At 74.5% G+C, this 55,058-nt stretch carries 52 protein-coding genes and 1 riboswitch (2 of these 53 only partly in view); of the genes, 19 read left to right on the plus strand and 33 right to left on the minus strand.

Annotation, left to right across the window (positions count from 1 at the left end; translation table 11 throughout):
• Window positions 1-256, plus strand: the final stretch of a protein-coding gene (locus ACIQGZ_RS19710; RefSeq protein ID WP_402603327.1) for an aromatic acid exporter family protein. It extends 950 nt beyond the left edge of the window; 256 of the gene's 1,206 nt are visible here — the last part of the coding sequence; its start codon lies beyond the left edge, outside the window; its stop codon occupies window positions 254-256.
• A gap of 21 nt (window positions 257-277) precedes the next feature.
• Here the strand turns inward: ACIQGZ_RS19710 and ACIQGZ_RS19715 are convergent, their stop codons facing one another.
• From ACIQGZ_RS19715 to ACIQGZ_RS19725, 3 genes are all read right to left on the minus strand, one after another.
• On the minus strand, window positions 278-1,156 hold the full coding sequence (locus tag ACIQGZ_RS19715) for a universal stress protein (protein WP_402603328.1): 879 nt from the start codon (window positions 1,154-1,156) through the stop codon (window positions 278-280).
• Window positions 1,157-1,272: 116 nt separating this feature from the next.
• The gene (locus ACIQGZ_RS19720) at window positions 1,273-1,767 is read right to left on the minus strand and encodes a GNAT family N-acetyltransferase (RefSeq protein WP_402603329.1); all 495 of its coding nucleotides are present in this window, start codon (window positions 1,765-1,767) and stop codon (window positions 1,273-1,275) included.
• Between the two features lie 34 nt (window positions 1,768-1,801).
• Entirely contained in the window at window positions 1,802-2,272 is a 471-nt protein-coding gene (locus ACIQGZ_RS19725; RefSeq protein ID WP_402603331.1) for an ankyrin repeat domain-containing protein, read from the minus strand.
• A 192-nt stretch (window positions 2,273-2,464) separates the two neighbouring features.
• Between ACIQGZ_RS19725 and ACIQGZ_RS19730 the strand changes: the two genes are divergently transcribed.
• Together ACIQGZ_RS19730 and ACIQGZ_RS19735 are read left to right on the plus strand one after the other, a co-directional pair.
• Window positions 2,465-2,659, plus strand: a complete 195-nt coding sequence (locus ACIQGZ_RS19730; protein ID WP_402603332.1) for a hypothetical protein — start codon at window positions 2,465-2,467, stop codon at window positions 2,657-2,659.
• Window positions 2,660-2,777: 118 nt separating this feature from the next.
• Window positions 2,778-4,283, plus strand: coding sequence for a hypothetical protein (locus tag ACIQGZ_RS19735; protein ID WP_402603334.1), 1,506 nt, complete (start codon window positions 2,778-2,780; stop codon window positions 4,281-4,283).
• A 745-nt stretch (window positions 4,284-5,028) separates the two neighbouring features.
• Here ACIQGZ_RS19735 and ACIQGZ_RS19740 read toward each other — a convergent pair.
• The gene (locus tag ACIQGZ_RS19740; protein ID WP_402603335.1) at window positions 5,029-6,516 is read right to left on the minus strand and encodes a PLP-dependent aminotransferase family protein; all 1,488 of its coding nucleotides are present in this window, start codon (window positions 6,514-6,516) and stop codon (window positions 5,029-5,031) included.
• A 105-nt stretch (window positions 6,517-6,621) separates the two neighbouring features.
• Between ACIQGZ_RS19740 and ACIQGZ_RS19745 the strand changes: the two genes are divergently transcribed.
• From ACIQGZ_RS19745 to ACIQGZ_RS19760, 4 genes are all read left to right on the plus strand, one after another.
• A complete protein-coding gene (locus tag ACIQGZ_RS19745) occupies window positions 6,622-7,269 on the plus strand; it encodes a YitT family protein (RefSeq protein WP_402603337.1) in 648 nt (215 codons plus the stop codon).
• Window positions 7,270-7,321: 52 nt separating this feature from the next.
• Window positions 7,322-8,221 (plus strand): glycerophosphodiester phosphodiesterase, encoded by a 900-nt coding sequence (locus tag ACIQGZ_RS19750; RefSeq protein WP_402603338.1) that lies wholly within the window; start codon window positions 7,322-7,324, stop codon window positions 8,219-8,221.
• Between the two features lie 51 nt (window positions 8,222-8,272).
• On the plus strand, window positions 8,273-9,655 hold the full coding sequence (locus ACIQGZ_RS19755; protein ID WP_402603340.1) for an MFS transporter: 1,383 nt from the start codon (window positions 8,273-8,275) through the stop codon (window positions 9,653-9,655).
• A gap of 276 nt (window positions 9,656-9,931) precedes the next feature.
• A complete protein-coding gene (locus tag ACIQGZ_RS19760; RefSeq protein ID WP_402603341.1) occupies window positions 9,932-10,306 on the plus strand; it encodes an RNA polymerase-binding protein RbpA in 375 nt (124 codons plus the stop codon).
• Between the two features lie 95 nt (window positions 10,307-10,401).
• Here ACIQGZ_RS19760 and fxsA read toward each other — a convergent pair whose 3' ends face one another.
• The 5 genes from fxsA to ACIQGZ_RS19785 form a co-directional block, all read right to left on the minus strand.
• Window positions 10,402-11,061: an FxsA family membrane protein gene (gene fxsA, locus ACIQGZ_RS19765; protein WP_402603342.1), complete on the minus strand. Its 660-nt coding sequence runs from the start codon at window positions 11,059-11,061 to the stop codon at window positions 10,402-10,404.
• A gap of 126 nt (window positions 11,062-11,187) precedes the next feature.
• Complete coding sequence (locus ACIQGZ_RS19770) at window positions 11,188-12,159, minus strand: glycosyltransferase (protein WP_402603344.1); 972 nt, start codon at window positions 12,157-12,159, stop codon at window positions 11,188-11,190.
• A gap of 163 nt (window positions 12,160-12,322) precedes the next feature.
• The gene (gene lnt / locus ACIQGZ_RS19775; protein WP_402603419.1) at window positions 12,323-14,128 is read right to left on the minus strand and encodes an apolipoprotein N-acyltransferase; all 1,806 of its coding nucleotides are present in this window, start codon (window positions 14,126-14,128) and stop codon (window positions 12,323-12,325) included.
• A gap of 628 nt (window positions 14,129-14,756) precedes the next feature.
• Window positions 14,757-16,403, minus strand: a complete 1,647-nt coding sequence (locus ACIQGZ_RS19780) for an amidohydrolase (RefSeq protein ID WP_402603345.1) — start codon at window positions 16,401-16,403, stop codon at window positions 14,757-14,759.
• Window positions 16,404-16,479: 76 nt separating this feature from the next.
• Window positions 16,480-16,920, minus strand: coding sequence for an Lrp/AsnC family transcriptional regulator (locus ACIQGZ_RS19785; protein ID WP_402603347.1), 441 nt, complete (start codon window positions 16,918-16,920; stop codon window positions 16,480-16,482).
• Between the two features lie 307 nt (window positions 16,921-17,227).
• Between ACIQGZ_RS19785 and ACIQGZ_RS19790 the strand changes: the two genes are divergently transcribed.
• A complete protein-coding gene (locus ACIQGZ_RS19790; RefSeq protein ID WP_402603349.1) occupies window positions 17,228-17,683 on the plus strand; it encodes a hypothetical protein in 456 nt (151 codons plus the stop codon).
• 121 nt (window positions 17,684-17,804) lie between these two features.
• On the opposite strand, the gene ACIQGZ_RS19795 is transcribed toward ACIQGZ_RS19790, so the two are convergent.
• Together ACIQGZ_RS19795 and ACIQGZ_RS19800 are read right to left on the minus strand one after the other, a co-directional pair.
• Window positions 17,805-19,031 (minus strand): acyl-CoA dehydrogenase family protein, encoded by a 1,227-nt coding sequence (locus tag ACIQGZ_RS19795; protein ID WP_402603351.1) that lies wholly within the window; start codon window positions 19,029-19,031, stop codon window positions 17,805-17,807.
• Window positions 19,032-19,379: 348 nt separating this feature from the next.
• Window positions 19,380-19,556 (minus strand): hypothetical protein, encoded by a 177-nt coding sequence (locus ACIQGZ_RS19800; protein WP_402603352.1) that lies wholly within the window; start codon window positions 19,554-19,556, stop codon window positions 19,380-19,382.
• Window positions 19,557-19,877: 321 nt separating this feature from the next.
• Between ACIQGZ_RS19800 and ACIQGZ_RS19805 the strand changes: the two genes are divergently transcribed.
• The 4 genes from ACIQGZ_RS19805 (at window position 19,878) to ACIQGZ_RS19820 (ending at window position 25,901) form a co-directional block, all read left to right on the plus strand.
• The gene (locus ACIQGZ_RS19805) at window positions 19,878-22,823 is read left to right on the plus strand and encodes an AfsR/SARP family transcriptional regulator (RefSeq protein WP_402603354.1); all 2,946 of its coding nucleotides are present in this window, start codon (window positions 19,878-19,880) and stop codon (window positions 22,821-22,823) included.
• A gap of 460 nt (window positions 22,824-23,283) precedes the next feature.
• A complete protein-coding gene (locus ACIQGZ_RS19810) occupies window positions 23,284-23,523 on the plus strand; it encodes a hypothetical protein (protein WP_402603356.1) in 240 nt (79 codons plus the stop codon).
• Between the two features lie 25 nt (window positions 23,524-23,548).
• Entirely contained in the window at window positions 23,549-23,707 is a 159-nt protein-coding gene (locus ACIQGZ_RS19815; protein ID WP_402603358.1) for a hypothetical protein, read from the plus strand.
• A gap of 313 nt (window positions 23,708-24,020) precedes the next feature.
• A complete protein-coding gene (locus ACIQGZ_RS19820) occupies window positions 24,021-25,901 on the plus strand; it encodes an AAA family ATPase (protein ID WP_402603421.1) in 1,881 nt (626 codons plus the stop codon).
• Between the two features lie 132 nt (window positions 25,902-26,033).
• Here the strand turns inward: ACIQGZ_RS19820 and ACIQGZ_RS19825 are convergent, their stop codons facing one another.
• The 10 genes from ACIQGZ_RS19825 to ribD form a co-directional block, all read right to left on the minus strand.
• On the minus strand, window positions 26,034-27,083 hold the full coding sequence (locus tag ACIQGZ_RS19825) for a hemolysin family protein (RefSeq protein WP_402603359.1): 1,050 nt from the start codon (window positions 27,081-27,083) through the stop codon (window positions 26,034-26,036).
• On the minus strand, window positions 27,080-28,426 hold the full coding sequence (locus tag ACIQGZ_RS19830; RefSeq protein ID WP_402603361.1) for a hemolysin family protein: 1,347 nt from the start codon (window positions 28,424-28,426) through the stop codon (window positions 27,080-27,082). Before ACIQGZ_RS19830 ends, ACIQGZ_RS19825 begins: the two co-directional genes overlap by 4 nt.
• A 302-nt stretch (window positions 28,427-28,728) precedes the next feature.
• Window positions 28,729-29,205 carry a PH domain-containing protein gene (locus ACIQGZ_RS19835; RefSeq protein ID WP_402603362.1) on the minus strand — a complete coding sequence of 159 codons (477 nt, stop codon included), beginning with the start codon at window positions 29,203-29,205 and terminating at the stop codon, window positions 28,729-28,731.
• Window positions 29,206-29,381: 176 nt separating this feature from the next.
• A complete protein-coding gene (hisG, locus tag ACIQGZ_RS19840) occupies window positions 29,382-30,230 on the minus strand; it encodes an ATP phosphoribosyltransferase (protein WP_402603364.1) in 849 nt (282 codons plus the stop codon).
• A gap of 79 nt (window positions 30,231-30,309) precedes the next feature.
• On the minus strand, window positions 30,310-30,582 hold the full coding sequence (locus ACIQGZ_RS19845; protein ID WP_402603366.1) for a phosphoribosyl-ATP diphosphatase: 273 nt from the start codon (window positions 30,580-30,582) through the stop codon (window positions 30,310-30,312).
• 72 nt (window positions 30,583-30,654) lie between these two features.
• A complete protein-coding gene (ribH, locus tag ACIQGZ_RS19850) occupies window positions 30,655-31,146 on the minus strand; it encodes a 6,7-dimethyl-8-ribityllumazine synthase (protein ID WP_402603367.1) in 492 nt (163 codons plus the stop codon).
• A gap of 111 nt (window positions 31,147-31,257) precedes the next feature.
• Window positions 31,258-32,649: a bifunctional 3,4-dihydroxy-2-butanone-4-phosphate synthase/GTP cyclohydrolase II gene (locus ACIQGZ_RS19855; RefSeq protein ID WP_402603368.1), complete on the minus strand. Its 1,392-nt coding sequence runs from the start codon at window positions 32,647-32,649 to the stop codon at window positions 31,258-31,260.
• The gene (locus ACIQGZ_RS19860) at window positions 32,646-33,293 is read right to left on the minus strand and encodes a nicotinamide riboside transporter PnuC (RefSeq protein ID WP_402603370.1); all 648 of its coding nucleotides are present in this window, start codon (window positions 33,291-33,293) and stop codon (window positions 32,646-32,648) included. The genes ACIQGZ_RS19855 and ACIQGZ_RS19860 overlap by 4 nt, the downstream gene beginning before the upstream one ends.
• Window positions 33,293-34,009, minus strand: coding sequence for a riboflavin synthase (locus ACIQGZ_RS19865; protein WP_402603372.1), 717 nt, complete (start codon window positions 34,007-34,009; stop codon window positions 33,293-33,295). Before ACIQGZ_RS19865 ends, ACIQGZ_RS19860 begins: the two co-directional genes overlap by 1 nt.
• A gap of 3 nt (window positions 34,010-34,012) precedes the next feature.
• Entirely contained in the window at window positions 34,013-35,146 is a 1,134-nt protein-coding gene (ribD, locus tag ACIQGZ_RS19870; protein WP_402603422.1) for a bifunctional diaminohydroxyphosphoribosylaminopyrimidine deaminase/5-amino-6-(5-phosphoribosylamino)uracil reductase RibD, read from the minus strand.
• 173 nt (window positions 35,147-35,319) lie between these two features.
• Window positions 35,320-35,450, minus strand: a riboswitch (FMN riboswitch).
• A gap of 117 nt (window positions 35,451-35,567) precedes the next feature.
• Between ribD and ACIQGZ_RS19875 the strand changes: the two genes are divergently transcribed.
• A complete protein-coding gene (locus ACIQGZ_RS19875; RefSeq protein WP_402603374.1) occupies window positions 35,568-37,298 on the plus strand; it encodes an FUSC family protein in 1,731 nt (576 codons plus the stop codon).
• Between the two features lie 84 nt (window positions 37,299-37,382).
• Window positions 37,383-37,886 carry a MarR family winged helix-turn-helix transcriptional regulator gene (locus tag ACIQGZ_RS19880; RefSeq protein ID WP_402603376.1) on the plus strand — a complete coding sequence of 168 codons (504 nt, stop codon included), beginning with the start codon at window positions 37,383-37,385 and terminating at the stop codon, window positions 37,884-37,886.
• A gap of 67 nt (window positions 37,887-37,953) precedes the next feature.
• On the opposite strand, the gene ACIQGZ_RS19885 is transcribed toward ACIQGZ_RS19880, so the two are convergent.
• The gene (locus tag ACIQGZ_RS19885; RefSeq protein ID WP_402603378.1) at window positions 37,954-38,829 is read right to left on the minus strand and encodes a fructosamine kinase family protein; all 876 of its coding nucleotides are present in this window, start codon (window positions 38,827-38,829) and stop codon (window positions 37,954-37,956) included.
• A gap of 108 nt (window positions 38,830-38,937) precedes the next feature.
• The gene (locus ACIQGZ_RS19890; RefSeq protein ID WP_402603423.1) at window positions 38,938-40,146 is read right to left on the minus strand and encodes a phosphatidylserine/phosphatidylglycerophosphate/cardiolipin synthase family protein; all 1,209 of its coding nucleotides are present in this window, start codon (window positions 40,144-40,146) and stop codon (window positions 38,938-38,940) included.
• Between the two features lie 313 nt (window positions 40,147-40,459).
• Between ACIQGZ_RS19890 and ACIQGZ_RS19895 the strand changes: the two genes are divergently transcribed.
• A complete protein-coding gene (locus tag ACIQGZ_RS19895) occupies window positions 40,460-40,663 on the plus strand; it encodes a hypothetical protein (protein ID WP_402603379.1) in 204 nt (67 codons plus the stop codon).
• 11 nt (window positions 40,664-40,674) lie between these two features.
• Here the strand turns inward: ACIQGZ_RS19895 and ACIQGZ_RS19900 are convergent, their stop codons facing one another.
• The gene (locus ACIQGZ_RS19900; protein ID WP_402603380.1) at window positions 40,675-43,248 is read right to left on the minus strand and encodes an ATP-dependent Clp protease ATP-binding subunit; all 2,574 of its coding nucleotides are present in this window, start codon (window positions 43,246-43,248) and stop codon (window positions 40,675-40,677) included.
• Between the two features lie 340 nt (window positions 43,249-43,588).
• Between ACIQGZ_RS19900 and ACIQGZ_RS19905 the strand changes: the two genes are divergently transcribed.
• Window positions 43,589-44,320: a DUF5995 family protein gene (locus tag ACIQGZ_RS19905; RefSeq protein WP_402603381.1), complete on the plus strand. Its 732-nt coding sequence runs from the start codon at window positions 43,589-43,591 to the stop codon at window positions 44,318-44,320.
• On the opposite strand, the gene ACIQGZ_RS19910 is transcribed toward ACIQGZ_RS19905, so the two are convergent.
• From ACIQGZ_RS19910 to ACIQGZ_RS19945, 8 genes are all read right to left on the minus strand, one after another.
• Window positions 44,281-45,720, minus strand: coding sequence for a GuaB1 family IMP dehydrogenase-related protein (locus tag ACIQGZ_RS19910; RefSeq protein WP_402603383.1), 1,440 nt, complete (start codon window positions 45,718-45,720; stop codon window positions 44,281-44,283). The two genes, ACIQGZ_RS19905 and ACIQGZ_RS19910, sit on opposite strands and share 40 nt — an antisense overlap.
• Before the next feature lie 137 nt (window positions 45,721-45,857).
• The gene (rpe, locus tag ACIQGZ_RS19915; protein WP_402603385.1) at window positions 45,858-46,523 is read right to left on the minus strand and encodes a ribulose-phosphate 3-epimerase; all 666 of its coding nucleotides are present in this window, start codon (window positions 46,521-46,523) and stop codon (window positions 45,858-45,860) included.
• A gap of 102 nt (window positions 46,524-46,625) precedes the next feature.
• Window positions 46,626-47,597 carry an aldo/keto reductase gene (locus tag ACIQGZ_RS19920; protein ID WP_402603386.1) on the minus strand — a complete coding sequence of 324 codons (972 nt, stop codon included), beginning with the start codon at window positions 47,595-47,597 and terminating at the stop codon, window positions 46,626-46,628.
• Window positions 47,598-47,726: 129 nt separating this feature from the next.
• Window positions 47,727-48,692 (minus strand): ABC transporter substrate-binding protein, encoded by a 966-nt coding sequence (locus ACIQGZ_RS19925; RefSeq protein WP_402603424.1) that lies wholly within the window; start codon window positions 48,690-48,692, stop codon window positions 47,727-47,729.
• A gap of 157 nt (window positions 48,693-48,849) precedes the next feature.
• Entirely contained in the window at window positions 48,850-49,524 is a 675-nt protein-coding gene (locus tag ACIQGZ_RS19930; RefSeq protein WP_402603388.1) for an ABC transporter permease, read from the minus strand.
• Entirely contained in the window at window positions 49,521-50,216 is a 696-nt protein-coding gene (locus tag ACIQGZ_RS19935) for an ABC transporter permease (protein ID WP_402603390.1), read from the minus strand. The genes ACIQGZ_RS19930 and ACIQGZ_RS19935 overlap by 4 nt, the downstream gene beginning before the upstream one ends.
• Window positions 50,213-51,334, minus strand: a complete 1,122-nt coding sequence (locus ACIQGZ_RS19940; protein WP_402603392.1) for an ABC transporter ATP-binding protein — start codon at window positions 51,332-51,334, stop codon at window positions 50,213-50,215. The genes ACIQGZ_RS19935 and ACIQGZ_RS19940 overlap by 4 nt, the downstream gene beginning before the upstream one ends.
• Window positions 51,335-51,470: 136 nt before the next feature.
• Entirely contained in the window at window positions 51,471-51,965 is a 495-nt protein-coding gene (locus tag ACIQGZ_RS19945) for an FBP domain-containing protein (RefSeq protein WP_402603393.1), read from the minus strand.
• A gap of 142 nt (window positions 51,966-52,107) precedes the next feature.
• Between ACIQGZ_RS19945 and ACIQGZ_RS19950 the strand changes: the two genes are divergently transcribed.
• Window positions 52,108-52,569, plus strand: coding sequence for an alpha/beta fold hydrolase (locus ACIQGZ_RS19950; protein ID WP_402603394.1), 462 nt, complete (start codon window positions 52,108-52,110; stop codon window positions 52,567-52,569).
• Between the two features lie 18 nt (window positions 52,570-52,587).
• Here the strand turns inward: ACIQGZ_RS19950 and ACIQGZ_RS19955 are convergent, their stop codons facing one another.
• Entirely contained in the window at window positions 52,588-53,295 is a 708-nt protein-coding gene (locus tag ACIQGZ_RS19955) for a TetR/AcrR family transcriptional regulator (protein WP_402603395.1), read from the minus strand.
• Window positions 53,296-53,583: 288 nt separating this feature from the next.
• Here ACIQGZ_RS19955 and ACIQGZ_RS19960 point away from each other — a divergent pair, with 288 nt between their 5' ends.
• Both ACIQGZ_RS19960 and ACIQGZ_RS19965 read left to right on the plus strand, forming a co-directional pair.
• Entirely contained in the window at window positions 53,584-54,426 is an 843-nt protein-coding gene (locus tag ACIQGZ_RS19960) for a polysaccharide deacetylase (RefSeq protein WP_402603397.1), read from the plus strand.
• Window positions 54,427-54,476: 50 nt separating this feature from the next.
• Window positions 54,477-55,058, plus strand: the 5' portion of a protein-coding gene (locus ACIQGZ_RS19965) for a sugar ABC transporter substrate-binding protein (RefSeq protein WP_402603399.1). Its footprint extends 483 nt past the window's final position; 582 of the gene's 1,065 nt are visible here — the first part of the coding sequence; its start codon is at window positions 54,477-54,479; the stop codon falls past the right edge of the window.

The following is a 55,058-nucleotide window of genomic DNA, read 5'->3' on the forward strand; positions in this document are numbered from 1 at the left end:
GGCCCTGCTGGACGGGCGGGCCACCCGGCAGCGGATCGCCGGGCTGCTGGTGGGCGAGATGGAGCGGCATCCGGAGCGCTGGCAGTTGCAGGGTGCGCTGCTGGCCAACATCGACCGGCTGCTGGACGAGCTGGACGTGGAGCGGCGGTCCCAGATGCTGGCCGAGGCGACCGAGCGCTACCAGCAGCGCCGCAGGCCGCAGGACGCCCGCGCGCTGGTCGACCGGGCCCGGGACGCGCTGCGGCGCAGCCGGTAGCCGGCCGGGGCCCGGGGCGGCTCAGGGGGCGGCGGGGACCAGGACGACCGGGCAGTGGGCATGGTGCAACAGGGCATGCGCCACGGTGCCCGGCCGCAGGCCGGGGTGGCTGCGGGTCGGGGCGGAGGTGCCCACCACCAGCAGGGCGGCGTGGGCGGACGCCTCGACCAGGGCGGCGGCGGCCGCGCCGTCGACCAGGTCGGTCACGATCCGGCCGGGCGGGAAGTCGGCGCGGGCCGCCCGTACCGTGCCTTCCAGCAGCCGGGCGTGCTGCCGGTGCTCCTCGTCCAGGCTGTCGACCAGCGGTACGGCCTGGCCGACGCCGGAGATCGCCGACCAGGCGTGCAGGGCGCGGACCGGGGCGTCCCGGCGGGCGGCGGCGTCGAACGCGAACCGGACGGCCGGGGCGTCGTCCTCGTCGCGTACGCCGACCAGCACGCTCAGGCCCTGGGCGGCCGACGGCGGGGCGTGCACCACGACCACCGGGCCGTGGGCGTGGGCGGCGACCCGCAGGCTGACCGAGCCCAGCAGCAGCGAGGCGAAGCCGCCCTTCCCCCGGGAGCCGACCACCACCAGGGCGTGCCGCCCAGCCGCGTCCAGGATCGCCGGCGCGGGCTCCGCCGCGACGACCCTGGCGGTCGTCTCCAGGCCGGGGTGCGCCGCCGCGACCTGCGCCGCCGCCTCGGCCAGCAGGTCGTGGCCGGCCTGGAGGATCAGGTCGGTGACGCCGGCCGCCGCCCGTTTGGAGAGGGTGGCCGTCCCGGTGTCCACGGCGTGCACCAGCCGCAGCGGGCAGCCGCGCCGCTCGGCCTCGGCGGCGGCCCACTCCAGGGCGGGGCCGGACTGCGGCAGGGCGTCGACACCGGCCACGACCTCGGTCACCTGGGGGCTGCTCTCCATCGCGGGCTCCTCGCCGGGGTGCCCGGCCGTCGGGACTCCGGCCCTCAGGATGCCCCGGGAAGGCGCCCGGCGGCGGCCCGGCCCACCCGCAGGGGTGACGGGGTGGCGCGGGCGGGTCAGGCGGAGGCGAGTTCCGCCGGGGCGAGCGGCTTGCCCAGGCAGATGCTCGTCGGCTCGTCCCGGTAGAGCCCGAACTTCTCGACCGCCGTGTATCCCTCGGAGCCGTACAGGCCGATGGCCTCCGGCTGTTCGGCGCCGGTCTCCAGGACGACCCGGGTGCGGCCGGCCCGGCCGGCCGTCAGCTCCAGGTGGCGGAGCATGGCTCGGGCCAGACCGCGGCCGCGCGCGGCGGGGCTCACGTACATCCGCTTGAGTTCGGCGTCGCCGGCCCGCAGCCCGTAGCCGTCGTCCTCCCTGGCCCGCCAGCCGCCGCAGGCGACCGGTTCGCCGGCCAGGTAGCCGACCGCGAACAGGCCCGAGGGGGCGTCGAACTGCCGGGGGTCGATCGGGGTCAGGTCGACGTCCCCGTACCGGACGACGTACTCCTGCTGGACCTCGGCGATCAGCCGGGCGGCGTCGGGGTGGGCGTAGCCCACGGTGCGTATCTCCACGGCCGACCAGCGTACCCGGCCGGAAAACGCCTGCTCAGGGCTGGTCGGACCGGGGGCCGTCCAGCAGCGCCAGCAGGTCGTCCTTGCCGAACATCCGGGCGGCGTCGCGGGCGGAGGGCTGCCCGGCGCCGGGGTCGGCGCCGCCGTCGACCAGGGCGCGCACCACCTCGTCCTCGCCCTTGAAGACGGCCCCGGCCAGCGGGGTCTGGCCCCGGTCGTTGGGCTGGTCGGGGTCGGCGCCGTGGGCCAGCAGGGCGCGGACGGCGGCGGGGTGGCCGTGGTAGGCGGCGAGCATCACCAGGGTGTCGCCCCGGTCGTTGCAGAGGTTCGCCGGGGCGCCGGCGGCCAGGTAGCCGGTGAGCGCGGCGGTGTCGCCGGTCCGGGCGGCGGTGAAGATCCGGCCGGCCAGTTCGACGACCTCCGGGTCGGGGGTCTGCCCGGCGGGGGGCTGTCCCGCGGGGGTGTGCTCGGCGGGGGTGTGCTCGGCCGGGGTCTGGTCAGTCATGGTGGTCCTTCCGGGGTGTGGGCGTCCATCCGGCGGCGGGCCGGTTGGACGCGATACGGGCGGCCATTGCGGTGACCTGGGGGAAATCCACCCATTTGCCGCTTTCGTCAGCTATTACTTTTTGTCACTATGAGGAGACATTCTGTAGCCCCCTTGCGGAATGCTGTCCCCCCTCTCTGAGGAGCACTCCCCATGATCCTCTCCTTCTCCGGCGTCATCTTCCTCGGCGTGATCGTCTTCCTCCTCTCGCGCAAGTGCGGGCTCAAGCTCGCGCACGCCACCGTCTGCGCGCTCTTCGGGTTCTATCTCTCGAGCACCGCCATCGCCCCCAGCATCCACGCCGGCAGCCAGAGCCTGGCCGGGCTGCTCGGCGGACTCAAGTTCTGACCGGAGCCACGGCTTCCCGTAGGCCCGGGGCGCGGACCCACCGCCCCGGGCCTCGTTCCGTCCCGTGACCCGTCCGCCGCACGCCGCCGTACGCCGCCGTACCGCTCGGGGAGAGCCGATGTCCCTCAACCGCACCCTGGTCCGAGGCCGCGACCTGGCCCGCACCGCCGGGGACCACGCCGCCGACCTGCTCGGCCCGCTGCTGGTGGTCGGTCGCGGGCTGCTGCGGCACGCCGCCTGGCTGCGCGCCTGGTGGCAGGGCACCCCCAAGGACCGCAGAGGCCCGGCGGCCCTGCTGGTCGCGGCGGTGCTCGCGGCGATCGCCGTGCTGCCGTACGGGGTCCCGCTGGCCGCCGCCGGGCTGCTCGCCGCCGCCGCCTGGGCCGGCCGCGACCGGACACCCGCCGCCGCGTCGCCCGACCCGGCCCACCTCAGGCTCCAGGCGGTGTACGCCGCGCTCACCCCCTACCTGTCGCACCCGGACGACCCCCGGCCGCTCTACACCCACGACGGCGACTACAAGGCGGTCTTCACCGGCTGGGAGTTCGACGGGGAGGGGCGGCTCGCCGTGCTGGAACTGGGCTACCCCGCGTACTTCCCGGACAGCGAGGCCACCGCCCGCGCCCGGGTCGAGCAGGTGCTCCAGGGCAAGGCCGGGCGCGACCGGGAGTACCGGTTCGAGTGGGCCGAGGAGACCAACCGGCTGCGGGTGGAGGCGCTGGCGCCGCTGCCGGCGGACATCGTCGTCCAGCGGTTCGTGGCCGGTCCGGGCGAGCTGGTGCTCGGCTTCACCGACACCGACGGCAGCAACCGGACGATCCCCCTCGACCTGGGCGGCAGCCCGGCGCAGCGGCCCCCGGTGCTCTGGCGCACCGGCGCGCGGACCGCCGACGCGCACCTGCTGGTCCTCGGCACCCCCAGGGCCGGCGCCTCGACGCTGCTGCGGGCCATCGCCCTCCAGGCGCTGCCGTCCGGTGACGTACTGGTCGTCGACGGCGCCGGCAGCGGGGAGCACGGCTGCCTGGTCGGGCGGCCGGGGGTGCGCACGGTGGAGACCAGCCTGCACGGGGCGCTGGCGGCGCTGGAGTGGGCGGCCAACGAGACCGGGCGGCGGCTGGCGGCGGTCGAGCGGGCCCGGCAGTTCCGCGACCCGGCGCCGCTGTCGCCGCGTCCGCTGTGGCTGCTGCTGGACCACCTGAGCGAGCTGAGCGAACTCGCCCGCGCGGAGGACCGGCCCGACCCGCAGGAGCTGCTGGAACGGCCGCTGCGGCAGGGGCGGTCGGTGCGGGTGTGCGTCGTCCTGGCCGAGCACCTGGACGCCCTGGACCGGGTCCGCCCCGCCGTACGGGCCGCCGCCCGGGGCCGGGTCGTGCTCGGCACGCCGACGCCCGAGCAGGCGGCGGCCGCGCTGGGCGCCCCGCTGGACCTCACCCCGCCGGTCCGCGTCCCGCCGGGGCGCGGCTACGCCCGGCTCGGCGGCACGGCGCCGGTCCGCCTCCAGGTACCGGCCGCGCCCGACCCGCTGGACGAGGACGCCCCGGCCCAACAGCGGGACGCCGTCACCGCCCTACTCCCCCACCCCGCCCTCACCCTCACCAAACGCCCCACCCACCCAGGACGCTGAACACCCAGCCGGCCGCACCCCCACCCCAGGGGCGCGAGGAACCGCGCGAACAACCCACCACCCACCCAGGGCGCTCAACAAACAGTCCGCCACACCAACCCAGGGGCGCGAGGAACTGCCCGAACAACCCACCACCCACCCAGGGCGCTCAACAAACAGTCCGCCGCACCACCCCAGGGGCGCGAGGAACTGCGCGAACAACCCACCACCCACGCAGGGCGCTGAGCAAGCGGTCCGCTGCACCTCGGTGCGGGGCTTGTCGCGCAGTTCCCCGCGCCCCCGGGTGAGTGCATGGCTGAGCAGGCGGTTTGCTGCACCTCCGTGCGGGGCCTGTCGCGCAGTTCCCCGCGCCCCCGGGTGAGTGCATGGCTGAGCAAGCGGTCCGCTGCACCTCCGTGCGGGGCCTGTCGCGCAGTTCCCCGCGCCCCCGGGTGAGTGCATGGCTGAACAAGCGGTTTGCTGCACCTCCGTGCGGGGCCTGTCGCGCAGTTCCCCGCGCCCCCGGGTGAGTGCATGGCTGAACAAGCGGTCCGCTGCACCTCGGTGCGGGGCCTGTCGCGCAGTTCCCCGCGCCCCCGGGTGAGTGCATGGCTGAACAAGCGGTTTGCTGCACCTCGGTGCGGGGCCTGTCGCGCAGTTCCCCGCGCCCCTGAGGGAGTGCATGGCTGAGCAAGCGGTCCGCTGCGCGTAGGTTCCCGCGCGCCTCAGGGCGGTGTCCGGAGCGGCCGGCTGGGGGGATGGGGGTTCACGCGACGAAGACTTCGCCGGTCGGGGCGGTGCCGGTGCCGGAGGAGACGGCGTGGGCGGCGAGGGCCAGGCGGCGGGCCGCTTCGCGGGCGGTGTCGCCGCCGACGGTGAGGGGGAGGCGTACGTAGGGTTCGAACGCGCCGTCCACGCCGAAGCGGCTGCCCGCCGCCAGCCGTACGCCGTGCCGCTCGCCCTCGGCGGCCAGCGCCGCGCCCGACTCGCCCGCCGTGCGCACCCAGAGCGTGAGCCCGCCGGTCGGCAGGTCGAAGCGCCAGTCCGGCAGGGTGTCCCGCAGGGCGGCGGCCAGGTCGTCGCGGTGGCCGCGCAGCCGGCCGCGCCGCTCGGTGACCCCCGCCGCCCAACCGCCGTCGCGCAGCAGCCGGGCGACGGCGAGCTGCTCCAGTACGGGCGAGCCCAGGTCGGTGTACGAGCGGGCCGCGATCAGACGGCGGATCACGGCGGGCGCGGCCCGGACCCAGCCGATCCGCAGTCCGCCCCAGACCGCCTTGCTGGCCGAGCCCACGGTGATCACGGTGCCGCCGGGGTCGAAGGCCGCCAGCGGCCGGGGCAGCACGGCCGACCCGCCGGTGTCGAAGCTCAGTTCGGCCATGGTCTCGTCCGCCACCAGCACGGTGCCGGCCGTCCGGGCGGCGGCGACCAGGGCGCCGCGCTGCTCGTCGGGGACCAGGGTGCCGGTGGGGTTGTGGAAGTCCGGGATGACGTACGCGGCGCGCGGCGCGGCGCCCCGAAGCACCCGCCGCCACTCCCCCAGGTCCCAGCCGGCGAGCCCGCCGGCCAGTGCGACCGGTACCAGCCGGATGCCGTCGCGGCGCAGCATCTGGAGCAGGTTGGCGTAGCTCGGCGCCTCCACCGCCACCCGGTCGCCGGGCGCGGTCAGCAGTCGGCGTACCGCGGCCAGGGCGCCCATCGCGCCGGTGGTGACCATGATCTGCTCGGGCATGGTGGGGGTGCCGCGCGCGGTGAAGCGGTCGGCCAGGGCCTCGCGCAGCACGGGGAGGCCGGCGGGGTAGTCGCCGTGGGTGCGGGTGTGGGCGGGCAGGTCGGTGAGCGCGGCGGTGAAGGCGGCGGTGAGCCAGGGTTCGGCGGCCGGGGGTGCGGCGCAGCCGAGGTCGATGACGGTCGCGGCCAGTTCGGGGGGCAGCGGTTCCAGGCCGCCGGTGGGCACCGGGTGGCCGTCGGGCAGGACGGTCCAGCTGCCGGCGCCGCGACGGCTGGTCAGATAGCCCCAGCTGCGCAGTTGCTGGTAGCCGGCGGCGACGGTGGTCCGGCTGACGCCGAGGGCGGCGGCGAGTTCCCGTTCGGCGGGCAGCCGGACGGAGACGCCGAGCCTGCCCTCCAGGACGAGCAGCCGGACCGACTCCGCGAGCCCCCGGTAGGCGGGGACGCCGCCCTGCGGTGGGAAGCCCGCACCGCCGAGCAGACGGGCGAGGCGGCCGGGGCCGACGACGGTGGTCCAGCTGTCCATGGCGATCAGTCCACTTCTTCGCGATTGGCCGTCGATCGGCAGGCCGATCCGCCCTCAGAGTGGCATGGGCGGGCCTCGGTGGCCAGGCCGATCGCGAGGAGGGGCATGAACACCCGACGTCTGGTGCAGCTGTACGCGGGGCTGCTGCTGTACGGGTCCAGCGCGGGCCTCCAGGTCCGGGCCGGCCTGGGTCTGGACCCGTGGGACGTCTTCCATCAGGGCGTGGCGCGGCACACCGGCTGGTCGATCGGCACCATCGTCTGCGTGGTCGGGGCGCTGGTGCTGCTGCTCTGGATACCGCTGCGGCAGCGGCCGGGGCTGGGCACGGTGAGCAATGTGCTGCTGGTCGGCACCTCGATGGACGCCGCGCTGCGGGTGGTCCCGGCCGTGGGCGCGCTGCCACTGCGGATCGGGCTGCTGGTCGCCGCCGTGGTGCTGAACGCCGCCGCAACCGGCCTGTACATCGGCGCGGGCTACGGTCCCGGTCCGCGCGACGGGCTGATGACCGGCCTGCACCGCCGCACCGGCCGCTCGGTGCGGCTGGTGCGCACCTGCATCGAGGTCAGCGTGCTGGCCGTCGGCTGGCTGCTGGGCGGCACGGTCGGCGTCGGCACGGTGGTGTACGCGCTGGCGATCGGGCCGCTGGCGCAGGTCTTCCTGCGCCGCTTCCCGGGCCCGGGGGCGGCCGGGCCGCGTACGGTCGCCGCCGGGCGTGCCGAGCCGGCTCCGCAGCCGGACCGCGCGCCGTCCTGAGGCGGTGGCCCGGGGCCCCGGGGGCGGGGAGGGCGGCGGCATACTCTGGGACGTGACCAGCCGACCCCTCACCAGCCGACCAGTGACCAGCCGGCCCGTGCCGCGCCACCCGTTCCTGGACCACCCGGGGCTGCTCGCCTTCGCCCATCGCGGCGGGATGCTGGGCGCGCCGGAGAACACCATGGCCGCCTTCGAGCGGGCGGTGCGGCTCGGCTACCGCTATCTGGAGACGGATGCGCGGGTGACCGCCGACGGCAGGCTGCTGGCCTTCCACGACGCGCGGCTGGAGCGCAGCACCGACGCCGCCGGGGCGGTCGCCCGGCTGCCGTGGCGGACGGTGCGGGCGGCGAGGGTGGCGGGGCGGGAGCCGATCCCGCTGCTGGAGGAGGTGCTGGGCGCCTTCCCCGGGACGCGGTTCAACATCGATGTGAAGTCCGCCGCCGCCGTGCGCCCGCTGCTGGCCGCCGTGCGGCGCACCGGGGCGTGGGACCGGGTCTGCGTGGGCGCCTTCTCCGACGCCCGGCTGGCGGCGGTCCGGGCCGCCGCCGGGCCCCGGCTGGCGACGTCGCTGGGTCCGCGTGCGGTGCTGGGCCTGCGGCTGCGGTCGCTGTCCGGCCCGGTGCCCGCCGACCGGCTGCTCGGCGGCCGGGTGCTGGGGGCGGCGGCCCGGCGGCAGGCGGTCTGCGTCCAGGTCCCGGCGCGCTACCCGGTGGCGGCGCAGCCGCAGGACACCGGCGCGGTGGTCGACCGGGCGGGCGGGCGGGGCCTGCGGGTGGTCGACCGGGCGTTCGTCCGCGCCGCGCACCGGCTGGGCCTCCAGGTGCATGTGTGGACGGTGGACGACCCCCGGCTGATGCGGGAGCTGATCGGGCTGGGCGTGGATGGCATCATGTCCGACCGGGTCGATGTGCTGCGTGACGTGCTGGTCGAGCACGGGCGCTGGTCCGGCTGACGGGGACTTCCCGCCCGGGACCGGGCGGCGGCGGGGCAGGGGAGGCCGGGGATGGCAGCGGAACGGGTCGGGGCGGCGGAGCCCGTGGTGGACGGTGCCGCGTCGGCGGCGGCCGGGCTGCGGCGGGTGCAGCGCGGCTGGTACTTCTACGACTGGGCGAACTCGGTCTTCTCGACCACGGTGGTCACCGTCTTCCTCGGCCCGTACCTCACCTCGGTGGCCGAGGCGGCGGCGGACGCGGACGGCTATGTGCACCCGCTGGGCCTGCCGGTGCGGGCCGGGGCATTCTTCCCGTACGCGGTCTCCGCCTCGGTGCTGCTGTCGGTGCTGGTGATGCCGGTGGCCGGGGCGGTGGCGGACCGCACCGGGCGGCACCGGACCCTGATGGGGGTGGCCGCGTACCTGGGGGCGGGGGCCACCGCCGCGATGTTCCTGCTGCGCGGCGACCGCTATCTGCTGGGCGGGGCGCTGCTGGTGCTGGCCAACGTCGCGTTCGCGGTGTCGGCGGTGCTGTACAACTCCTTCCTGCCCGCCATCGCGCCGCCGGAGCAGCGGGACGCGGTCTCCTCACGGGGCTGGGCGTTCGGCTACGCGGGCGGGGCGCTGCTGCTGGTGCTCAACCTGGTGCTGTACGAGGGGCGTGCCTCCTTCGGCGTGGCGGAGGGCGACGCGGTGCGGATCTGCCTGGCCTCGGCGGGGGTGTGGTGGGCCGGGTTCACCCTGATCCCGATGCGGCGGCTGCCGGAGCGGGCGGGGGTCCCCGGTGCGGCGCCGGTGGCCGGGGGCGGGCTGGGGGCGGGGTTCCGGCAGCTGCGCGGCACGCTGGCCGAGATGCGCCGCTACCCGCTGACGCTGTTCTTCCTGGCCGGGTACCTCTGCTACAACGACGGGGTGCAGACGGTGATCTCGCAGGCGTCGCTGTACGGCAGCCGGGAGCTGGGCATGGCGCAGGGGTCGCTGGTGGTCGCGGTGCTGATGGTGCAGGTGCTGGCGATCGGCGGGGCGCTGCTGCTGGGCCGGCTGGCGCGGCGGTACGGCGCCAAGCGGGCGATCCTGGGGTCGCTGGTGGCCTGGGGGGCGACGGTGGCGCTGGGCTTCGCGCTGCCGGCCCACCGGCCGGTGTGGTTCTTCTCACTCGCGGCGCTGATCGGTCTGGTGATGGGCGGCAGCCAGGCGCTGTCCCGGTCGCTCTTCTCGCAGCTGGTGCCGCCGGGCAAGGAGGCGGAGTACTTCAGCGTCTACGAGGTCAGCGACCGGGGGACCAGCTGGTTGGGGCCGCTGGTCTTCGGGATCGCCTACCAGGCGACCGGGAGTTACCGGGTGGCGATCGTCTCGCTGGTGCTGTTCTTCGCGGTGGGTTTCGCGCTGCTGCTGCGCCTTCCGGTGCGGCGGGCGATCGCGGCGGCGGGGAATCCGGTGCCGGAGCGGGTGTGAGGGAGTACGGTTCAGCCGCAGGCTCCGGGGCAGGTGCGGAGTGTACGCCGATTGCAGCTGTCAGGATTGGTCACTGCGTGCAAAAAATCGGAAGCCGAGGGTGATATCGCACGCCAGATGTGACAAAAAGGGCGCCGATGGGTACAACGGGGGCGGCACGACTGACGACGCATGTCCCAGGACGGGAATCTTCGACGGCGGCCGCGCGTTGACCGAATCAGACGAAGACAGAGACCGAACCAGTCCTGTGGGCCACAAGCCCGGGAGGCACGATTCATGAGTGAGCGAGCTCTCCGCGGCACGCGACTCGGGGCCACCAGCTACGAGACCGACCGCGGTATCGATCTGGCCCCCCGCCAGACCGTGGAGTACGCATGTCAGAACGGACACCGCTTCGAGGTGCCGTTCTCCGTGGAAGCCGAGATCCCTTCCGTGTGGGAGTGCCGCTTCTGCGGTACCGAGGCTCTCCTGCTCGACGGCGATGAGCCGGAGGAGAAGAAGGTGAAGCCCGCGCGCACCCATTGGGACATGCTGATGGAGCGCCGGACCCGAGAGGAGCTGGAGGAGGTGCTGGCCGAGCGGCTGGCCGTGCTCCGTTCCGGCGGGATGAACCTGGCGGTGCACCCACGGGACAACCGCAAGAGCGCCTGACCGCACCACCTCCCCGGCGGGGAGGCGAAGGCCCCGGCGCCGGCAGAGACATCTGCCGGCGCCGGGGCCTTCGCCGGGTCCGGACGGAGCGGCGCTCAGCCGCGCCGGTCGGGGCCGGGCAGCCGGGTCTGCTCGGCGCCGGGCTGGCCCGATCCCGACTTACCCGATCCCGACTGGTTCGGGCCGGAGTTGTTCGAGCCTGAGCGGTTTGGGCCTGAGTGGTCTGGGCCGGGCCAGCCCACGACCTCGCCGGGAACGACCTTGCCGTCCGGCCGGTGGATGCGCAGCTGCTCCTGGAGCCGCAGCGCGTCACCGAGCGGATCGCCCGCGCGCCGCATCACCGACCGGGCCAGCCGGGCCGGTACGCGCCGCAGCAGCGCCCTGGTCGGCGGGAAGAGGCAGGCCAGGCCGAGCAGGTCGGACAGGAAGCCGGGGATGATCAGCAGCATGCCGCCGGTGATGGTGAGCGCGGTGTGCGACTCCCCCGGCTCCGGCACCCGGCCCTGCTCGACGGCCCGCGCCGCGTCCCGCAGGGCGCGCAGCCCGGCCCGCTTGACCACCCAGCCGCCGAGCACGGCGGCCAGGATCAGCAGCCCCACCACGGCGAGGCCGCCCAGCACCGAGGCCACCTGGAGCAGCAGCCAGATCTCCAGCACCAGCCAGGCCGCCACCAGCAGCGGAAGCAGCGTACGCAGCCTGCCGCGGCGCCTGGCCGGGCGGGCGGTGCCCCACTGACGGGTGTCGGGATCGGTCACGGGTCTGCTCTCCACTCCCTCGCCCGGCGCGCTCCCCTGCGGAGGGCCGGCCATCGGACCCCGCGCCCGCCCCGGTGGGGGCGGGCCCCGGCGGCCCGCGCGAGGGCGACGGCCGGACCGCTGCTCCTAGCGCGCGGCGCCGTTCGCCCCCGTGTTCGGCTCAACGTCGGAGGTCGCGGAGGTGTTCCGGGCGGGCTGACTGTCAGGCACGGCCTGGCTGTCCGGGATGGCCTGGTCGTCAGGCGCGGTCCGGTCGTCAGGGGCGGCCTGGTCGTCAGGGGCGGTCCGGCTCTCCGGCACGGTCTGGTCGTCCCCGGCAGTCTGGTTGGGGAGCGGCAGCCGCCCCAGCCGGTTCTGGACCCCCCAGGAGGTGACCCGCATCAGCGCCTCGACCACGATGGTGCGGCTCATCTTGCTGGCGCCCAGCTCCCGCTCCACAAAGGTGATCGGGACCTCGACCACCCTGAAGCCGGCCCGCACCGCGCGCCAGGCCAAGTCCACCTGAAAGCAGTACCCCTGTGAGGCGACCTCGTCCATCCCCAGACCGAGCAGGGTCTCCCTGCGGAAGGCACGGTAGCCGCCGGTGACATCGCGCAGCGGCACGCCCAGCATCAGCCGGGAGTAGGTGCTGCCGCCCCGCGAGATGAACTCGCGGTGCTTGGGCCAGTTGACCGCGCTGCCGCCGGGCACCCAGCGGGAGCCGAGCACCAGGTCGGCCCCGCCGCGCAGCCCGGTCAGCAGACGGGGCAGCTGCTCGGGCTGATGCGAACCGTCCGCGTCCATCTCGACCAGGACGTCGTAGCCGTTGTCGATCCCCCAGCGGAAGCCGGCGAGGTAGGCGGCGCCCAGCCCCTCCTTGCCCTTGCGGTGCAGCACATGCAGATTGGCGTCCGCTGCGGCCAGTTCGTCGGCCACCTCGCCGGTCCCGTCCGGGCTGTTGTCATCCGCGACCAGGATGTGCGCCTCCGGCACCGCAGCGCGAACTCTGGCGGTGATGAGGGTCACATTCTCGACCTCGTTGTAGGTCGGGATGATCACCAGGATCTTGCCCAGATCAGCGAACCCCTGGGGCTCGTCGGCGGCGGTGTTGTCGGTCACGGACCGGCCTTTCTCCGTTTGCTGCGGTCAGTTGTGCGGCTGGAGCCGGCCCCGTGCGTCGCACGGATCGGCGTACGGCCGGGGCACCTGGCAGCGCTCCGCCCGACGCCGGGGTGCCCGATACCGCCACCCCCAGCAGCACCCTTGTGCACGGTCCTCGGCGTCAGTCGCGGAGAGTCCCGCCACCGGTCGGCGCCACGGGTGCGGCGCCCCGGCGGAGCCGGTTCCGCAGGACGGCGACCGCGCACGAGAGCAGCCCCACAATAGCGATCACCCACTCCGGCCACGCACCAAGCCGATCGGCGAGTGTCCGGCCGTCCCGCAGCGGGACCTTGGCGGTCAGTGCGGCCGGGGTCAGCTCGGCCGTCCGCTGCTGCACCACCCCGTCCGGGCCGATGATCGCGCTGATACCACTGGTGGCGGCGATGACGACCGCGCGGCCGTGCTCGACCGCGCGCAGCCTGGACATCGCGAGCTGCTGCTCCGGCTGGCCGCTCCGGGCATAGGTGGCGTTGTTGGTCTGGACCACCAGCACCCGGCCGCCCGCGTCCACGGTGTCCCGGACGATCTCGTCGTAGGCGACCTCGAAGCAGATCACATCACCGATCCGGGCCGGACCGAGCTGCAACACCCCGGGGCCGCTGCCCGGGTAGAAGTCGCGGGCCACCCGTTGCAGCCGGGTGATGTACTTCGAGAGCAGCGACCGGAAGGGCACGTACTCACCGAACGGCACCGGGTGCTGCTTGGTGTAGGAGGCGCCGGGGCCGGTGGCCGGGTCCCAGACGATGCCCTCGTTGCGTACGTGCTGGTTGTCCGGCCCGTCCACCAGCGTGCCGACCAGCACCGGGACGCCGACCGCCCGCACGGCCCGCTCGATGGCGTCATACGCCTCGGGGTTGGTGAAGGGGTCGAGGTCAGAGGAGTTCTCCGGCCAGATGACGATGTCGGGCTTGGCACGGCGGCCCGCCGCGACCTCGGCGGCGAGCTGCTCGGTCACCTTGGCGTGGTTGCCCAGCACCGCCATCGGCCGGCCGAGGAAGTCCATCCCGGGGTGCGGCACATTGCCCTGGACGACGGCGACCTCGACGGTGTCGTCGGGCGCGGTCGGCACCGGCACGGCGTACCCGACCACGGTGGCGGCGGCGGCGAGGACCAGCGGCACCGCGACCAGCCGGCCGCGCGCCCGAGCAGCGGACGCACCCGGGGCCGCCGTGGGCGCGGCGGCCGTCACAGCCGCCGGGGACGCGGCCGGGCGGCCCGGGAGCAGGCGGCGCAGCGCGGGCGCGGCGTGCGGCAGCAGCGGTACGGCGGCGGCGGCGAGCAGGCCGCCGGTCAGCGCCACGGCGAAGGTCACCAGGGGCGCCCCGGCGACGGCCGCCAGCGGCAGATACGGGGTCGCCGTGTTGGCGAAGGCCAGGCGCCCCCAGGGGAAGCCGCCCAGCGGCAGCCGGTCCCTGGCCCACTCCTGGGCGACCCAGAGACAGGCCGTCCACAGCGGCCAGCCGCGCAGCCGGGAGGCGACCGCCAGCCCGGCGCCCATGGCGGCCAGGAAGACCGCCTCGACCAGCGAGAGCGCGATCCAGGCGTCGGGGCCGATCACCCGCAGCCAGTTGAGCAGCGCCAGCATGAAGGGCGCCCCGAAGGCGAAGCCCGTCCAGGCGCCCTGCCGGGCGGTGCGGCCCCGGGTGAGCAGCGCCAGACCGGCCACCGCCACCAGCGAGAGCGGCCACAGGTCGTACGGCGGGAAGGCGGCGGCCAGCAGCAGTCCGAGCAGCGCGGCCGCGCCACTGCGTGGCAGCCCCCGCCGGACCCGCTGCCGGCGCGACGGGCGGGGCGCGGTCGGCCCGGTCGCCCCGGCCCCGGCCGTCCCGGGCGCGGGCTCGGCGGTCACCGAGGCGGCCGCCGTCTCGGGCCGGTCGGACGCGGGGCCGACCGGCTCGGGCTCCTGGAGCGCCGGATGGACGGGCAGTGCCACGCGCGCCGCCTCTCTCGTGATGGACTCGCGCGCCTCCGGAACCCACCGGCGCGACGTGCGACGTGCGACGACGGTACAACGCGCGGGGCGGTTCGCAGGAGTGGGGGCCGCGCCGGATCTCCCGGCGGCCCCGGCCCGCGCGGCGGGTCGGGGACCGGACGCCCTTCGGTCCGACCTGGGGCCCGCCGGCTGCGGGTCCACCGAGAGCCGTTGTCTACTGAGCGTCCGGCCCCCGCCCGGGTCGCACCTGCCCGGCCGGACCGGGTTGGCCTACCGGCTCCCACGCTCCCCGCACCGCTGCGGCTGGACCTGGCTGCCTGTCGGCGGCCGCCCCCGGGGGCGGCCGCCTGTTGGCCCAGCTGCGGTCACGGGTTTTGGCGTGGAGGTGTTCCGGTCGGGCGACCTGCGGGGGGCTGCCCCGGAGGTGGACGCCGTCGAACCTACTCGCTGCCGACCGCCGTCTGTCAACTGGGGTCTGACCTGGGCTGACGGCACGAAACCGCAGGTCAGCGGTGCCATACCGGCCGGGAGTGGCGGTTTCGGCCCGCCCTAGGGAGGTATCCGGCACCACCCGATCGGCCGCAGGTGATCACCGGCGGCCCGGTCGGCGGCCGCCCGCCGGTCAGAGCGAGCCGTACACCACCCGGCCGCGCACCACGGTGGCCAGGCAGACCGGCAGCGGATTGCCGGGGCTCAGGTCGGGCAGGCCGGGGGTGCCCGAGCGCGGGTCGGTGGACCAGCCGGCGACCCGGGAGTCGGGGGCCTGGACGACCAGGTCACCGGTCCGCCAGACGGCGTAGCCCGCCGGTGCGCCGGGGACGAGCACGCCCGCGTCGTCGCGGCCCACCGCCCGCCAGCCGCCCCGGGTGTGGGCGGTGAAGGCGGCCCGTACCGAGATCCGGTGCTCGTCGGTCCGGTGGAAGGCGGCGGCCCGTACGGTGCCCCACGGGTCCAGCGGGGTCACCGGCGCGTCCGAGCCGAAGGCGAGCGGGACGCCGGCCCGCAGCAGCTGGGCGAAGGGGTTGAGGCGGGCCGCCCGGTCCGCGCCGAGCCGCCGTACGTACATGCCGTCCGGGCCGCCCCAGGCGGCGTCGAAGGCGGGCTGCACCGAGGCGACCAGGCCCAGTTCGGCGAAGGCGGCGACCGCCCGGTCGTCCAGGTACTCGGCGTGCTCCACCCGGTGGCGCAGCGCCCGCACCCGGTCCGTGCCGACCTTGAGCGCGGCGGCCCGCACCCCCTCGACCACCGCGTCCAGGGCGGCGTCCCCGATGGCGTGGAAGCCCGCCTGCATCCCGGCCTCGGTGCAGGCGGTCACATGGTCGGCCACCTGCGCGGCGGTCAGGTGGGCGGCGCCGGTGTGCGGGGCGTCCGCGTACGGGGCGCGCAGGCAGGCGGTGTGCGAGCCGAGGGCGCCGTCCACGAAGAGGTCGCCGCCGGCGCCGACCGCGCCCAGCCGCCGGGCGGTGTCCACCCCGCCGAGCTCGCCCCAGTAGCCGAAGACCTCCGGGCCGTCGCCCTGCGCCGCCAGGGCCAGCAGGCCGGTCAGGTCGTCGGCGGAGGAGATGTCCGGTCCGGCGCACTCGTGCAGCGCGCCGATGCCGAGGGCGGCGGCCCGGTCCAGGGTGGCCCGCTGGGCGTCGCGGCGCTGGTCGGCGGTGAGGTGGGCCAGGGCGGCGCGGCGCACCGCGTGGTGGGCGCCCTGGCTGAGCGGGCCGTCCGGGTGGTGTCCGGCCAGGTCGGCCAGGCGGGGTGCGGCCGGGTCCCGCTCGGCCAGGGCGCGCAGCGCGGTGGAGGCGGCGGCGGAGTGGACGTCGGTGCGGGAGAGGTAGACGGCGGCGCCGTCGGCGGCGGCGTCCAGTTCCGCGCGGGTGGGCGGGCGGTTCTCCGGCCAGCCGGTGTCGTCCCAGCCGTGGCCGATCAGCACCCCCTGGTCGGGGCCCAGCCGGCCCCGGGAGCGCTCCTGGCGGACGTGACGCTCCAGCCGGGCCAGGGCCTCGGCGAGCGACGGGCAGCCGGTGAGGTCGAGGCCGGTGAGGGCCAGGCCGGTCGAGGTGGCGTGCACATGGGCGTCGACGAAGGCGGGGGTGACCAGGGCGCCGGCCAGGTCCACCACCTGGTCGGCGCCGTCGACGTAGGCGTCCGCCGCGCCCTCCGAGCCGATCCAGGCGACGGTGTCCCCTTGGACCACCATGGCGGTGGCGAACGGGTCGGCGGGGCTGTAGACGGTGCCGCCGCGCAGCAGCACGGTACGGGTGGTGCGATCGGTCATGGGGTCAGTCTGCCGGGCGCCGCCCCGGGTCCGCGCTCCGGGTGGGGCCCGCGCTCCTGGCCGGGACCGCCCCTGGTCACAGCCGGGGCGCGCGGGCCTCGTACGGGGTGCTGAGCACCACGGTGGTGCGGGTGGAGACCCCGGCGGCGGTGCGGATGCGGGCCAGCAGGTGCTCCAGGTCGCCGGGGCCCGCCACCCGGACCTTGAGGATGTAGTTCTCGTCGCCGGCCACGCTGTGGCACGCCTCGATCTCGGTCAGCGGCGCCAGCCGCTCGGGCACGTCGTCGGGCGCGCTGGGATCGAACGGCTTGACCGAGATGAAGGCGGTGAGCGGCAGGTCCACGGCGTCGGGGTCGACGACCGCCGCGTAGCCGCGGATCACGCCGCGCTGCTCCAGGCGGCGCACCCGCTGGTGCACCGCCGAGGTGGAAAGGCCGGTGGCCTTCCCTAGGTCGGTGTAACTCATCCGCCCGTCCTGGACGAGCAGCTGCACGATCTGGCGGTCGAGGTCCTCCACAAGGGGCAAACCTACTGGGCGCGGCGGCCCGTTGCCGACCCGGTGGGCGCGGGGCGGCGGGCTTATGCGCGGGGGCGGGCGCGGGCCGGGGTGCGGCGCCGCCCGGTCGGCGGGGGCGCCGGGCGGGAAGGGGCGCTGCTGGGGCGGGTTGTGGGGCGTATCGGGCGCACGTCGGCAGCTTGTGTGACGAACGCCACACCGGCCGCATGATGGTGCATCACCGCGCAGGATTATGAGGCTCGTGCGCAGGGAATTGCTGGCTATGGTCATGGCCGTCGCGGCCTGGGCCCACCCGAGGGGGATGAACATGCCTGTACTTGACCGGCGCACCCGCAGCGCAGCAGCCGACGACAGCGAGGAGCTGCCGGCCGCCGACCACTCCGACACCGCGTTCCGGGGGACCGACCCCGGCGACGGCGACACCTGGGAGATCTTCCGGGTCCGCTGCCCCGAGTGCGACCGCCCGATCGCGCTGCTCGGGGACGAGGAGCGCTTCCCGCAGCACGCCGTGCTGCACAGCGCGTGGAACCCGTTCGCCTCGGCGGTCTGCCCGGGTTCCGGCCAGCCGGTCGACGAGGCGGCGGACCTGGCGGACGACGCGGACTTCGACGCCGAGCCCGACCTGGAGGCGCTGCTGACGCTGCCGCCGGAGCTGGACTGGCGTACCCAGCCCTTCTCGCACGTCGGCGGTCCCGGCTCCCGGCCGGTACGGGTGCCGCAGATGCGCGCCCCGCAGGAGCAGCCCCGTACCGGTCGGCGCTGACCGACACCGAGACACGTACCGGCCCCGTGCCGGCCGGCCCGTGTCGACCGTTGTGGGCGGCGCGTGACCGGTGGCCCCGCCGCCCGCCCGGCGCGGCCGCCGATCCCGTACCGGCCCGGCCTCAGCGGCCGTCGCCGCCGGTGAGCCGGCGTCCGATGACCATCCGCTGGATCTGGTTGGTGCCCTCCACGATCTGCAGCACCTTGGCCTCGCGCATGTAGCGCTCCAGCGGGTAGTCGCGGGTGTAGCCGTACCCGCCGAGGACCTGGACGGCGTCGGTGGTGACCCGCATCGCCGTGTCGGTGCAGAACAGCTTGGCCATCGCCGCCTCCTTGGTGAAGGCGAGCCCGGCGTCCCGGCGGCGGGCGGCGGCCAGGTAGAGCGCACGCCCGGCCTCGACCTGGGTGGCCATGTCGGCGAGCATGAAGGACAGGCCCTGGAAGTCCGCGATCGGGCGGCCGAACTGACGCCGGGTCCTGGCGTACTCCACCGCGTGGTCCAGGGCGGCCTGGGCGAGGCCGATCGCGCAGGCGGCTATCCCGAGTCGGCCGGAGTCCAGGGCGGACAGCGCGATGGCGAAGCCCTGGCCCTCCTCCCCGAGCAGCCGGTCGGCGGGCACCCGCACCCCGTCGAAGTGGATCTGGGCGGTGGGCGAGCTGCTCATGCCCATCTTGTGCTCGGGCGGCGCGGCGGTCAGCCCGGCGCTGTCCGCCGCGACCAGCAGGGCGCTGATCCCGCCGGGGCCGTCCTTCCCGGTGCGGACCATGGTGCTGTAGAAGTCGGCGGCGCCGCCGTGGGTGATCCACGCCTTGGTGCCGTTGACCAGGTAGTCGCCGCCCTCGCGGACCGCGCGGGTGCGCAGCGCGGCGGCGTCGGAGCCGGACTGCGGCTCGGAGAGGCAGTACGCGCCGAGCTGGCCGCCGCCGAGCATGCCGGGCAGCAGCCGCTGCCGCTGCTCCTCGCTGCCGAAGGTCGCCAGGGCGTGGCAGGAGAGGGTGTGCACGCTGACGCCGAGCCCGATGGCGAGCCAGCCGGCGGCCAGCTCCTCCAGGACCTGGAGGTAGACCTCGTACGGCTGGTCGCCGCCGCCGTAGGTCTCCGGGTAGGGCAGGCCGAGCAGTCCGGCGGTGCCCAGGGTGCGGAAGACCTCCCGGGGGAAGCGGCCCTCGGCCTCGTCGGCGGCGGCGCGGGGCAGCAGTTCCCGCTCCACCAGGTCGCGGGTGAGGGCCAGCAGGTCGCGGGCCTCCTCGGTGGGCAGCTGGCGCTCCACCGGCTTGGTCCGTTCCGCCGGCTTGGTCTGTTCTGCCGGCTTGGTCTGTTCCACCGGCGTGGTCGGGGAGATGCTCATGGCGGCGTCGCCTCCTCGGTCGCACCCCGGGCCGCTGGGTGCGGGGCCCGGCAGGGTCGTCGTCTGCCCGCCGGGCGGTCTCACTGGTTCGCAGTGAACGACCATTAACCGACGTGGCGAAGCGAGTATGCCCGAAACGACGCCGTCCGTCACCGCGACGGCCCCTCGGCTTCCCCCCGGACCACCCCGGCTGACCCCGGGGAACGCATGAGCGGCCGGCTCCCCCGGCGCAGCAGCCCCCCAAGCTGTTGCGCCGGCGGAACCGGCCGCTCTCCCCCCCATTCGCCTCCGCACCTTGCGGCACGGAGGCCGGTTCCGCCGTCCCCCCGGGCGGCGGAAGTCCATGGCCTACTTGCGAACCCCCCCGTTGCCCGCGGGCGACTCGCCGTGACGCACCGGCTTGACCGGCTCCGGCGTCTGCGGAGTCTGCTCCTCCGGCGTCTGCGGGGTCTGCTCCTCCGGCGTCTGCTCCTCCGGCGTCTGCTCCTCCGGCGTCTCCGGGGTCTGCTCCTCAGGCGTGCTCATCCCGCTGCTCCTTCGCGCTGAACCAAGTGGCCCACTGCGGTGCCGGTTTCCGGCCGTGACACCGCGGGCCGCCGCCGGGGGCGACGGCACCGGCTGGACCGGCTCCGCCAGCATGGCGAAAGCCAATAAACATCTGATAAACAGCACCTGCGGCGCAGTAGGGTCGGTGTCCGCCCGGCGACGCCGCAGGCCCGCAGGGGCGGAGCGGCGCTGAGTACCGGGCGCCGCGGCGAGGAGCCGCCCCGAGCCGGTCGGGGTGGGCACCGGCGAAGTGGGAGAAGCACGGCCGTGCACAGTGACGCGGACAGAGCAGAGCCGTACGTGCAGTTTCAGGTGCTCGGGCCGTTGCAGGCCCGGCGTTCGTCGCAGGAGATCGAGCTGGGCCCGCCCCAGCAGCGCGCCCTGCTGGCGGTCCTGCTGCGGCGGGCGGGGCGCCCCATCGGACTCCAGGAGATGGTCGAGGGCGTCTGGGGTGAGGACTCCCCACCGAACGCGGTGGCGGCGGTCCGCACCTATGTCTCCCGGCTGCGCGGCGTCCTGGAGCCGGACCGCAAGTCCCGGGCGGCGGCCAGCCTGCTGGTCTCGGTCGCGGACGGCTACGCGCTGCGGCTGCCGCCGGAGGCGGTCGACGCCGTCCGGTTCGAGCAGGGCGTCGCCGAGGCGGGCCGCGCCCGCGCCGCCGGGGACGCCGCCGGGTGCCAGCAGGCCGCCGCCGCCGCGCTCGGCCTGTGGCGGGCCCTCCCGCTGCCGGGGCTGCCCGGCCCCTCCGCCGACGCCTGGCGCCGCCGGCTGGAGGAACTGCGCTGCACCGCCCTCGAACTGCGGCTGGGCGCGGAGATCGACCTGGGCCGGCACCGCGAGGCGGTGGCCGAGCTGGCCGACCTGGTCATCGAACAGCCGCTGCGTGAGCGGTTCCGTACGCTGCTGATGCTGGCGCTGTACCGCAGCGGGCGGCAGGCGGAGGCACTGGCCGCGTACGCGGACGCGCGCCGGCTGCTGGTCGCGGAGCTGGGGGTGGAGCCCGGCCCGGAGCTGACCGGGCTGCACGCCCGCATCCTGGCCTCCGACCCGGCGCTGATCGCCGCGGAGCGGTCGGTCGGCGCGGCCGGCCTCGACGTACGGGTGCCCGCGCAGCTGCCGCAGGACCCGGCGGACTTCACCGGGCGGGCCGAGCTGACCGCCGAACTGCGGCTGGTGCTGGGCGACGACGGCGCGCCGGGGTTCCGGATCTGCGCCATCGCCGGGATCGGCGGGGTGGGCAAGACCACGCTGGCCGTGCACGCCGCGCACGGGGTGCGGGAGGCGTTCCCGGACGGGCAGCTCTATGTGGACCTGCGGGGGGTCGAGGACAGCCCCACCGACCCGGAGGTGGTGCTCGGGGACTTCCTGGTGGCGCTGGGCGAGGACGCCTCGGGCGTCCCGGACGGCCTGGAGCGCCGATCCGTGCTCTACCGGTCGCTGCTGGCCGACCGCCGGCTGCTGATCGTGCTGGACAACGCCCGGGACACCGAGCAGATCCTGCCGCTGCTGCCGGGCGGCCGGGGCTGCGCGGTCCTCACCACCAGCCGGGCCCGGCTGACCGACCTGCCCGGCGCCCACCATGTCGACCTGGACGTGCTGGACCCGCAGGAGGCGCTGCGGCTGTTCGCCGCCATCGCCGGCTCCGAGCGGGTGGGCGCCGAGCGCGAGGCCGCCCTCGATGTCGTCTCCGCGTGCAGCTTCCTGCCGCTGGCGGTCCGGATCGTGGCCTCCCGGCTGGCGGCGCGCCGCTCCTGGACGGTCTCCACCATCGCCGCCCGCCTCGCGGACGAGCACCGCAGGCTGGACGAGTTGCAGACCGGGCGGCTGGCGGTCGAGGCCACCTTCGAGCTGGGGTACCGGCAGCTCTCCCCGGTACTGGCTCGGGCCTTCCGGCTGCTGGCGCTGCCGGACAGCCCGCATCTGTCGCTCGCCTCGGCCGCCGCCGTCCTCGGGCTGCCGGTGGACGAGGCGGAGGACCTCACCGAGGCGCTGGTGGACGCGGGCCTGCTGGAGTCCCCGGCGCCCGGCCGCTACCGCCACCACGACCTGCTGCGGCTCTTCGCCAGGCGGCAGAGCGAGCGGGCCGACCCGGCGGCCGAGCGCGACCAGGCGGTCAACCAGCTGCTGGACTTCCTGTTCGCCACGGTCTCCGCCGCCTCGCGGCTGCTGGAGCCGGGCGACGTCCTCACCGACCATCTGCGCTCCCCGCAGTCGCAGGGCGCGCCGCTGGCCGACACCGACGCCGCCCGCGCCTGGCTGACGGCCGAGCAGGCGACGCTGTTCGCCGTGGTCTCGCAGCGGGCCAGGGAGGAGCGCGAGGGGGCGGTCCGGCCGCTGATCGACCTGCTGATGGTCTGGGTCTGGCTGATCGACGGGGTGGTCCACCAGCGGCAGATCGAGCAGATCCTCCGCCCGGTGGTGGCGACCGCGCACCGGATCGGGGACCGCTCCGGGGAGTCCCGCGCCCGCTGCGTCCAGGGGATGCTGCTCTACTCCTGCGACCTGTACGAGCCGTCCGAGGCCGAGCTGCGGACGGCGCTGCTGCTCGCCCGGGAGACCGGCGACCGGGTGGCCCAGTTCACCGCCGCGAACCTGCTGGGCATGGTCGTCGGCGGCACCGGACGGCCCACCGAGGCGCTGCCGTACCTCAGCGAGGCGCTCGAACAGTGCGAACTGCTGGGGAACTCCAGCGTCTCGGCGCTCATCATGAGCAACACCGCCCGGTCGCTGATCGACCTCGGCCGCCGGGAGGAGGCGGTCGACACGGTCGCCGCCGCGCTGGCGACCGCCCGCGACTCCGGCAATGAGTCGACCGTCGCCGAGACGCGCTACTCCTCCAGCGTGGTGCTGCGGCAGTCCGGCGACGCCGACACGGCGATCGGCCATCTGCACCACGCGCTGCGCTACTTCCGCGAGCAGGGCCGCCGGTCCTGGGAGGGGCTGGCGCTCGCCCGGCTCGCGGAATGCCTGCTGGACGTGGGCCGGGACGCCGACGCCGCCGTCTCGGCCGAACAGGCGCTGCTGGTGGCCCAGGAGGGCGGCGACCTGTACTGCGAGGGGCTGGCCCAGGCCGCCCACGGGCAGGCGCTGCTCCGGCTCGGCCATACCAGCCGGGGCCGGGCCTGCCTGGAGAGCGCGGGCGCGGTCTTCCTGCGGCTCGGAGTGCCGGAGGCCGGCGTGATCCAGCAGCAGCTGCTCCAGGACGTGGCCCTGCGCTCCGCCGCTCCGCTGCACGCGCCCCGCTGAGCCGGGCGGGGCGCAGGGGGCGGTTCGGAGGGGCGGTTCGGAGGGGCCGTTCGGAGACGGTCCAGAGGCGTCCGATGACTCTGCGTGCAACCTCGGCGGGCGCCGCCGTACCACCCTGCTCAGTGGCTTGACCAGCGGCCTTGTCAGGACTTACGTTCTCCTTGTAGCGAGATTGTTGATCTCGCAACAACAGATGCGAGGCCCCTTTGGCTGTTCCCCCGTGGCCAGAGGGGCCTCGTTCTCTCCCACCACCTCGACTTACCGCCGGCACCCGCCGGGAATAACCGAGTGGAATCGGACTGCGCGCCGTCGGCCCTGCCGGGGAATCCGGACTGACGAGCAAATACCCGACGTCTCACCTGGCTTCTGCGGTACGCCTCCGCAATCGAGCCTGCCGCACCAGCTGCGCACTGCGCGGATCACCCGACTCACCACCCCCGCCGATTCCGCTCCTGACCCGGTGGGCGGTTGCACCGCAGCTCAGGCCGGTGGGCTGGGCCGCTTCGGCAACGGCGTCCTTGGCTGGAACCATTTCTCCCGCAGTCATGACATCAGCGATCCCGAAGTCCGGCTCCGGGTGCGGAAAAACGACCGGCCACAGGACGGCACATACAAGGTCACCGGCGGCAACGGTATGGTCGGCGTGATCACCGCCCACCGCATCGGCAAGAACAAGTACCCGGACGCGCCGAACCGCTGAGGACCCGCACATCAAGCTCGTCCCGATGTTCCCCGATGACGGGCATCCGCACATCGGCGGGGCCGGTCCGGAATACGCGGGGCTGCCCGACGGGGACGGCTACTGCGCACCGGTCTGCGACCTCGGCGAGTTCATCGGCCCCGCCGAGCAGACCCGCAGGCCCGGCGCTCTACCGGATCAGTGACTCGCCGGTACGATGCCGTCAGCAGCGGTCGGGTCGGGGGGCGGCACGATGGCATCCCGCCGAGCGGCGGGTGGCACCGGATCAAGGCGACCGCCGCATTCCGTGCGGGACCGGGTGGGGCCATCATGGTGGCCGGACGACCGGCCCGGGGGTCGGCCTGCTGTGCGGCGGCGGGTGGTGTGAGGGGGCGGGGCTGATGGGCGCGGACACGGCGGGGGCTCGGGACGCGCGGCAGGGGGCGTGAGTGGGCACGGTTGACGACTCCGGGGCGACCGGTCGGGCGGTGCCGGCCGACCGGGCGTGGCTGCGGGCGATGGACGCGTACACCGCTGGGGCGTACGCCCGCGCGGAGGAGGAGTTCCGTACGGCGGTGCGGCTGGACCCGGGCATGGCGGACGCCTGGCTGGGGCTGCACGCGCTCCGCTCGGACACCCCCGGGGCGCTGCTGGCGATGCACCGCCACCGGGACCGGTTCGGTGAGCAGCGGCGGCGCCACCGCCGCCCGCTGAGCTCCTGGTACTGGCTGGGCTGGTGGGTGCAGCCGGTGCTGGAGGACGCCCGTGACCTGGCGCTGGCGCATGCCTCGCACTGGCTGGACGGCCGCCACCTGGCCGAGCTGGACCAGGCCGTGGCGCTCTGCCCGCCCGCCGACCGGGACCCGGCGGTGCGCTTTCTGCACGCCTGCCGCTCCTACCTGGTCAAGGACTGGGAGCAGCTGATCCGGGACACCGAGGGGCTGCTGGACGATCCGCTGCTCGGCATCGAGGCGGGGCTGTTCAGCGGGATGGCCCGGGTACGGCTTGACATGTGCGCGCAAGCGGAGACCCCGCTGGCGGCGTCGCTGGTCCGCTGCCGCTCGGAGCAGCCGCAGCGCAAGGAGCTGCGCTACTGGCTGGCCCGAGCGTACGAGGGGGCCGGGCGCAGCGCCGCCGCGCTGCCGCTGTACCGGGCGGTGCACCGGGCCGACCCGGCGTTCATGGACACCGCGGCCCGGCTGGCGACGATCATGTCGGAGGACGGGGTGGACCCGGAGCTGCTGGAGGCCGAGTGGGACGGCTTCCGGGGCGCGGCGGACCAGGCGCAGGCGCTCCCGGGGGCGGCCGGGCCCGGGGGTGCGGTGGGCGGCGGCACGGCGTACGTCCCGGGGCCGCTGGACACGGCCGACCCGGCGGCCGGGGCCGATCCGGTGGCGGCGCCCGCCGCCGACGGGCCGGAGCCGGCGGGTACGCCGGAGGGCCCGCTGCGGGACCGGGTGGTGCGGCCGGTGCCGCCGCTCTCCGCCGACGGCGCCGCCGGGCCGGGCGGCCGGGGTGACCCGGGCGGGCGCGGCGGGCCGGATCGCGGGCAGCTGGACGCGGCGCTGGCGGAGCTGGACCGGATGGTCGGCATGGAGCCGGTGAAGCGGCAGGTGCTGGCGCTCTCCGCCCAGCTGCGGATGGCCCGGCTCCGGGCCGACCAGGGCCTGCCGGTGCAGCCGCCCAAGCGGCACTTCGTCTTCTCCGGGCCCTCCGGCACCGGCAAGACCACGGTGGCCCGGATACTCGGCCGGGTCTTCTACGCGCTGGGGCTGCTCTCCGGGGACCACCTGGTGGAGGCGCAGCGGGCGGACCTGGTGGGCGAGTTCCTCGGTCAGACGGCGGTCAAGGCCAATGAGCTGATCGACTCGGCGTTGGACGGGGTGCTCTTCATCGACGAGGCGTACAGCCTGGCCAACTCCGGCTACAGCAAGGGCGACGCATACGGGGACGAGGCACTTCAGGTGCTGCTGAAGCGGGCCGAGGACAACCGGGACCGGCTGGTGGTGATACTGGCCGGCTATCCGGAGGGGATGAACCGGCTGCTGGTCGCCAACCCCGGGCTGGCCTCGCGCTTCACCACCCGGGTCGACTTCCCCAGCTACCGCCCGGCCGAGCTGGCCGCGATCGGGCAGGCGCTGGCCTCCCGGGACGGCGACGGCTGGGACCCGGACGCGCTGGAGGAGCTGCACTCCATCTGCGGGCATGTGGTGGGCGAGGGGTGGATCGACGAGCTGGGCAACGGGCGGTTCATCCGGACGCTGTACGAGAAGTGCTGCGCCTACCGCGACCTGCGGCTCTCCGCCCTGCCTACTCCCCCGACCCGCGACGACCTGGCCACCCTCCGCCTCCCCGACCTGGTCCAGGCCTACGGCGAGCTCATCGACGGCCGAGGCTGACCCCGCCCGGGGGCGCGGAGTCTCCGGGCGGGGTCAGGGCGGGCGGGGTCAGGGCGGGCGGGGTCAGGGCGGGCGGGGTCAGGGCGGGCGGGGTCAGGACGGGCGGCAGGCGCTGCCTGCGGCGGGCAGGGCTCAGCGGCGGGCGGTGGAGGGGCGGCGGTGGTCGGGGTCGTGGACCTCGCCGACAAGCTCCTCCAGGACGTCCTCCAGGGTGACCAGCCCCAGCGTCCGGCCGTCCCGGTCCACCACCGCCGCCAGATGGGCGGCCGCCCGCCGCATCGCGCCGAGCGCGTCGTCCAGCGGCGCGCGGTCCGGCACGGCGGTGATCCGCCGCCACACCTGCGGCGGCACCGGCGCCGTCCGGTCGTCCAGGTCCAGGACGTCCTTGACGTGCAGGTAGCCCAGGAAGGCGCCGTCCGCGTCGACCACCGGGAACCGGGAGAAGCCGGTGGCCACGGCGACCTCCTCCACCCGTACGGGGGTGGCGCCGGGGTCGACGGTGACCAGCCGCTCGGTGGGGAGCAGCACCTCGCTGACCGGCCGCCGCCCCAGCTCCAGGGCGTCCTCCAGCCGCTCCTGCTCGCCGGGGGCCAGCAGCCCGGCCTGCCGGGAGTCCTCGACCAGGTGGGCCAGCTGCTCGCTGGTGAAGACCGACTCCACCTCGTCCTTGGGCTCCACCCCGAACGCCCGCAGCACCAGGTTGGCGAAGGCGTTGAGGAAGCGGATCACCGGGGCGAGCATCCGGGCGAGGGCGTCCAGCGGCGGTCCGAGCCAGAGCGCGGCCTTCTCCGGACCGGCCAGTGCCATGTTCTTGGGCACCATCTCACCGATCACCATGTGCAGGAAGACCACCAGGGCCAGCGCGATCACATAGGAGACCAGCCGGGTCAGCGCCGCCGGCACGCCGAACGCGTGGAACGGCCCGTGCAGCAGATGGGCGATGGTCGGCTCCGCGAGGGCGCCGAGCAGCAGCGAGCAGACGGTGATGCCGAGCTGGGCGGCGGCGAGCATCGCGGAGACGTTCTCCAGGGCGTGCAGCACCGTGCGGGCGCGGCGGTTGCCCGCCTCCGCGAGCGGCTCGATCTGGCTGCGCCGTACCGAGATCACCGCGAACTCGGCGCCGACGAAGAAGCCGTTGCCGAGCAGCAGCAGCACGGAGGCGAGGATCTGGAGCGCGGTCATCGGCCGTTCCCTCCGTTCCCGCCGGGGCGTCCCGGCAGCTGCCCGACCCGCTCCAGCCGCACCCGGGAGGTGCGGTGGCGGTCGATGCCGAGCACGGTCAGCCGCCAGCCGGGCAGTTCGGCGGTGTCGCCGGGGGCGGGGAGCCTGCCGAGCAGGTCCGCGACCAGGCCGCCCAGCGTCTCGTACGGCCCGTCGGGGGCGTACAGGCCGATGGCCTCCAGCTGGTCGACCCGGCCGCGCCCGTCGGCGTCCCAGGCCGGCATGCCGCCGACCGGGGCGAGCGGGACCAGGTCGGGGGTGTCGGCGGGGTCGTGCTCGTCCAGCACCTCACCGACCATCTCCTCGATGATGTCCTCCAGGGTGACCACCCCGGCGGTGCCGCCGTACTCGTCCACGACCACGGCCATCGGCCGGCCGCCGCGCAGCAGTTCCAGCAGCCGTTCGGCGGGGAGGGTCTCCGGGACGAGCAGCGGGGGCACCGCGATGGCGCCCACCGGGGTGACCGAGCGCCGGGCGGCGGGGACGGCCAGCGCGTCCTTGAGGGTGACGGTGCCGGTGACCTCGTCCAGCGAGTCGCCGTAGACCGGGAAGCGGGACAGGCCGGTGGCCCGGATGAGGTTGAGCACATCGGCGGCGGTGGCGTCGCGGCGCAGCGCGGAGACGTCCACCCGGGGGGTCATCACGCTCTGCGCGGTGAGCCCGGTGAGGCCCAGCGTACGGACGAACAGGTCGGCGGTGTCGGCCTCTATGGCGCCGGCCTTGGCCGAGTGCTGGGCGAGGGCGACCAGTTCGGAGGCGGTGCGGGCGTGGGCCAGCTCCTCGGTGGGCTCCATGCCGAGCGCCCGTACCGCGCGATCGGCGGTGCCGTTGAGGAAGACGATCAGCGGCCGGCAGGCGGCGGAGAAGACCCGGTGCGGGCCGGTGACCGCGCGGGCCACCCGCATCGGCTGGGAGATGGCCCAGTTCTTGGGCACCAGCTCACCGATGACCATCTGGACGACGGTGGCCAGCACCATGCCCAGGGCGACGGCCAGGCCGGTCGCGGCGGCGCCGGGGACGCCGGCGGCGGTGAGGACCGGGCCGAGCAGCCGGGAGAGGGCCGGTTCGGCGAGCATGCCGACCACCAGCGAGGTGACGGTGATGCCGAGTTGGGCCCCGGAGAGTTCGAAGGAGAGCCTGCGCAGTGCCCGGCCGACTCCGGCGGCCCGCCGGTCACCGGCGGCGGCGGCCCGGTCGACGGCGCCGCGCTCGACGGTGACGAGGGAGAATTCGGCGGCCACGAAGAGGCCGTTGGCGATGATCAGGGCGAATGCTGCGAGCAGCAGCAGCCAGGCGGTGGTCACCGTGCCGCCTTTCCGCAGGCACCGGCCGGGACCGGGGGGTCCTGCGGCGGGGGCGGGGGCGGGACGGCGTTCGTACTACCGGACGGATCGTCCATCGAGGGGAGGTGTCACTCCTCTGGTCGTGGGTGGAGCCGCGTGCTCCCCGCCCGGAGCGGTGCTCGGGGCCGGACGCGGCCTGCGGGGTACGCGGCGGCTGGTGGGGTGTTCTGCCCCGCCATTCATCGTAAACGGGGCCGGCCACCGTCAACGGGGCCGCCCGGCGTGAACGGCGTCGTCCAGCGTAAGCGACGCCGTGGGCCGGTTCAGCGGGCGGCGTGCGCCTCGGTGAGGTCGCGCAGCGCGCGGGCGGCGGCGATGGCCTGCTCGCGTCCGGCGGCGGGCTGGATGCCGACGGCGGCCAGCGTGGTGCCGTCGGCCAGGTCGAGGACCGCCCAGGGGTCGCCCTGGCGGAGGTTGACCCGGACGATCTCGGCCCAGGCCAGCCGGCGGGTGCGCAGGAAGTTGACCACGGTGACGCCGTCGCGGTCGGCGGTGACCCGGGGGCGGGAGAGCATCACCAGTACGGCGGCGAAGACCAGCCCGGTGGCGACCAGCGCGGCGCGGTCGTACGCCCGCCAGGTGTGCGGCAGCGCGGCGGCGATGACGGCGAACAGCACCACCAGCAGGACCGCGACCGGCAGCAGTACGGCCCGGGTGCGGGCCGCCCGCCAGGTCACGGGGGACTCCGGGCCGGCGGTGGGGGCGGTCCGGTCCTCGGCGGGGGGCGGCGTGGCGGGCATGGCGGCGGACTCCACGGGCGGTGCTCGGCGGTCGGGGGATGGGGGTCGGGGGATGGGGGTCGGGGGATGGGGGTCGGGGGATGGGGGTCGGGGGATGGGGGTCGGGGGATGGGGGTCGGGGGCGGGAGGGCGGCGGTGCCGCTCCCCCGCCCCCGGCGGTTGTCCGGGCCGGACGCTCAGAGGCGGCAGGCGTGGATGTTGGTCACCAGGATGGCCCGCGCGCCGATGGCCCACAGGTCGTCCATGATCCGCTGGGCCTCCTTGCGGAGCACCATGGAGCGGACTGCCGACCAGCCCTCGCGGTGCAGCGGCGAGACGGTCGGGGACTCCAGGCCGGGGGTGAGGGCGACCGCCGCACCGACCCGGTCGGCGGGGATGTCGTAGTCCATCAGCACATAGCGGCGGGCGACCAGGACGCCCTGGAGCCGGCGCAGGAACTGCTCGACCCGGGCGTCCTCGGAGGCGCCCTTGGGCCGGATCACCACCGCGTCGGACTCCAGGATCGGTTCCCCGAAGATCTCCAGCCCGGCGTTGCGCAGCGTGGTCCCGGTCTCCACCACGTCCGCGATCACATCCGCGACGCCCAGCTGGATGGCGGTCTCCACCGCGCCGTCCAGCCGGGTGACCGCCGACGCCGTCACACCGTGCTCGGCGAGGTGCCGGCGGACCAGGCCGGGGTAGGAGGTGGCGACCCGCAGCCCCTGGAGGCCCTGGACGTCCTTGGCGGTGCCGACCGGCCCGGCGAACCGGAAGGTGGACCCGGCGAAACCGAGGGCCAGCACCTCCTCGGCCTCGGCGCCGGAGTCCAGCAGCAGGTCACGGCCGGTGACGCCGACGTCGAGGCGGCCGGAGCCGACGTAGACGGCGATGTCGCGCGGGCGCAGGAAGAAGAACTCGACATTGTTGTCGGTGTCGACCAGGACGAGTTCCTTGGAGTCCTTGCGCTGCCGGTAGCCGGCCTCATGGAGCATCTCCGCCGCGGGACCCGAGAGCGAACCCTTGTTGGGGACGGCGATGCGCAGCATGGGGGCAGGTCCTTCACTTGTCACTGGTGCGTGGTTGCGGGAGGAGGAGCGCAGGGGGCGCGGTGCGCCCCCTGCGGGGTCACAGATGAGCGTATACGTCGTCCAGGGTGAGGCCGCGGGCGACCATCATCACCTGGAGGTGGTACAGCAGTTGGGAGATCTCCTCGGCCGCCCGCTCGTCCGACTCGTGCTCGGCGGCCATCCAGACCTCGGCGGCCTCTTCGACCACCTTCTTGCCGATGGCATGGACGCCCTGCTGGACGAGCTGCGCGGTACGGGAGGATTCCGGGTCGCCCGAAGCGGCCTTCTGCTGGAGCTCGGTGAAGAGCTCCTCGAATGTCTTCAACGCCATGATGGGCACACCTTACGGCCTGCGGGTGGATGGCAGCGGAACGGACCGCAGCGTGGACACGTCGTGTCAGCCTCAGCGCCAGGGCTCGGAGACGGCCCGCAGGGTGGCCGCGGTGGCGAGGGCGGCGGTGACCGCCTCGTGGCCCTTGTCCTCGTTGGAGCCGGGCAGCCCGGCGCGGTCCAGGGCCTGCTGGTCGTTGTCGCAGGTCAGGACGCCGAAGCCGACCGGTACCCCGGTGTTGACGGACACCTGGGTCAGGCCGAGGGTGGCGGCCTGGCAGACGTAGTCGAAGTGCGGGGTGCCACCGCGGATCACCACGCCCAGCGCGACCACGGCGTCATAGCCCCGGTCCGCGAGCTGCTTGGCGGCCACGGGCAGCTCGAAGGTGCCGGGCACCCGCAGCACGGTGGGCTCGTCGATGCCCAGCTCGTGCAGGGCGCGCAGGGCGCCGTCCAGCAGGCCCTGCATGACCTGCTCGTGCCACTGCGCCGCGACCACCGCGACCCGCAGGTCACGGCAGTTCTTGGCGGTCAGCGTCAGCTCGGGGGCTCCCTTGCCGCTCACGGGTGTTCCTCTCGTCTCAGGGTGATGGGGGGATGTCTCGGGGTGATGGGGGGTGTCTCGGGGTGATGGGGGGTGTCTCGGGGTGATGGGGGGTGGCGGGGCGCCGGTGGTTCAGGCGGCGCCGCCGGCCTCGACCACCGGGGTGGCGAGCGAGGCCGGGCTCTCGGCCGCGTCCAGCCAGGGCAGGTCGTGGCCCATCCGGTCCCGCTTGGTCAGCAGGTAGCGCAGATTGTGCTCGCCTGCCTGGACCGGCAGCGGCTCGCGGCCGGCGACCGTGATCCCGTACTCGCCCAGCGCGGAGACCTTCGCCGGGTTGTTGGTGAGCAGCCGTACCGAGTGCACCCCGAGGTCGGTCAGCATCCGGGCGGCGGTGCCGTACTCGCGGGCGTCGGCGGGCAGGCCCAGGTCGAGGTTGGCGTCGACGGTGTCCCGACCGGCCTCCTGGAGCTGGTACGCGCGCAGCTTGTGCAGCAGGCCGATGCCCCGGCCCTCGTGGCCGCGCAGGTAGAGGACCACACCGCGCCCGGCGGCGGCGACCCGCTCCAGGGCGGCCTGCAACTGGGGGCCGCAGTCGCAGCGCAGCGAGCCGAAGACGTCACCGGTGAGGCATTCGGAGTGCACCCGGACCAGGACGTCGTCACCGGCCGGCAGCCGGCCGTCGGCGTCCAGGCCGCCCGCGACCAGCGCGATGTGCTCGGTGCCGTCCTGGGCACTGCGGTAGCCGACGGCGGTGAAGGTGCCGTGCTCGGTGGGCAGGCTGGTGACGGCGGCCCGCTCCACCTGGCGATCGGCGCGGCGCCGGTGGGCGATCAGGTCCTCGATGGAGATGATCGACAGGCCGTGGCGGCGGGCGAAGGCCACCAGTTCGGGGAGGCGGGCCATGGTGCCGTCGTCGTTGACGATCTCGGCGATGGCGCCGGCCGGCGGCAGTCCGGCGAGCCGGGCCAGGTCGACGGCGGCCTCGGTGTGGCCGGGGCGGACCAGCACCCCGCCCTCCACCGCGCGCAGCGGGAAGACATGGCCGGGCCGGGTGAGGTCGCCGGGCAGGGTCGTGGCGGCGGCCAGCAGCCGGACGGTACGGGCGCGGTCGGCGGCCGAGATGCCGGTGGAGACGCCGTCGCGGGCGTCGACCGACACCGCGTAGGCGGTGCCCTTGCGGTCCTCGTTGACTTCGGTCATCGGCGGGAGCTTGAGCCGGTCCAGCTCGCGGCCGGTCATCGGGACGCAGATGACGCCGGAGGTGTACCGGATGGTGAAGGCCATCAGCTCGGGGGTGGCGGCGCCGGCGGCGAAGACCAGGTCGCCCTCGTTCTCACGGTCCTCGTCGTCGACGACGACCACCGGGCGGCCGGCGGCGATGTCGGCGACGGCCCGCTCGACCGGGTCCAGGGCGAGGCCGTCCGGATCGAAGCCGTCCGGGTCATGGCCGGGGGCATGGTCGCGGTCACGGCCGTGGTCGGGGGTCGGCCGGGCGGGGGCGGGGAGCTGGTGCAGGGCGGTCATGCCGCTGTTCCTTCCAGTACGGCCGCTGCCTGCGGCAGGGGGGCACGGGTCCGCAGCCACCAGGCGCGCAGACCGAGGACGACGAGGACGAAGTAGATGACGTAGACCAGCCCGGAGAAGGCCAGGCCGCTGCTGAAGGCGAGCGGTACGCCCACCAGGTCGACGGCGAGCCAGGCGAACCAGAACTCCACCCAGCCGCGTGCCTGGGCGATCATCGCGGCGAGCGTGCCGACGAAGATGTACGCGTCCGGCCAGGGGTTCCAGGAGAGCGCGGGCACGGCGGCGAAGAGGCCGCCGACCGCCCCGGTGCCCACGGCGGTGCCCGCCGCCAGCAGGCCGCGCTCGCGCCAGGTGGCGAAGCGGACCCGCAGCTCACCGGTGCCGCGCCGGCCGCGCCGCCACTGGACCCAGCCCCAGACGGCGACGACGACCACCAGCAGCTGCTTGCCGACGCCACCGCTGAGGTGGGCCGACCAGTAGGCGGAGACCAGGACCACGCCGGAGAGCAGCTGCACCGGCCAGACGGCCATGGCCCGCCGCCAGCCGAGCACGAGGGCGGCCAGGCCCAGCAGGTTGCCGATCATGTCGGACCAGATGACGGTCTGCCCGAACGGGGTGAAGGCGGTGCTGTTCAGCCAGCCCATCACCGGTCTCCGGCAGGTGCGGGGTCTTCGGCGGGTGCGGGGTCTTCGGCGGGTGCGGGGACGGCAGCGGGTGCGGGGACGGCGGTGGTGCCTGCGGCGAGCAGCCGCTCGACGTACTTGGCGAGGACGTCGACCTCCAGGTTCACCGCGTCGCCGGGCTGCTTGCCGCCGAGCGTGGTGAGGGCGAGGGTCGCCGGGATGAGGCTGACGGTGAAGAAGTCCGGGCCGGCCTCGACCACGGTGAGGCTGACGCCGTCGACGGTGATGGAGCCCTTGTCGACCAGGTAGCGGGCGATGCCGGGCGGCAGCGTGAAGCGCAGCACGTCCCACTGCGGGCGGCCGTCGGCACCGGGCTCACCCGGGGACCGGGAGAGCAGCGTCGCGGTGGCGTCGACATGGCCCTGCACCAGGTGGCCGCCGAGGCGGTCACCGAGCGCCATGGCCCGCTCCAGGTTGACCCGGGAGCCGGGGGTGAGGGCACCGAGGCTGGAGCGCTTGAGCGTCTCGGCCATCACGTCGGCGGAGAACTCGCCGCCGCTCGCGGCCAGTTGCCCGGGGGTGTCCACCACGGTGAGGCAGACGCCGTTGACGGCGATGGAGTCGCCGTGCCGGACGCCTTCGGTGACGCGCGGTCCGCGCAGGCGGATGCGGGAGGAGTCCCCGAGGTCCTCGACCGAGACGACCTCTCCGAGCTCTTCGACGATTCCGGTGAACACTGGTCAGCTCTCCTCGGTGGAAGGCGTGTTGTCGGACGGTGCGGGTGCGGCGGATGCCGTACGGCGGGGGTAGGCGGTGAGGCGGATGTCCGCGCCGACGCGGGCGAGGTCGTGGACATCGAGTCGGAACGCGTCGGCGATGGTGCCGATTCCCGCGCTCCCCAGGGCGGCGGGGCCGCTGCCGAGCAGCGCGGGCGCCAGGTAGCCGACGGCCTTGTCCACCAGGCCGGCGGCCCAGAGCGCCCCGGCCAGCGTGGCGCCGCCCTCCAGCAGCACCGACTGCACGCCGCGCCGGTGCAGTTCGGCCAGCAGCGCGTGCGGGTCCAGACCGCGGCCGGTGGCGGCGCGGGGCAGTACGGCGATCTCGGCGCGGCCCTCGGCCACGGCGGCGTCCAGGTGGCGGGTGTCCGCGCCGGGGGCCACCGCGATCAGGGTGGGCGCGGCGCCGTCCAGCAGCCGGGCGGTGGCCGGGGTGGCGGCGCCGCTGTCCGCGACCACCCGCAGCGGCCGGCGTACGGCGGCGGCGGCGCCGTGCCGCACGGCGAGGTGGGGGTCGTCGGCGCGCTGGGTGCCGGAGCCGACCAGGACGGCGTCCGCCTCGGCGCGCAGCCGGTGCACGTCGGCGCGGGCCTCCGGGCCGGTGATCCAGCGGCTGCTGCCGTCGGCGGCGGCGGTGCGGCCGTCCAGGGTGGCGGCGTACTTCCAGAGCACGAAGGGGCGGCCCAGTCGCATGGCGGTCAGCCAGCACTCATTGCCCCGGGCGGCCTCGGCGGCGAGCAGCCCGCCGTGCACGTCGACGCCGGCCGCCCGGAGGGTGGCGGCGCCGCCGGTGGCGCGGTCGGTGGGGTCGGGGACGGCGTACACCACCCGGGCGATCCCGGCGTCGATCAGCGCGTGGGCGCAGGGCCCGGTGCGGCCGGTGTGGTTGCAGGGCTCCAGGGTGACGACGGCGGTGCCGCCACGGGCCCGGTCGCCGGCGGCGCGCAGGGCGTGGATCTCGGCGTGCGGACCGCCGGCCCGCTGGTGGTGGCCCTCCCCCGCGACCCGGCCTTCGGCGTCGAGGACGACGCAGCCGACGACGGGGTTGGGACTGGTGTGGCCGAGGCCGAGCGCGGCAAGGGAGATGGCGCGCCGCATGGCTTCCGCGGTGCGGCCGTCGGCCTGGTGGGGGGCCACCGGAGTCCTCCTCGCGCTAGGTGCGCGGGCTCCGGGGCGTGGGGAGAGAACGCGGACATATGCCGTGCCGGGCGCGATCGGGCGACCCTCCCCAGGGGGAGGCGCCGAGGGCGCACAGACCGGTCCGACGTCCGCCGCGCACTGCCTCCCATCCGGACTCTCACCGTCGGTCCAGGAATTTCACCTGGTCAACCGGCCGCTGGCTGCGGACGGGTCGCGGACTGTAACCGCCGGCTCGGAATTTCACCGACCCCGGAGTGCGCAAACGTCACTGGTACTGGAACACAGTGTGCCATGCGACGCACGGGGCCGGGGAGAGTCGCGGGCTGTGGGGTATCCCACAGGAATAATTTATCTGTAAAACACTTGGTAAGCTTCTCCTATGGCCTTCCCCTCTCTCCCGCTGCGCGGCGTCCTGCGCCTGGGCCCGGGTAGCGACATCTGGCACAAGCCCGCGCTCAGCGTGGTGGTCGCGGTCGGCGTCCCGGAGGTGGTGCTGCTGCTGCTCGGCCGCCTCGACCTGGCGTACTACACCTCCGCCGGCGCCATGTGCGCCCTGTACGCCCACGGCCTGCCCTACGCCCGCCGGGCCCGCACCCTCGCGCTGGTGGTGCTGGGCATGCTCGCGGGCGTCGGGGTCGCGCTGACCACCGCCGCGCTCACCGACTCCACGGCGGTGCGGGTGGCGGTCGCCGCGCTGCTCGCCGCCGCGCACAAGGCGGCCTGCGACGCCACCCGGGTCGGGCCACCCGGCCCGGTGGTGCTCACCTTCATGGCGGCCACCGGCGCCTTCGTACCGCAGCGGCTCGGCGACATCCCGCCGCACCTGGCGGTCGGCCTGGCCGCCGGGGCCTTCGCCTGGGCGGTCGGGATGGCCCCCGCGCTGCTCCGGCCGCACGGCCCCGAGCGGCTGGCGGTGGCCCGCGCCCTGGAGACCACCGCCCGGCTGCTGCGCACCCCCGCCGACCCGCCCGCCCGCGACCTCCACCGGGCCCGGCACGAGGCCAACGCCGCCGCGACCGCCGCCTGGCGGACGCTCCTCCTCGTCCCGGCGGGCCGACCGCACCTGGCCGCCCTGGAACGGCTGCTGCTCCGGGCCGAGTCGGCCTCGGCGGCCCCCCGGCGGTCCGCCGCCGAGGCCGACCGGCTGGCGGGCTGGGCGCATGACCTGCGGCGCGGCCGGGCCCTCCCCCTCCCGGACGCCACCGGTGGGTCGGGGGCCGGGTCGGGGGCCGGGTCCGGGTCGGGGGCGGGGGAGGGTGCCGAACCGGCCGGGATCGCCGCCGCCGAGCAGCACGCCCGCCGCGCGGCCGGGACCGGCGGCGGCCTGCGCGCCGCGCTGCGGGCGCTGCGCCCCGGCTCACCGCTGCTGCCGGTCGGCGCCCGGGTGGCGGTCGGCGCGGCGCTGGCCGGCTGGGCGTCGATGGCGGTGGGCGTGGGCCGCCCGTACTGGGCGGTGGTGACCGCCGCCTCCGTCCTCCAGGCCAACAGCACGCTCTCCTGGAAGCGGACCCTCCAGCGGGTGCTGGGCAGCCTGCTGGGACTGCTGGTCTTCACCGCCCTGGTACCGCTGGTCAGGATCGGGCCGGTGGCACTGGTCGCGGTGGCGCTGGTCTGCCAGTTCGCCACCGAGGCGACCGTCTCGCGCAACTACTGGCTGGGCAATGTCTTCCTCACCCCGATGGCGCTGCTGATGACCGAGTTCACCGGCCTGCGCCCGGCCGGGCCGCTGGTGGCCGACCGCTGGCTGGACACCGTGCTGGGCGCCGCCGCCGGGCTGTTCGCCTGCGCGGTGGTGGTCAACCGGCGGCTCGGCCGCCAGGTCGACACCGCCCTCGACCGGCTGGGCGTGGCGGCGGCCCAGGCCCGCGACGCACTGGCCGCCGACCGGCCGACCGCCGCCGTCTCGGCCCGCGACCAGCTGAGCGCCGCCCTGCTGGACCTGCGGGAGGCGGCCGACACCGCCGCCGGCGAGTGGTGGCTCGGCGCCCTGCCGCAGGACCGGATCACCGCCGCCGAACGGCACGGCCACCAGCTGCTGGCCGAGCTGGTCCACCGCCCGGCCGACAACCCCCGGCGCTCCGCCGTGTCGGCATCCGGCGGTCCCCAGTAACATCATCATCGCCGTGGCACGGCGGCCGCCGCGGTCTCCGCGCGGAGCGTGCCGACGGCCGTACGCGGAGAGGGGACAGCGCACGTGGAGGACGCCGTCGAGGTGGTGCTGCGCCAGTGGCAGGCCCTCTTCCCCCACCTCGATCTGGCACCGGTCGCGGTGATCGGCCGGCTGAACCGCTGCGCCGCGCTGCTCCAGCAGGTGTCCGACGCCCCGCTGGGCCGCGAGGGGCTCAGCCGCCCGGAGTACGAGGTGCTGATCGCGCTGCGCCGGGTCGGCGGCGAGCTGACCCCCGGCCGGCTCGCCCGGGAGACCTTCGCCTCCGGGGCGGCCGTCACCAAGCGGATCAAGCAGCTGGAGCAGCGCGGCCTGGTGGCCCGCCGCACCGACACCCGCGACCGCCGGGTCTGCCACCTCTCGCTCACCGACGCCGGTCTCGCGCTGGTGGACCGGCTGCTCCCCGCGCAGCTGTCGTACGAGAACGCGCTGCTGGAGGGGCTGCCCGAGGACCGGCGGCAGGAGCTGGCCGACGTACTGGGCGAGTTCCTGGTGCTGCTGGAGGGGCGGCTCGGCGGCCTGCCCGGCTGATCCGGCGCGGGGGTGCACACCGCCGCCCCGGCCGGTACGCCGGAGGGCCGGACCCGGTACCTGGTGGCTAGGAACGGAACGGCCTGAGCGTGGCACGGACCTGGTCCGCCGCACCCCAGTCGTGGTCGTACTGGGCGATGACGGCCAGGTGCTGCCGCAGCTGGATGATCGGCATCCTGGCGGGCCAGTCGTCGTCGAGCCCGGTCAGCTCCGCGTACCGCGTGAAGAACCGCTTCGCCTCGGGCGGGTGCGGCGTGCTCCACAGGTGGGCCAGGTCCACTTCGGCCCATGTGTAGGAGACCGCCGGGTCGATCAGAGCGGGCTGCCCGTCCGGGGTCGCGAGGATGTTGTGCGCCCACAGGTCACCGTGGGTCAGGCAGGCCGGCCGGGAGGGCAGCAGTTCGGGCAGCCGCTCGCACAGCCGCTCCAGCGCCCGCCGGTCCCCTTCGTCCAGCGCCGCCCGCACCCGGGGCTCCGGCAGCCAGCGCAGCAGGCGGCTCCGGGCGAAGAAGGCGTGACCGTCGGTGTCCCAGGTGTTGTCCTGCCGGCAGCTCCCCAGCCAGTTGTCGCGGGACCAGCCGAAGCGGTCGTGCACGGTGGTGGTGTGCAGCCGCGCGACGATGTGGGCGAGCCGCTCCCAGAAGTCCTCCCGGGCCGGACGCGCCGCCAGGACGGACAGCACCAGCACCTCCCGGTCCGCGCACACCACCTCCGGGGTGGCGGCCCCGCCCAGCTCGCGCAGCGCCCGGAGCCCTTCGGCCTCCGCTGCGAACAGGCCGTCAGCAGGCGTCTCCCGGAATGCCTTCACGAACACGGGCGGCCCCTCGCGGCGGGTCGCGATACCCGCGAGGGCGGCCACTCCCCCCTCGGCCAAGGTCACCGACACCGCATCGGTCAGCCCGGCCCGGCGCAGCCGGTCCAGAAGCAGGGAGGGGACGGACATGAGCATGCACGCTACACCGGGAGGGAGTCGGCTTTCTACCGCCCGACGTTCACCGCGGCTCAGGGCGGTCCGTGGCCCGTACGCCGGTGGACGCTGCCGGTCGGCGCGCTAGAGGAACCGGCGGATCGGCAGTACGGACAGTTCGCGCAGCCGCTGGGCGGGGCCGCGCCGGCTCCAGCGCTGCGGGTCCACCGGGTCGCTGCGCAGCAGGTCGGCCTCGAAGTCGGCGTCCAGCCGGGCGGTCAGCTGCTCGTCCAGCACCGCGAGCATGACCTCCTCGTCGTGCTCCAGCGACCGCCGGTTGACATTGGTGGAGCCCACCAGCGACAGCACCCGGTCCACCGTGACGACCTTGGCGTGCATCATCGTCGGCGCGTACTCCCACAGCCGTACGCCGCGCTCCAGCAGCGCCGCGTAGTGGTGCTGCCCGGCCAGTCGGCAGACCCGCTTGTCGGTGTGCGCGCCCGGCAGCAGGATCTCCACCCGTACGCCGCGCGCCGCCGCCGCGCAGAGCAGGCCGACGAAGTAGGCGTCCGGCGCGAAGTACGCCGAGGCGATCCTGATCCGCTGCTCGGCGCCGGTGATCGCCACCCGCAGCAGGGTCTGCATGTCCTGCCAGCCGATGCTGGCCGAGCCGCGCACCACCTGGACCACCGCGTCACCGGCCGGTCGGTGCTCGGTGAAGCGGTCGCACTCGTCGTACAGCTCGTCGTCGCAGCACTCCGCCCAGTTCTGGGCGAAGGCGGCGGCCACGCCGTCGACGGCCGGGCCGCGCAGCTCGACATGGGTGTCCCGCCATTCGTGCTCGTTGCGGGCGTCGCCGCACCACTCCTCCGCGATGCCCACACCGCCGGTGAAGGCGATCGTCTCGTCGACCACCAGCACCTTGCGGTGGCAGCGGTGGTTCTGCTTGAACGGCGAGAGCCACAGCGGCTTGCGGAACCAGGAGATCCGGACGCCCGCCTGCTCCATCAGGTCCAGCAGCTCGCGTTCGATCAGCCGACCGCCGAAGCCGTCCAGCAGCAGCCGCACCCGCAGGCCCTCGCGGCCCTTGGCGGCCAGCTCATGGGCGAACTGGTGGGCGACCTCGCCGCGCCAGTAGACGAAGGTCATCATGTCGACGGTCCGGCGGGCGGCCCGGATGCGGGCCAGCATCGCGGGGAAGATCTCGTCGCCGTTGCGCAGCGGGCGTACGGCGTTGCCCTCGGTGGCCGCGATGCCGATCAGCCGCTCCAGCCTGCGGCGCAGCAGCTGCCGCCGTTCGGACGTCGTCGCGGTGTCGGACGGCGGGGGCGTGGGGAGCTCGGGCAGCGACAGCGTCAAGTGGTCACCTCAAATGCGCGGCGGTCTGCTCCTACCTGCGCATTCCGCAGGTCCGAGACCCGTCTGCCCCCTCAGACCGGCCCCATGCCTGCGCCCTGGCCGGGGGCGCGGGAAACCGCGCGGACAACCACCGGACGGTGACCATGCAGCACCCCCGGCGGGCACGGGGACCTGTTCCAAGGGTGTCCGCGCCTCCGTAGCCGGTTGTTCGCGCAGTTCCTCGCGCCCCCGGGTCGTGCCTGGTCGGGCATTGCCCAGTCTCCGCGCCGGACGGCGACACCATGCCGGGCCGGGGGTGGAGGGCAGGGTGTGCAACGGGGCCGACGACGCGCCGGCGACCGCGTACGACGTGCACCGGCCGGCGGGCCGGAAGCTGTCGGCCGGGGCGGCCGAGCGTGAGGTGCCGGACCTGTGGGAGGGCGTGGTGGTCACCACGCGCATCCGCGCCGGGCTGGGCTTCCGCCCGCGCTACCCGTCGGTGTGGACGGCGCTGGACGCCGGGGCGCTCTGACCGGCCCGGGTTCAGGAGGCGGCGGCGGGGTCCGGGCCGACCTTGAAGGCGAGGCCGTCGCCCTCGGTGTCGACCTGGACCCGGTCGTAGGCGCTGAGCTGGCCGTCCAGCAGCAGCCGGGAGAGCCGGTTGTCGACCTCGCGCTGGATGGTGCGGCGCAGCGGCCGGGCGCCGTACTCCGGCTGGTGGCCCCGGCGGGCCAGCCAGTCGACGGCGCCCGGGGAGAAGTCGATGGTGACGTCCTGGGCCCGCAGCCGGCGCCGGGTCTCCTCCAGCAGCAGGTCGGTGATCTGCCGCAGCTGGCTGTCGGCGAGCCGCCGGAAGACCACGATCTCGTCGATCCGGTTCAGGAACTCGGGGCGGAAGTGGTCGCGCAGCGGGCGCAGGATGCGGTCGAGGCGCGCCTGGTCGGCCTCGCCGCTGTCGGCGGCGTCGGTGGCGCCGAAGCCGAGCACCGAGCCCCGGCCGCCGATCATCTCGGAGCCGAGGTTGCTGGTCATCACGATGACGGCGTTCTTGAAGTCGACGGTGCGGCCCTGGGCGTCGGTGAGCCGGCCGTCGTCCAGCACCTGGAGCAGCACATTGAAGACGTCGGGGTGGGCCTTCTCCACCTCGTCCAGCAGCAGCAGCGAGTACGGGTGGCGGCGGACCGCCTCGGTGAGCTGCCCGGCCTCCTCGTGGCCGACATAGCCGGGAGGTGCGCCGACCAGTCTGCTGACGGTGTGCTTCTCCTGGAACTCGCTCATGTCGAGCCGGATCATCCGCTCGTCGCTGCCGAACAGCGCCTCGGCCAGCGCCCGAGCCAGTTCGGTCTTGCCGACGCCGGTGGGGCCGAGGAAGAGGAAGCTGCCGATGGGGCGGTCGGGGTCGGCCAGCCCGGCGCGGGAGCGCAGCACCGCCTGGGAGACGGCGGTGACCGCCTCGTCCTGGCCGATGACCCGCTGGTGGAGATGGGCCTCCAGGCCGAGCAGCCGGTCCTTCTCCTCCTGAGTGAGCGAGCTGACCGGGATGCCGGTCTGCCGGGAGACGATGTCCGCGATGTCCTCGGCGGTGACCTCCGAGACGCGGTCGTGGAGGTCCTGCGGGCGGTTGCGTACCTCGTCGATGCGGCGGGTCAGCTCCACGATGCGGTCGCGCAGGTCGGTGGCGCGCTCGTACTGCTCGGCGGCGACGGCCTGGTCCTTGTCCCGGGTGAGCTGCTCGCACTCGCGTTCCAGGGCGCGTACGTCGGTGGTCTTGGTGCAGGAGCGCAGCCGGACCCGGGCGCCCGCCTGGTCCATCAGGTCGATGGCCTTATCCGGCAGGAAGCGGTCGGTGAGGTAGCGGTCGGACAGCTCGACGGCGGCCAGCAGCGCTTCATCGGTGTAGCGGACCTGGTGGTGGGCCTCGTAGCGGTCGCGCAGACCGCGCAGGATCTCCAGGGCGTCGGCGGGGGCCGGTTCGGGGACCAGCACCGGCTGGAAGCGGCGGGCGAGTGCGGCGTCCTTCTCGATGTAGCGGCGGAACTCCTCCAGCGTGGTGGCGCCGATGACATGCAGCTCGCCGCGGGCCAGCGCGGGCTTGAGCATGTTCCCGGCGTCCATGCCGCCGCCCTCGGCGCCGCCGCCCGCGCCGACCACGGTGTGCAGTTCGTCGATGAAGACGACCAGTTCGTCGGAGTGGGTGCGGATCTCGTCGATGATGCCGGTCAGCCGCTCCTCGAAGTCGCCCCGGAAGCGGGTGCCGGCGATCACCCCGGAGATGTCCAGCTGGATGACCCGGCGGCCGAGCAGGGTGTCGGGCACCTCGCCGTCCGCGATCCGCTGGGCCAGGCCCTCCACGATGGCGGTCTTGCCGACGCCCGCGTCACCGATCAGTACGGGGTTGTTCTTGCCGCGCCGGGAGAGCACCTCGACGGTCTGCTCGATCTCCTCGTCCCGGCCGATCACCGGGTCGATCCGGTCCTCGCGGGCCAGCTCGGTGAGGTCGCGGCCGAACTTGTCCAGGTTGGGGGTGCCGTGCTGGGCGGGCGGGCGGTGCTCCGCGCCGGGGGCGGCCGGGCGCTGCTGGCCGGGCGGGACGGCGCCGGGGTCGAAGCGGGCGGCGCTGAGGATGTGGCCGGCGGCGGAGTCGCTGTTGGCGGCCAGCGCGGCCAGGACGTGTTCGGGGCCGATGTAGGAGGCGCCGGTGGAGCGGGCCATCTCGTGGGCGTCCATCAGGGCGCGCTTGACGGCGGGGGTGACGGCCAGCGAGTTCAGCTGGGGCCGCTCGGCGTCCTGCGGCAGGGTGTCGCCCGCCTGGGCGTCGATCTGGGCGGCCAGGGCGTCCGGGTCGGCGCCGGCCTGGGCGACCAGGTCGCGGGTGGGCTCCACGGCGAGGGCGGCGCGCAGCAGGTGCTCGGTGTCCAGGTCGGTGCTGCCGTGCTCGGCCGCGTACGCGGCGGCGCCCGCGACCAGGTTGCGGGTGGGCTCGCTCATCAGCCGGCCGATGTCTATCCGCCGGGGGCCGGGCTGGGGGGTACCGGCACCGCCGCCGAAGAAGCGTGCGAGGAACTCTGCGAACGGGTCCGGACCATAGCCCTCCGGACCCATGAACCCGCTGCTCATAGCCGTCCGTTCCGCCGTCCCGGCGAGGCTGGGACACGCTGTGCTGGTAGGCGTCGTCCTGGCGCGGGTGCCCGTCCCGGGCTCGGTTACACCTGGGGCGCGACCCCCTTGGCCTGAAACTACCCGATATGCCCGCACAAGGCAGCACAACCGCCCCCCGCCGGACCAGGGGCGCGAGGAACTGCGCGAACAACCACCCACCGAGCAGCACACGACCGCACACCCCGCGCCGCTACCACAGTGGTCGGTCCCTCGCGCCCCTGGCCGAACGGCCCGGTTCCTCCGGCCCCCGACGGGGTGGCGGCGTGAGGTCGGCGGGGCGGCTTGGGAAGGTGGGCGCATGATGGTGGACGGTGTGGTGGCGCGGCTGCGGGAGTTGGACGGCGAGCTGGCCCCCGGCGACGGGGTCGCGGTGTTCAACGGGATGTACCTGGCGGTGACCGAGGAGGTACGTGACCGGTTGGCCGGGGGCCGGTTCGACGACCCGGCGGCCGTGGCGGAGCTGGATGTGCTGTTCGCCGGCCGCTACCTCGCGGCCGTCGCCGCCGACCAGGCCGGCCGCCGCCCCGCCGCCTGCTGGCGCCCGCTGTTCACCGCGCGGCGGCAGCCCGGCGTGCACCCGGTCCAGTTCGCCCTGGCCGGCATCAGCGCCCATGTCGAGCACGACCTGCCGTTGGCGGTGGTCGACACCTGCCGCAGCCGCCGCTGCCCGCCGCAGCAGCTGTCCGCCGACTACCACCGGATCAACGACGTGCTGGCGGACCTGGAGGCCCGGGTACGCGAGCAGCTGATGCCCGGCCCGGACCCGCTGGAGGCGGCCGACCCGCTGACCCATCTGGTCGGCTGCTGGAGCCTGGACCGCGCCCGGGACGCCGCCTGGGCGAGCGCGCAGGCGCTCTGGGCGCTGCACCGGCTGCCGCCCGCGTACGCGGCGCTCGCCACGGCGCTGGACGAGTCGGTGGGGGCGGTCTGCCGCCGCCTGCTGACCCCCCTCGTCCGGCGCCGCAGCGGCGGCGGTCAGGACCAGGGCGGTCAGGACCAGCTGGAGTGCAGCGGCTTGCCCTCGGCGTAGCCGGCCGCGCTCTGGACGCCGACGATGGCCTGCTGGTGGAACTCCTCCAGCGAGGCGGCCCCGGCGTAGGTGCAGGAGCTGCGCAGCCCGGACACGATGCCGTCGATCAGGTCCTCGACGCCGGGGCGGGCCGGGTCGATGAACATCCGGGAGGTGGAGATGCCCTCCTCGAAGAGCCCCTTGCGGGCCCGATCGTACGCCGACTCCTCGGAGGTGCGGTTGCGGACCGCGCGGGCGGAGGCCATGCCGAAGCTCTCCTTGTACTGACGGCCGTCGGCGGTGGTCTGGAGGTCGCCGGGCGACTCATGGGTGCCGGCGAACCAGGAGCCGATCATGACGTTGGAGGCGCCGGCGGCCAGCGCCATGGCCACGTCGCGCGGGTGCCGTACGCCGCCGTCCGCCCAGACGTGGCGGCCCAGGCGGCGGGCCTCGGCCGCGCACTCCAGGACGGCGGAGAACTGCGGGCGGCCGACGCCGGTCATCATCCGGGTGGTGCACATGGCGCCGGGGCCGACGCCGACCTTGAGGATGTCGGCGCCCGCCTCGACCAGGTCGCGCACCCCGGCGGCGGAGACGACGTTGCCCGCCACCACGGGGACCTGCGGGTCCAGGCCGCGCACCGCGCGCAGCGCGTTGAGCATCGACTCCTGGTGGCCGTGCGCGGTGTCCACCACCAGGACGTCGGCACCGGCCTCCAGCAGGGCCTTGGCCCGGCCGGCGACATCGCCGTTGATGCCGACGGTGGCGGCGACCCGCAGCCGGCCGGCCGCGTCCACGGCGGGGGTGTAGAGGGTCGCCCGCAGCGCGTTCTTGCGGGTGAGGATGCCGACCAGCCGCCCGTCCGGCCCGACGACCGGGGCGAGCTTGCGGTGGCCGTCGTTCAGCCGGTCGAAGGCGGCGCGCGGGTCGATGCCGTCCTCCAGCAGCAGCAGATCGCGGGACATCACCTCGGAGAGCTGGGTGAAGCGGTCCACGCCCTGGCAGTCGGAGTCGGAGACCACGCCGACCGGCCGGCCGTCCTGCACCGCGACCAGCGCGCCGTGGGCGCGCTTGGGCAGCAGCGACAGCGCCTCGCCGACGGTGGCGGTCGGCGGCAGGGTGAGCGCGGTGTCATGGACCAGGTGGCGCCGCTTGACCCAGGAGATGACGTCGGAGACGACCTCCAGCGGGATGTCCTGCGGGATGGCGGCCAGGCCGCCCCGGCGGGCGACGGTCTCGGCCATCCGGCGCCCGGCGACGGCGGTCATGTTGGCCACCACCAGCGGGATGGTGGTGCCGGTGCCGTCGTGGCTGGACAGGTCCACGCCGTGCCGCGATCCCACCGCCGAGCGGCTGGGGACCATGAAGACATCGTCGTAGGTGAGTTCGTAGGCAGGCTTGATGTCGTTCAGGAAGCGCATGCGGGGGTCTCCGGCTGGGCTTGGGGGCGGGGGCGGGTACGCCTCGGGCACAGGTCGGGGGCGCGCGGGCGCCCCGCACCCGACCGTCCATCATCCGGTACGGGGGTGGGGGGCGCCAGTCCCGGGGAGGTCGGCCGTCAGTGGCTGCAGGCGGCCGCGGCCTGCTTGCGCAGCTCCCGGACGGCCTCGGCCGGGTCGGCCGCGCCGTACACGGCGGAGCCCGCCACGAAGACGTCCGCCCCGGCCTCGGCGCAGCGCTCGATGGTGGTGGTGGAGACCCCGCCGTCGACCTGGAGCCACAGCTGGAGGCCGTGCCGGTCGATCAGCTGCCGGGCGCGGCGGATCTTGGGCAGCATGATGTCGAGGAACGGCTGTCCGCCGAAGCCGGGCTCCACGGTCATGATCAGGACCATGTCCAGCTCCGGGAGCAGGTCCTCGTACGGCTCGATGGGGGTGGCCGGGCGCAGCGCCATCGCGGCGCGGGCGCCCTTGGCCCGGATCTCGCGGGCGAGCCGGACGGGGGCGGCGGCGGCCTCGACGTGGAAGGTCACCGAGCCGGCGCCTGCCTCGACGTACTGCGGGGCCCAGCGGTCCGGGTCCTCGATCATCAGGTGGCAGTCCAGGGGCGTGTCCGTCGCCCGGCTCAGGGACTCCACCACGGGGACACCCAGGGTGAGGTTGGGTACGAAGTGGTTGTCCATGACGTCGACATGGAGCCAGTCGGCGCCGCGCACCGCCTCGGCCTCGTCGGCGAGGCGGGCGAAGTCGGCGGAGAGGATGCTCGGGTTGATCTGCACGGCCATGGGATCAGTATCGCGCGGCCCACTGACAGCCGGACGACCGGCCGGGTGCCGACCGGCTGCCACCCGGGCCCGGCCGGTCGGCCGGGCCCGGGTGACGCGGTGTCACCAGGCGTAGTCCTCCGGGGCGGCGCGGTGGCCGGGGAAGATCTCGTCCAGCCGGTCCAGCGTCTTCTGGTCGAGCCGGACGTCCAGCGAGCGCAGCGCGGCGTGCAGCTGGTCCAGGGTGCGCGGGCCGACGATGGGGGCGGTGACGGCGGGCCGGGTGAGCAGCCAGGCCAGCGCGATGTCGCCGGGCTCGTGGCCCAGCTCGGCGCAGAGGTCCTCGTACGCCTCGATCCGGTCGCGGTGCCGCTCCAGGGTCTCCTGGGCGCGGCCGCCGGTGCGGCGGACGCCCTCGCGCTCCTTGCGCAGCACGCCGCCGAGCAGTCCGCCGTGCAGCGGGGACCAGGGGATGACGCCCAGCCCGTAGTGCTCGGCGGCGGGCAGCACCTCCAGCTCGATGCTGCGCTCCATCAGGTTGTACAGGGACTGCTCGCTGACCAGGCCCAGGTACTTGCGGGCGTCGGCGGTCTCCTGGGCGCGGGCGATGTGCCAGCCGGCGAAGTTGCTGCTGCCGACGTAAATGATCTTGCCCTGGGCGGTGAGCACCTCCATCGCCTGCCAGATCTCCTCCCAGGGGGCGGAGCGGTCGATGTGGTGCATCTGGTAGAGGTCGATGTGGTCGGTCCGCAGGCGGCGCAGGCTGGCGTCGCAGGCGCGGCGGATGTTGAGCGCGGAGAGCTTGCCGTCGTTGGGCCACTCCCCCATGTCGCCGTAGAGCTTGGTGGCGAGGACGGTGCGCTCGCGGCGGCCGCCGCCCTGGGCGAACCAGTTGCCGATGATCTCCTCGGTGCGGCCCTTGCCCGCGTCCTGCCCGTAGGTGTTGGCAGTGTCGAAGAAGTTGACGCCGTGCTCATGGGCGGTGTCCATGATCTGGTGTGCGTCGGCCTCCTCGGTGAGCGGGCCGAAGTTCATGGTGCCCAGGCAGAGCCGGGAGACGGACAGGCCGGTACGGCCGAGATGCGTGTACTCCATGGCCTCCACCCTGGTCAGCGGAGCGCGGCTTGTCCAGGGTGCCTGGTGCGTACGGAACCCGTACCACCCGGGCGGCGGCCCCGCCGCGCGTCGCCGGGTGAGCGGCGGCGCGCGGCGGGAGTCGGGGGGTCAGGACAGTCCGGCCGACTTCAGCCACTCGGTGGCGACGTCCAGCGGGTCCTTCTTGTCGGCCTGGACCTTGGTGTCCAGGTCCAGCAGGGTGGCGGTGTCCAGCTTGGCGGAGACCGCGTTGAGCGCGTCCACGCCCTCCTGCGGCAGGTCGGCCTTGCGGACCAGCGGCACCGCGTTCTGGAAGCCGAAGAGGTTCTTCGGGTCCTTCAGGGTGATGAACTTCTCCTTGGCGATGGTGTAGTCGGTGGTGAAGATGTCGGCGACCTGCACGTCGTTCTTCTGGAGCGCCGCTTCCGACAGCGGGCCGCCCGCGTCCAGCGCCTTGAAGGACTTGAACTCCAGCCCGTAGACCGACTTGAGTCCCTTGAGGCCCTGCTGACGGGTCTGGAACTCCGGGGAGCCGCCGATCACCAGGTCATGGGCGGCGTCGGCCAGGTCGGCTATCGAGGAGTCGGCCGTCAGGTGGTACTTGGCGGCGGTGGCCGCGTTGATCGTCAGGGAGTCCTTGTCCTCGGCGGCGGCGTGCTGGAGCAGGCCGAGCGCCGGGTCCAGCTTGGCGGTGGCGGCGGCGTCGGTGGCGTCGGCCGAGTCCGGGGTGGCGGCGGGGTCCAGGTAGGCCAGCAGCGCGCCGTTGAACTCGGGCAGCACGGTCAGCGTGCCGTTCTTCAGGAAGCCGTAGGTGGTCTCCCGGGTCCCGATGTTGGGCCGGTAGGAGACCTTGAGCCCCTTGGCCTTCAGTGCCTCGCCGTAGATGTCGGCGAGCAGGATGCTCTCGGCGAAGTTGTTCGATCCGACGACGATCTCGCCTGCGGCCGCCTTGTCCGGTGCGAGCGGGTTCTTGTCCCCACCGCCCCCGGAGGAGGAGCAGCCCGCCAGCAGGGCGGCCGCGGTGGCTGCTGCGGTGGCGGTGGCGAGGGCGGCGGCGGCGCGGGTGCGGCGGCCGTGCGGGGCGGTGTCAGTCACGGTGTCCATTTCGGCGTAGATGGTGGCGGTGCTCCCCGGCGTCTTGGGCCGGGCCGCCGGTCTTCGATCCTGATCGGTCGCGGTGGCGCGGAGCCAGGTGGTTCCATGCCTTGTAATGAACTCTTGACACTCCCTCAGCAATTCCCGCACCCGACCGTCACCGCCCGGCCCGGCGGCGGACCCCGGGCGAGACGGCGACCCGGCCGAGCAGCCAGAAGAGGGCGAGGGTGGCCAGCGCCAGCACGGCGACCAGGGTGGCGCCGCCGACGACCTTCTCGAAGTCCCGCTGGTAGAGGCCGTCCACGATGTAGCGGCCGAGGCCGCCGAAGCTGACGTACGCCGCGATGGTGGCGGTGGAGACGATCTGGATCGCGGCCGACCGCAGTCCGCTGAGGATCAGCGGCAGCGCGACCGGCAGCTCCACCTGGGCCAGGATGCGCAGCGGGTGCATGCCCATGCCGCGTGCGGCGTCGACCGGCGCCGGGTCCACGGTGCGGACGGCTTCGTACGTGGTGACCAGGATCGGCGGGATCGCCAGCACGATCAGCGGGATCATCACCGGCAGCAGACCCAGGCCCATGATCACGAAGAGCAGCACCAGCAGGCCGAAGCTGGGCAGCGCGCGGGCGGCGGTCGCCAGCAGGGCCAGGGCGTTGCCGCCGCGACCGGTGTGGCCGGTGACCAGGCCGACCGGCAGGGCGACGCCTGCGGCCACCGCCATGGCCAGCAGCGAGTACTGGAGGTGCTCCCAGAGCCGGTGCGGGATGCCGTCGTAGCCGTGCCAGTGGGCGCTCTGGCCGAAGAAGTCCGCGATGAGGTGCAGGACGTTCACCGGGCGTCCTCCAGGGCGGGCGTTGCCGGTTCGGCGGTGCGGGCCTGTGCCCGGGGCGAGGGCACCCAGGGGGTCAGCAGCTTGCGGCAGAGCACCAGGACGGCGTCGGCCGCGATGGCCAGCACCGCCGTGGTGACCACGGAGCTGACGGCCAGGATCGGGCGGTGGTAGAACATGGCGTCGGCCAGCAGATTGCCCAGGGCGCCCTGGTTGCCGATGAGGGTGCCGATGCTGGCCAGGCTGATGCTGGAGACCGTCGCCACCCGCAGCCCGGCGAAGATCGCGGGCACCGCGATCGGCAGCTGCACCTGGAGGTAGCGGCGGATCGGCCCGAAGCCCATGGCGACGGCCGCCGCGTGGGTCTCCTCGGGCACCGACCGCACCCCGTCCACGATCGCGGGGACCAGCACCACCAGGCTGTACAGGGTGAGCGGGATCATCACGGTGGTCTGGCTCTGCCCGGTGTAGTCGATCAGCACCACGAAGAAGGCCAGCGAGGGCACCGCGTACAGCACGGTGGTGATGCCGAGCACCGGCGGGTACAGCCAGCGGAACCGTACGCACAGCTGCCCGATCGGCAGCGCGAGCAGCAGCCCGGCGAGCACCGGGATCAGCGCCTCCTCCAGGTGCCAGCCGACCAGGCCGAGATAGCTGTGCTGGAGGTCGCTGGGCATGTGGAAGAACTCGCTCATCCGCCCACCCCGGCCACCGGCGCCGCGTCCTCCCCGGGCGTGGCCGCGGCGTGCGCCGCCCGGATCGCCGCGCCGACGGTCTCCTGCGAGGCCACCCCGACCACCCGGCCCGCCCCGTCCACGCCGACCGCCCAGCCGGTGGGTGACAGCACCGCGCAGTCCAGGGCGGCGCGCAGCGAGTCCCGGCCGACCTCGAACGGGCGGCCGTACGGGAGGAGCGCCTGCTCCCCCGCCGCGTACCGGGCGGGCTCGGCCCAGCCGAGCGGGCGGCGCTCGGCGTCGGTGACCAGCAGATACGGCGCCGGACCCGGCTCGGCCGCAGCGCCCAGGGCCACCACGGGCGCGGTGGTCAGCTCCAGCTGGGCGGAGCCGAAGAAGGAGAGTCGCCGGATGCCCCGGTCGGTGCCGAGGAAGTCCTCCACGAAGGCATCGGCCGGTGCGGACAGCAGCCGGTCCGGCGGGTCGAACTGGGCGAGCCGGCCACCGGTGCGCAGCACCGCGACCATGTCGCCCAGCCGGATCGCCTCGTCGATGTCATGGGTGACGAAGACGATGGTCTTGCCCAACTCGGCCTGGATGCGCAGCAGTTCCTCCTGGAGGCCCTTGCGGACCACCGGGTCCACGGCCGAGAAGGGCTCGTCCATCAGCAGCACCGGCGGGTCGGCGGCCAGCGCCCTGGCCACGCCGACGCGCTGCTGCTGGCCGCCGGAGAGCTGGTAGGGGTAGCGCCTGGCCATCGCGGGGTCGAGGCCGACCCGCTCCATCAGTTCCAGCGCCCGGGTGCGGGCCTCGCGCCGGTCGCGGCCGAGCAGCCGGGGGACGGTGGCGATGTTGTCCACCACGGTGCGGTGCGGGAAGAGGCCGGCGTGCTGGATGACATAGCCCATGGAGCGCCGCAGTGCGTGGACGGGCTGGCGGCGGCTGTCCTCGCCGTCCAGCAGTATCCTGCCGTCGCTGGGGTCCGTCATCCGGTTGATCATCCGCAGCGAGGTGGTCTTGCCGCAGCCGGAGGGCCCCACCAGGACGGTGATCGACCGGTCGGGTATCTCCAGGGAGAGCGCGTCCACCGCGACGGTGCCGTCCGGATAGCGTTTGGTGACCGATTCAAAACGTATCAAAGCGTCAGATGTCCTTTGGATCGAGCGTGCGCAGCCGTTCGTCCTCCGGAACCGGGAGCGATCCGTAGGAGCGGTCGAGTCTAGACGCCGCCCCTGACAACGCCCGGCGCCCCGCCGAATCCGTGGCGGGCGGCTCTCAGGCCAGCAGCTTGTCCAGGAAGGCGGACAGCTTGGCCCGGGTGCGCTCCACCTGCTCCTCCACGGTCAGCGACTCCTCGAAGCGCCCGCCGGGCTCCGGGGTCTTCTTGCCGCGTACGTACAGCGAGCAGGCCAGGTCGGTGCAGATGCGCAGACCGACCGAGTTGCCCTCCCGCCCGGCCCGGCCCGCGCGGCGGCCGGTCATCAGGGAGACGCCGTTGCCGGGGTGCGTGGTCAGGCAGAGCGAGCACATGCTGCGGTGCAGGAAGCCGCGCTGCTGGGCGGGGTGGCGGAGCGTGACACCGATCAGCACGCCGTCACGCTCGGTGACCAGATAGCCCCGGTCCGGCGCCGAGGGGTCCCGCCAGCCGAGGAAGTCCAGGTCGCCCCAGGGGCGCTCCGCCAGGTCGTGCGGCACCGGCAGCCGCTTGGCCTCGCCCTTGGAGCAGTTGACGAACGACGCACGGATGTCCTGCTCACTCACTGCCTGCATGTCCTGGACGCTAACAGCGCCCCTCCGGGCGGGCAAAGCAATTACCGTGGGTGCCCGGACGACAAGGCTGGGGGCCGCTGGACGCCATGACCGGACCGAGAAGCGCCACCTTGGAGGGCCCGGCGCGACCCTCCACTACGAAGTGCGCGGCACCGGCCCGCTGCTGCTGATCGCGGGCGGGGTGGGTGACGCCGGCGTCTCCGACGGGGTGGCGGCGCGGCTGGCCGACCGCTTCACGGTGGCCGCCCACCACCCGCGCGGCAACTCGCGCAGCCGCCTGGCCGGACCGCCGGTGGACCAGCGGGTGGCGGTGCACCGCGATGACGTACACCGCCTGCTGGAGCTGCCGGCACCGCCCGGCGATCCGGCGTACGTCCTCGGCAGCCGCTCCGGCGCCCTGGTGGCGCGCTGCGGGCCGCCGGCGCGGCGCGGCTGGCGCCGGCCGGGGGCGCGATTCCGCCCACCTGCTGCCGTACCGGCCGGGCACGCTGCCGGCGCAGTGGCTGGGCACCCCGGTCGTCCGGTTCCCGGGCGGGCAGGCCGGCTATGTCGAGCACCCGGCCGAGTTCGCCGAGCTGCCGGCGGTGACGGCGACCGGCGGTGACGGCGGCCGGATGAGCCGTCAGGCGGTCGGCCCGTCCGCCGGGCGGATGCGGGTGCGGACGGCGCCGATCAGCAGCTCCAGGGCGAACTCGAAGTTGGCCGGGGAGTCCAGCGGGGGGATGTGGTCGGCCGCGGTCGCCAGGTGAGGGAAGCGCTCCGGGGGCAGCCGCCGGTAGTCGACCTCCCAGGCCCGCAGGTCGGCCTCGCGGGTGGGCTCGTCCAGCGCGGACAGCGCGGCCTCCATGCTGGAGTAGGCGAGGACCAGATCGGTGAAGACCCGGTAGCAGCGGGCGGCCTCCGGGTCGGGCAGTCCGGCCCGCCGCATGCAGCCGAGGATGTGCTCCACGGTCTCGAACTCGTGCGGCCGCCGGGCGGTACGGGCCGCTACCAGCTGGCCGACCTGAGGGTGCGCCATGAACGCGCCGTGGATGCGCCGGGCGACCGCCCGCAGATCCTCCGCCCAGTCGTCGGTCACCGGCAGCCCGCCGACCTGGGCGCGGGCGTGCAGCTCGTCGGTGAGCGCGAGGATCAGCTCGTCCTTGTGCCGGAAGTGCCGGTAGATGGCGGTGGGGTGGGCGCCCAGCTCCCGTCCGAGCGCGTCGAAGGTCAGGGCGGCTATGCCCTCCCGATCGCTGATCCGTAGTGCCGCCTCGGTGATGACCTGCTGGTTGAGACTGCCCCTGGGGCGCCGCTGCCTGGTCTGCGGGGTGGCCGCCATCGCGTACATCCTCTCCTCGTCACCGGACCCGGATGCTATCCAGGGCCCGGCGGAGCCGGCCCGTGCCACCGCTGCGGAGACACCGACCAGGTCTGATAGTCAGAAGTATTGACTATCTTGTTGACCAGCAACAGACTCACGGCACGACGAAGTGGCCGGTTCACACCCCGATCGCCCACCGGCCGCTTCGCGCTCTCAGCCGACCCTGCGGTGGACCCCGACCCGCCCAGTCCCGACCCGCCCAATCCCGCCCCAGTCCCGCCCCACCCCAGTCCCGTACGGAAGGACTCCGAAGCCATGCCTCTGACCCTGCCGCCAGGCAAGAAGATCGCGGTCTCCATCGGCGCGGACTTCGATGCGCACAGCCTCTGGATGGGCACCTTCAACCTCACCTCGCCCGCCTACCTGTCCCGCGGGGAGTTCGGCGCCGAGGTCGGGGTGCCCCGCCTGCTCAAGCTGTTCGACCGCTATGGCGTACGAGCGACCTGGTGCACCCCGGGGAACACCCTGGAGACCTTCACGGACCGCTGTCTGGAGATCCGGGACGCGGGCCATGAGATCGCCGCACACGGCTGCTACCACGAGAGCGTCACCACGCTCGAACCGGCCACCGAGCGCCATCTCATGGAGAAGCAGCTCGAACAGCACCAGCGCATCCTGGGGAGCACACCGCGCGGCTACCGGTCGCCCTCCTGGGACTTCACCCCGCACACCCTGCCGCTGCTGGAGGAGTTCGGCTTCGACTGGGACTCCTCCCTGATGGGGCGCGACTTCGAGCCGTACCACCCGCGTCCGGTGCTGGAGCTGAACGAGGAGGGCGCCAACGTCTTCGGGCCGCCGAGCCCCGTACTGGAATTCCCGGTGTCCTGGCACCTGGACGACTTCCCCGCCCTGGAATACGTTCCGGGCAGCCTCCCCGGATTCGGCTCGACCCAGGTGACGTTCGACCGGTGGAAGGACAACTTCGACTACGCGCTCGCGAATGTGGACAACGCATTCATCGCGTACACGGTCCACCCGCAGACGATCGGGCGGGGCCACCACATCATGATGTTCGAGCGGCTGCTCGACCATATCGCCGGGCACGACGAGGTCTGGTTCGCACCGCTCAGCGAGATCTACGACACGTGGACCGACTGATTCTGCGGCCACGCATTCACGCGACCGTGTCCATCCGGAAGGAAATCACCGTGGATCGTTCTCTCATACGCAGACTCGGCGCAGTGCCGGTCGTGGCGGCAATGCTCTCGGTCGCCGCCTGCTCCACCGGCGTCAGCGCCAGCGGCGACGGCGGCGGCGCGGCCTCGGAGCCGGCGAAGTCCAGCAAGGTCACCAAGGCGGCCGACCTGCGGATCGCCTTCTTCTCCTCGGGTGAGAACAACACCTACCTCCAGGCCGGGATCGCGGCGGTCAAGGAGACGGCGAAGGCCGCGGGGGCGTCGGTGGACGTCTTCGACGGGAAGTTCGACGCGCAGGTGCAGTACAACCAGGTCCAGTCCGCGATCACCAGCGGCAAGTACAACGCCTTCGTCCTGGAGGCCAACGACGGCAACCTGCTCTGCAACATCATCACCAAGACGGCCGCGAACGCCGGCATCCTGGTCTCGGTGATCAACCAGCCGCTGTGCGACCGGGCGCTGGGGTCCGGCGACGACCTGTGGTCGCCGGGGACCGTCACCACCGTCGCCGGGCAGACCGCCGACCTCTACCTGGACTGGGTCAAGGCGGTGGAGCGCGAGAACCCGGACGGCGGCAGCGTGGCCGCCATCATG

The sequence above is a fragment of the Streptomyces sp. NPDC092296 genome (genome assembly GCF_044755465.1).
GTDB lineage: Bacteria > Actinomycetota > Actinomycetes > Streptomycetales > Streptomycetaceae > Peterkaempfera.

What these genes read in the sequence shown, in the direction of transcription:
- ACIQGZ_RS19960 (WP_402603397.1), top strand. Translation starts at nt 53,584, where the DNA reads ATGCCTCTGACCCTGCCGCCAGGCAAGAAGATCGCGGTCTCCATCGGC.
- ACIQGZ_RS19760 (WP_402603341.1), top strand. Translation starts at nt 9,932, where the DNA reads ATGAGTGAGCGAGCTCTCCGCGGCACGCGACTCGGGGCCACCAGCTAC.
- ACIQGZ_RS19845 (WP_402603366.1), bottom strand. Translation starts at nt 30,582, where the DNA reads ATGGCGTTGAAGACATTCGAGGAGCTCTTCACCGAGCTCCAGCAGAAG.
- ACIQGZ_RS19715 (WP_402603328.1), bottom strand. Translation starts at nt 1,156, where the DNA reads ATGGAGAGCAGCCCCCAGGTGACCGAGGTCGTGGCCGGTGTCGACGCC.
- ACIQGZ_RS19900 (WP_402603380.1), bottom strand. Translation starts at nt 43,248, where the DNA reads ATGAGCAGCGGGTTCATGGGTCCGGAGGGCTATGGTCCGGACCCGTTC.
- ACIQGZ_RS19755 (WP_402603340.1), top strand. Translation starts at nt 8,273, where the DNA reads ATGGCAGCGGAACGGGTCGGGGCGGCGGAGCCCGTGGTGGACGGTGCC.
- ACIQGZ_RS19945 (WP_402603393.1), bottom strand. Translation starts at nt 51,965, where the DNA reads ATGCAGGCAGTGAGTGAGCAGGACATCCGTGCGTCGTTCGTCAACTGC.
- ACIQGZ_RS19735 (WP_402603334.1), top strand. Translation starts at nt 2,778, where the DNA reads ATGTCCCTCAACCGCACCCTGGTCCGAGGCCGCGACCTGGCCCGCACC.
- ACIQGZ_RS19745 (WP_402603337.1), top strand. Translation starts at nt 6,622, where the DNA reads ATGAACACCCGACGTCTGGTGCAGCTGTACGCGGGGCTGCTGCTGTAC.
- ACIQGZ_RS19820 (WP_402603421.1), top strand. Translation starts at nt 24,021, where the DNA reads ATGGACGCGTACACCGCTGGGGCGTACGCCCGCGCGGAGGAGGAGTTC.
- ACIQGZ_RS19795 (WP_402603351.1), bottom strand. Translation starts at nt 19,031, where the DNA reads ATGAGCATCTCCCCGACCACGCCGGTGGAACAGACCAAGCCGGCAGAA.
- rpe (WP_402603385.1), bottom strand. Translation starts at nt 46,523, where the DNA reads ATGGCCGTGCAGATCAACCCGAGCATCCTCTCCGCCGACTTCGCCCGC.
- ACIQGZ_RS19730 (WP_402603332.1), top strand. Translation starts at nt 2,465, where the DNA reads ATGATCCTCTCCTTCTCCGGCGTCATCTTCCTCGGCGTGATCGTCTTC.
- ACIQGZ_RS19825 (WP_402603359.1), bottom strand. Translation starts at nt 27,083, where the DNA reads ATGACCGCGCTCCAGATCCTCGCCTCCGTGCTGCTGCTGCTCGGCAAC.
- ACIQGZ_RS19815 (WP_402603358.1), top strand. Translation starts at nt 23,549, where the DNA reads ATGTTCCCCGATGACGGGCATCCGCACATCGGCGGGGCCGGTCCGGAA.
- ACIQGZ_RS19780 (WP_402603345.1), bottom strand. Translation starts at nt 16,403, where the DNA reads ATGACCGATCGCACCACCCGTACCGTGCTGCTGCGCGGCGGCACCGTC.
- hisG (WP_402603364.1), bottom strand. Translation starts at nt 30,230, where the DNA reads ATGCTGCGCATCGCCGTCCCCAACAAGGGTTCGCTCTCGGGTCCCGCG.
- ACIQGZ_RS19855 (WP_402603368.1), bottom strand. Translation starts at nt 32,649, where the DNA reads ATGACCGCCCTGCACCAGCTCCCCGCCCCCGCCCGGCCGACCCCCGAC.
- ACIQGZ_RS19920 (WP_402603386.1), bottom strand. Translation starts at nt 47,597, where the DNA reads ATGGAGTACACGCATCTCGGCCGTACCGGCCTGTCCGTCTCCCGGCTC.
- ACIQGZ_RS19835 (WP_402603362.1), bottom strand. Translation starts at nt 29,205, where the DNA reads ATGCCCGCCACGCCGCCCCCCGCCGAGGACCGGACCGCCCCCACCGCC.
- ribD (WP_402603422.1), bottom strand. Translation starts at nt 35,146, where the DNA reads ATGCGGCGCGCCATCTCCCTTGCCGCGCTCGGCCTCGGCCACACCAGT.
- ACIQGZ_RS19740 (WP_402603335.1), bottom strand. Translation starts at nt 6,516, where the DNA reads ATGGACAGCTGGACCACCGTCGTCGGCCCCGGCCGCCTCGCCCGTCTG.
- ACIQGZ_RS19885 (WP_402603378.1), bottom strand. Translation starts at nt 38,829, where the DNA reads ATGTCCGTCCCCTCCCTGCTTCTGGACCGGCTGCGCCGGGCCGGGCTG.
- ACIQGZ_RS19910 (WP_402603383.1), bottom strand. Translation starts at nt 45,720, where the DNA reads ATGCGCTTCCTGAACGACATCAAGCCTGCCTACGAACTCACCTACGAC.
- ACIQGZ_RS19790 (WP_402603349.1), top strand. Translation starts at nt 17,228, where the DNA reads ATGCCTGTACTTGACCGGCGCACCCGCAGCGCAGCAGCCGACGACAGC.
- ACIQGZ_RS19875 (WP_402603374.1), top strand. Translation starts at nt 35,568, where the DNA reads ATGGCCTTCCCCTCTCTCCCGCTGCGCGGCGTCCTGCGCCTGGGCCCG.
- ACIQGZ_RS19935 (WP_402603390.1), bottom strand. Translation starts at nt 50,216, where the DNA reads ATGAGCGAGTTCTTCCACATGCCCAGCGACCTCCAGCACAGCTATCTC.
- ACIQGZ_RS19800 (WP_402603352.1), bottom strand. Translation starts at nt 19,556, where the DNA reads ATGAGCACGCCTGAGGAGCAGACCCCGGAGACGCCGGAGGAGCAGACG.
- ACIQGZ_RS19725 (WP_402603331.1), bottom strand. Translation starts at nt 2,272, where the DNA reads ATGACTGACCAGACCCCGGCCGAGCACACCCCCGCCGAGCACACCCCC.
- ACIQGZ_RS19955 (WP_402603395.1), bottom strand. Translation starts at nt 53,295, where the DNA reads ATGTACGCGATGGCGGCCACCCCGCAGACCAGGCAGCGGCGCCCCAGG.
- ACIQGZ_RS19860 (WP_402603370.1), bottom strand. Translation starts at nt 33,293, where the DNA reads ATGGGCTGGCTGAACAGCACCGCCTTCACCCCGTTCGGGCAGACCGTC.
- ACIQGZ_RS19905 (WP_402603381.1), top strand. Translation starts at nt 43,589, where the DNA reads ATGATGGTGGACGGTGTGGTGGCGCGGCTGCGGGAGTTGGACGGCGAG.